The organism is Bradyrhizobium sp. cir1, from assembly GCF_014198245.1.
In the GTDB taxonomy this organism is placed as follows: Bacteria; Pseudomonadota; Alphaproteobacteria; order Rhizobiales; family Xanthobacteraceae; genus Bradyrhizobium.
Genome location: NZ_JACIHE010000010.1, coordinates 1 through 57,671, shown reverse-complemented (window position 1 = coordinate 57,671; position 57,671 = coordinate 1). Strand labels below are relative to the sequence as shown.

The 57,671-nt window shown below is 63.9% G+C and carries 48 protein-coding genes, 1 tRNA gene and 1 pseudogene (1 of these 50 running past the window's edge); 21 read left to right on the top strand and 29 right to left on the bottom strand.

Translation table 11 applies throughout. The annotated features are described in order from the left end of the window. The 3 genes in view from fusA to rpsL are tightly spaced (at most 30 nt apart) and all read right to left on the bottom strand, a layout consistent with a single transcriptional unit that may run on beyond the window. Positions 1 to 1,509, bottom strand: the 5' portion of a protein-coding gene (gene fusA, locus GGD63_RS20815; RefSeq protein ID WP_183245045.1) for an elongation factor G. Its footprint begins 564 nt before the window's first position; the window shows 1,509 of its 2,073 coding nt (coding positions 1-1,509); it begins with the start codon at positions 1,507 to 1,509; its stop codon lies off the left edge, out of view. A 30-nt stretch (positions 1,510 to 1,539) separates the two neighbouring features. Next, the gene (gene rpsG, locus GGD63_RS20810) at positions 1,540 to 2,010 is read right to left on the bottom strand and encodes a 30S ribosomal protein S7 (RefSeq protein WP_092294138.1); all 471 of its coding nucleotides are present in this window, start codon (positions 2,008 to 2,010) and stop codon (positions 1,540 to 1,542) included. Between the two features lie 15 nt (positions 2,011 to 2,025). Further along, positions 2,026 to 2,397: a 30S ribosomal protein S12 gene (rpsL, locus tag GGD63_RS20805; protein WP_007603006.1), complete on the bottom strand. Its 372-nt coding sequence runs from the start codon at positions 2,395 to 2,397 to the stop codon at positions 2,026 to 2,028. Positions 2,398 to 3,068: 671 nt separating this feature from the next. On the opposite strand from rpsL, the pseudogene GGD63_RS20800 reads away from it, so the two are divergent. After that, positions 3,069 to 3,669 (top strand): annotated as a pseudogene (locus GGD63_RS20800) (FAD-dependent oxidoreductase). On the opposite strand, the gene GGD63_RS20795 reads toward GGD63_RS20800, so the two are convergent. The 14 genes from GGD63_RS20795 to GGD63_RS20730 all read right to left on the bottom strand — a co-directional run bounded on the left by GGD63_RS20795 (position 3,591) and on the right by GGD63_RS20730 (position 25,012). After that, positions 3,591 to 5,612: an ABC transporter ATP-binding protein gene (locus GGD63_RS20795; RefSeq protein ID WP_183245044.1), complete on the bottom strand. Its 2,022-nt coding sequence runs from the start codon at positions 5,610 to 5,612 to the stop codon at positions 3,591 to 3,593. The pseudogene GGD63_RS20800 and the gene GGD63_RS20795 sit on opposite strands and share 79 nt — an antisense overlap. Before the next feature lie 133 nt (positions 5,613 to 5,745). Beyond that, positions 5,746 to 7,806, bottom strand: coding sequence for an FAD-dependent oxidoreductase (locus GGD63_RS20790; RefSeq protein WP_183245043.1), 2,061 nt, complete (start codon positions 7,804 to 7,806; stop codon positions 5,746 to 5,748). A 193-nt stretch (positions 7,807 to 7,999) separates the two neighbouring features. Further along, positions 8,000 to 12,196, bottom strand: a complete 4,197-nt coding sequence (gene rpoC / locus GGD63_RS20785) for a DNA-directed RNA polymerase subunit beta' (protein WP_183245042.1) — start codon at positions 12,194 to 12,196, stop codon at positions 8,000 to 8,002. A 129-nt stretch (positions 12,197 to 12,325) separates the two neighbouring features. Continuing rightward, on the bottom strand, positions 12,326 to 16,444 hold the full coding sequence (gene rpoB, locus GGD63_RS20780) for a DNA-directed RNA polymerase subunit beta (protein WP_183245041.1): 4,119 nt from the start codon (positions 16,442 to 16,444) through the stop codon (positions 12,326 to 12,328). Positions 16,445 to 16,928: 484 nt separating this feature from the next. Then, complete coding sequence (gene rplL, locus GGD63_RS20775) at positions 16,929 to 17,306, bottom strand: 50S ribosomal protein L7/L12 (RefSeq protein WP_080137246.1); 378 nt, start codon at positions 17,304 to 17,306, stop codon at positions 16,929 to 16,931. A gap of 54 nt (positions 17,307 to 17,360) precedes the next feature. Continuing rightward, positions 17,361 to 17,879, bottom strand: a complete 519-nt coding sequence (gene rplJ, locus GGD63_RS20770; protein ID WP_025037001.1) for a 50S ribosomal protein L10 — start codon at positions 17,877 to 17,879, stop codon at positions 17,361 to 17,363. A gap of 581 nt (positions 17,880 to 18,460) precedes the next feature. Then, positions 18,461 to 19,414, bottom strand: coding sequence for a 2-hydroxyacid dehydrogenase (locus GGD63_RS20765; RefSeq protein WP_183245040.1), 954 nt, complete (start codon positions 19,412 to 19,414; stop codon positions 18,461 to 18,463). An 89-nt stretch (positions 19,415 to 19,503) separates the two neighbouring features. Beyond that, a complete protein-coding gene (gene rplA, locus GGD63_RS20760; RefSeq protein ID WP_011088163.1) occupies positions 19,504 to 20,196 on the bottom strand; it encodes a 50S ribosomal protein L1 in 693 nt (230 codons plus the stop codon). A 6-nt stretch (positions 20,197 to 20,202) separates the two neighbouring features. Continuing rightward, positions 20,203 to 20,631, bottom strand: coding sequence for a 50S ribosomal protein L11 (gene rplK / locus GGD63_RS20755; RefSeq protein ID WP_011088164.1), 429 nt, complete (start codon positions 20,629 to 20,631; stop codon positions 20,203 to 20,205). Positions 20,632 to 20,763: 132 nt separating this feature from the next. Next, positions 20,764 to 21,318: a transcription termination/antitermination protein NusG gene (gene nusG / locus GGD63_RS20750; RefSeq protein ID WP_018647229.1), complete on the bottom strand. Its 555-nt coding sequence runs from the start codon at positions 21,316 to 21,318 to the stop codon at positions 20,764 to 20,766. Further along, positions 21,318 to 21,509 carry a preprotein translocase subunit SecE gene (gene secE, locus GGD63_RS20745; protein ID WP_063682740.1) on the bottom strand — a complete coding sequence of 64 codons (192 nt, stop codon included), beginning with the start codon at positions 21,507 to 21,509 and terminating at the stop codon, positions 21,318 to 21,320. The genes nusG and secE overlap by 1 nt, the downstream gene beginning before the upstream one ends. A 331-nt stretch (positions 21,510 to 21,840) precedes the next feature. Further along, on the bottom strand, positions 21,841 to 23,109 hold the full coding sequence (locus GGD63_RS20740) for a class I SAM-dependent methyltransferase (RefSeq protein WP_183245039.1): 1,269 nt from the start codon (positions 23,107 to 23,109) through the stop codon (positions 21,841 to 21,843). Between the two features lie 85 nt (positions 23,110 to 23,194). Continuing rightward, entirely contained in the window at positions 23,195 to 24,217 is a 1,023-nt protein-coding gene (locus GGD63_RS20735; protein ID WP_183245038.1) for a lysylphosphatidylglycerol synthase transmembrane domain-containing protein, read from the bottom strand. A 12-nt stretch (positions 24,218 to 24,229) separates the two neighbouring features. After that, entirely contained in the window at positions 24,230 to 25,012 is a 783-nt protein-coding gene (locus GGD63_RS20730) for an SIS domain-containing protein (RefSeq protein WP_246785575.1), read from the bottom strand. Here GGD63_RS20730 and GGD63_RS20725 point away from each other — a divergent pair. The 16 genes from GGD63_RS20725 to GGD63_RS20650 all read left to right on the top strand — a co-directional run bounded on the left by GGD63_RS20725 (position 24,978) and on the right by GGD63_RS20650 (position 40,519). Then, positions 24,978 to 25,994 (top strand): SDR family oxidoreductase, encoded by a 1,017-nt coding sequence (locus GGD63_RS20725; RefSeq protein ID WP_183245037.1) that lies wholly within the window; start codon positions 24,978 to 24,980, stop codon positions 25,992 to 25,994. The two genes, GGD63_RS20730 and GGD63_RS20725, sit on opposite strands and share 35 nt — an antisense overlap. Before the next feature lie 85 nt (positions 25,995 to 26,079). Continuing rightward, on the top strand, positions 26,080 to 27,645 hold the full coding sequence (locus GGD63_RS20720; RefSeq protein ID WP_183245036.1) for a PfkB family carbohydrate kinase: 1,566 nt from the start codon (positions 26,080 to 26,082) through the stop codon (positions 27,643 to 27,645). A 27-nt stretch (positions 27,646 to 27,672) separates the two neighbouring features. Further along, on the top strand, positions 27,673 to 28,674 hold the full coding sequence (locus GGD63_RS20715) for an NAD(P)-dependent oxidoreductase (RefSeq protein WP_183245035.1): 1,002 nt from the start codon (positions 27,673 to 27,675) through the stop codon (positions 28,672 to 28,674). Between the two features lie 5 nt (positions 28,675 to 28,679). Then, positions 28,680 to 29,291 (top strand): hypothetical protein, encoded by a 612-nt coding sequence (locus GGD63_RS20710; RefSeq protein ID WP_246785573.1) that lies wholly within the window; start codon positions 28,680 to 28,682, stop codon positions 29,289 to 29,291. Next, a complete protein-coding gene (locus GGD63_RS20705; RefSeq protein WP_246785572.1) occupies positions 29,288 to 30,325 on the top strand; it encodes an aminoglycoside phosphotransferase family protein in 1,038 nt (345 codons plus the stop codon). The genes GGD63_RS20710 and GGD63_RS20705 overlap by 4 nt, the downstream gene beginning before the upstream one ends. After that, positions 30,300 to 31,148 carry a transketolase gene (locus GGD63_RS20700; RefSeq protein WP_312013331.1) on the top strand — a complete coding sequence of 283 codons (849 nt, stop codon included), beginning with the start codon at positions 30,300 to 30,302 and terminating at the stop codon, positions 31,146 to 31,148. The genes GGD63_RS20705 and GGD63_RS20700 overlap by 26 nt, the downstream gene beginning before the upstream one ends. 10 nt (positions 31,149 to 31,158) lie before the next feature. Next, positions 31,159 to 32,118, top strand: coding sequence for a transketolase family protein (locus tag GGD63_RS20695; protein ID WP_183245032.1), 960 nt, complete (start codon positions 31,159 to 31,161; stop codon positions 32,116 to 32,118). 8 nt (positions 32,119 to 32,126) lie between these two features. Then, the gene (locus GGD63_RS20690) at positions 32,127 to 33,233 is read left to right on the top strand and encodes a DegT/DnrJ/EryC1/StrS aminotransferase family protein (protein WP_018647218.1); all 1,107 of its coding nucleotides are present in this window, start codon (positions 32,127 to 32,129) and stop codon (positions 33,231 to 33,233) included. Next, positions 33,223 to 34,341: a DegT/DnrJ/EryC1/StrS aminotransferase family protein gene (locus GGD63_RS20685; RefSeq protein WP_183245031.1), complete on the top strand. Its 1,119-nt coding sequence runs from the start codon at positions 33,223 to 33,225 to the stop codon at positions 34,339 to 34,341. The genes GGD63_RS20690 and GGD63_RS20685 overlap by 11 nt, the downstream gene beginning before the upstream one ends. After that, the gene (locus tag GGD63_RS20680) at positions 34,338 to 35,144 is read left to right on the top strand and encodes a sporadic carbohydrate cluster 2OG-Fe(II) oxygenase (protein ID WP_183245030.1); all 807 of its coding nucleotides are present in this window, start codon (positions 34,338 to 34,340) and stop codon (positions 35,142 to 35,144) included. The genes GGD63_RS20685 and GGD63_RS20680 overlap by 4 nt, the downstream gene beginning before the upstream one ends. Beyond that, positions 35,137 to 35,529, top strand: a complete 393-nt coding sequence (locus GGD63_RS20675; RefSeq protein ID WP_183245029.1) for an LIC12192 family sporadic carbohydrate cluster protein — start codon at positions 35,137 to 35,139, stop codon at positions 35,527 to 35,529. Before GGD63_RS20680 ends, GGD63_RS20675 begins: the two co-directional genes overlap by 8 nt. A 25-nt stretch (positions 35,530 to 35,554) precedes the next feature. Beyond that, positions 35,555 to 36,220, top strand: a complete 666-nt coding sequence (locus GGD63_RS20670; protein WP_183245028.1) for a class I SAM-dependent methyltransferase — start codon at positions 35,555 to 35,557, stop codon at positions 36,218 to 36,220. Further along, a complete protein-coding gene (locus tag GGD63_RS20665) occupies positions 36,198 to 36,776 on the top strand; it encodes a WbuC family cupin fold metalloprotein (RefSeq protein ID WP_183245027.1) in 579 nt (192 codons plus the stop codon). Before GGD63_RS20670 ends, GGD63_RS20665 begins: the two co-directional genes overlap by 23 nt. 265 nt (positions 36,777 to 37,041) lie before the next feature. Continuing rightward, positions 37,042 to 38,259 carry a class I SAM-dependent methyltransferase gene (locus GGD63_RS20660; protein ID WP_183245026.1) on the top strand — a complete coding sequence of 406 codons (1,218 nt, stop codon included), beginning with the start codon at positions 37,042 to 37,044 and terminating at the stop codon, positions 38,257 to 38,259. Continuing rightward, a complete protein-coding gene (locus tag GGD63_RS20655) occupies positions 38,252 to 39,457 on the top strand; it encodes a class I SAM-dependent methyltransferase (protein ID WP_183245025.1) in 1,206 nt (401 codons plus the stop codon). Before GGD63_RS20660 ends, GGD63_RS20655 begins: the two co-directional genes overlap by 8 nt. Positions 39,458 to 39,460: 3 nt before the next feature. Continuing rightward, a complete protein-coding gene (locus GGD63_RS20650) occupies positions 39,461 to 40,519 on the top strand; it encodes a Gfo/Idh/MocA family protein (protein WP_183245024.1) in 1,059 nt (352 codons plus the stop codon). Between the two features lie 6 nt (positions 40,520 to 40,525). On the opposite strand, the gene GGD63_RS20645 is transcribed toward GGD63_RS20650, so the two are convergent. Further along, positions 40,526 to 40,601, bottom strand: a tRNA-Trp gene (locus tag GGD63_RS20645). 149 nt (positions 40,602 to 40,750) lie between these two features. On the opposite strand from GGD63_RS20645, the gene GGD63_RS20640 reads away from it, so the two are divergent. Beyond that, positions 40,751 to 41,977 carry a serine hydrolase gene (locus GGD63_RS20640; protein WP_183245023.1) on the top strand — a complete coding sequence of 409 codons (1,227 nt, stop codon included), beginning with the start codon at positions 40,751 to 40,753 and terminating at the stop codon, positions 41,975 to 41,977. Positions 41,978 to 42,199: 222 nt separating this feature from the next. On the opposite strand, the gene GGD63_RS20635 is transcribed toward GGD63_RS20640, so the two are convergent. Both GGD63_RS20635 and GGD63_RS20630 read right to left on the bottom strand, forming a co-directional pair. After that, the gene (locus GGD63_RS20635) at positions 42,200 to 42,967 is read right to left on the bottom strand and encodes an SDR family NAD(P)-dependent oxidoreductase (protein ID WP_183245022.1); all 768 of its coding nucleotides are present in this window, start codon (positions 42,965 to 42,967) and stop codon (positions 42,200 to 42,202) included. 68 nt (positions 42,968 to 43,035) lie between these two features. Beyond that, a complete protein-coding gene (locus tag GGD63_RS20630) occupies positions 43,036 to 43,734 on the bottom strand; it encodes a histidine phosphatase family protein (protein WP_183245021.1) in 699 nt (232 codons plus the stop codon). A gap of 134 nt (positions 43,735 to 43,868) precedes the next feature. On the opposite strand from GGD63_RS20630, the gene GGD63_RS20625 reads away from it, so the two are divergent. Both GGD63_RS20625 and argE read left to right on the top strand, forming a co-directional pair. Continuing rightward, entirely contained in the window at positions 43,869 to 44,654 is a 786-nt protein-coding gene (locus GGD63_RS20625; protein ID WP_183245020.1) for an SDR family NAD(P)-dependent oxidoreductase, read from the top strand. Positions 44,655 to 45,655: 1,001 nt separating this feature from the next. After that, positions 45,656 to 46,825: an acetylornithine deacetylase gene (argE, locus tag GGD63_RS20620; RefSeq protein WP_183245019.1), complete on the top strand. Its 1,170-nt coding sequence runs from the start codon at positions 45,656 to 45,658 to the stop codon at positions 46,823 to 46,825. A 206-nt stretch (positions 46,826 to 47,031) separates the two neighbouring features. Here argE and GGD63_RS20615 read toward each other — a convergent pair whose 3' ends face one another. The 3 genes from GGD63_RS20615 to GGD63_RS20605 form a co-directional block, all read right to left on the bottom strand. Then, positions 47,032 to 47,373 carry an NIPSNAP family protein gene (locus GGD63_RS20615; protein WP_183245018.1) on the bottom strand — a complete coding sequence of 114 codons (342 nt, stop codon included), beginning with the start codon at positions 47,371 to 47,373 and terminating at the stop codon, positions 47,032 to 47,034. A gap of 298 nt (positions 47,374 to 47,671) precedes the next feature. Continuing rightward, positions 47,672 to 48,730, bottom strand: coding sequence for a phosphotransferase family protein (locus tag GGD63_RS20610; RefSeq protein ID WP_183245017.1), 1,059 nt, complete (start codon positions 48,728 to 48,730; stop codon positions 47,672 to 47,674). A gap of 140 nt (positions 48,731 to 48,870) precedes the next feature. Beyond that, positions 48,871 to 50,106, bottom strand: coding sequence for an acyl-CoA dehydrogenase family protein (locus GGD63_RS20605; RefSeq protein ID WP_183245016.1), 1,236 nt, complete (start codon positions 50,104 to 50,106; stop codon positions 48,871 to 48,873). A 313-nt stretch (positions 50,107 to 50,419) separates the two neighbouring features. Between GGD63_RS20605 and GGD63_RS20600 the strand changes: the two genes are divergently transcribed. Then, a complete protein-coding gene (locus tag GGD63_RS20600) occupies positions 50,420 to 51,082 on the top strand; it encodes a TetR/AcrR family transcriptional regulator (RefSeq protein ID WP_183245015.1) in 663 nt (220 codons plus the stop codon). A gap of 4 nt (positions 51,083 to 51,086) precedes the next feature. On the opposite strand, the gene GGD63_RS20595 is transcribed toward GGD63_RS20600, so the two are convergent. The 6 genes from GGD63_RS20595 to GGD63_RS20570 form a co-directional block, all read right to left on the bottom strand. Next, the gene (locus GGD63_RS20595) at positions 51,087 to 51,479 is read right to left on the bottom strand and encodes a RidA family protein (RefSeq protein ID WP_183245014.1); all 393 of its coding nucleotides are present in this window, start codon (positions 51,477 to 51,479) and stop codon (positions 51,087 to 51,089) included. A 93-nt stretch (positions 51,480 to 51,572) separates the two neighbouring features. Continuing rightward, positions 51,573 to 51,788, bottom strand: a complete 216-nt coding sequence (locus GGD63_RS20590) for a hypothetical protein (RefSeq protein WP_063682708.1) — start codon at positions 51,786 to 51,788, stop codon at positions 51,573 to 51,575. A 272-nt stretch (positions 51,789 to 52,060) separates the two neighbouring features. After that, a complete protein-coding gene (locus GGD63_RS20585) occupies positions 52,061 to 53,290 on the bottom strand; it encodes a CaiB/BaiF CoA-transferase family protein (protein ID WP_183245013.1) in 1,230 nt (409 codons plus the stop codon). Positions 53,291 to 53,453: 163 nt separating this feature from the next. Continuing rightward, a complete protein-coding gene (locus GGD63_RS20580; protein WP_183245012.1) occupies positions 53,454 to 54,674 on the bottom strand; it encodes an MFS transporter in 1,221 nt (406 codons plus the stop codon). A 62-nt stretch (positions 54,675 to 54,736) separates the two neighbouring features. Next, positions 54,737 to 55,636: a 3-keto-5-aminohexanoate cleavage protein gene (locus tag GGD63_RS20575; RefSeq protein ID WP_246785571.1), complete on the bottom strand. Its 900-nt coding sequence runs from the start codon at positions 55,634 to 55,636 to the stop codon at positions 54,737 to 54,739. 120 nt (positions 55,637 to 55,756) lie between these two features. Continuing rightward, positions 55,757 to 57,154 (bottom strand): MFS transporter, encoded by a 1,398-nt coding sequence (locus tag GGD63_RS20570; protein ID WP_183245011.1) that lies wholly within the window; start codon positions 57,152 to 57,154, stop codon positions 55,757 to 55,759. Positions 57,155 to 57,671 lie beyond the last annotated feature (517 nt).

The window sequence follows — 57,671 nt, the reverse complement described above, 5'->3', positions numbered from 1 at the left end:
ACCGGTACCGCCGGTCTGCTTCTTGTGGGTGTACTTGACCTCGGCCTTCTTGGTGACGCGCTCACGGAACGCAACCTGCGGCGCACCGATGTTGGCGTCGACCTTGTAGGTCCGCTTGAGGATGTCGACCTTGATGTCGAGATGGAGTTCGCCCATGCCCTTGAGGATGGTCTGGCCGGACTCCTGGTCGGTCGACACGCGGAAGGACGGATCCTCCGCCGCGAGCTTGGCCAGCGCCACGCCCAGCTTCTCCTGGTCGGCCTTGGACTTCGGCTCGATCGCGATCTCGATGACCGGCTCGGGGAATTCCATCTTCTCCAGGATCACCTGCTTGTCGGGATCGCACAGCGTGTCGCCGGTGCGCGCTTCCTTCAGGCCGGCCAGCGCGACGATGTCGCCGGCATAGGCTTCCTTGATGTCCTCGCGGTTGTTCGCATGCATCAGCAGCATGCGCCCGATGCGCTCCTTCTTCTCGCGCGTCGAGTTCACGACGCCGGTGCCGCTCTGCAGGACGCCGGAGTAGATGCGGCAGAAGGTGATGGTACCGACGAACGGGTCGTCCATGATCTTGAACGCGAGCAGCGCGAGCGGCTCCTTGTCGTCCGCCTTGCGCACGACCTCGTTGCCACGATCGTCGGTGCCCTTGATCGCGGGCACGTCGATCGGCGACGGCAGATAGTCGACGACGGCGTCGAGCAGCGGCTGCACGCCCTTGTTCTTGAAGGCCGAGCCGCACAGCACGGGATAGAACGCGCCGGTCAGCACCGCCTTGCGGATCAGGCGCTTCAGGGTCGCCTCGTCCGGCTCCTTGCCGTCGAGGTAAGCGGCCATGGCGTCGTCGTCGAGCTCGACGGCGGCTTCCACCATCTTCTCGCGGTATTCCTTGGCCTGCTCGACCAGATCCTCGGGAATGTCGACATAGTCGAACTTCGCGCCGAGCGATTCATCGTTCCAGATGATGCCCTGCATCTTCACGAGGTCGACGAGACCCTTGAAGTTATTCTCGGCGCCGATCGGAAGCTGGATCGCGATCGGCTTGGCGCCGAGGCGGTCGACGATGTCGGCCAGGCACTTGAAGAAGTCGGCGCCGGTCTTGTCCATCTTGTTGGCGAAGACGATGCGCGGAACCTTGTACTTGTCGCCCTGGCGCCAGACGGTCTCGGTCTGGGGCTCCACGCCCTGGTTCGAGTCGAGCACGCAGACGGCGCCGTCGAGCACGCGCAGCGAACGCTCGACTTCGATGGTGAAGTCGACGTGGCCGGGGGTGTCGATGATGTTCAGACGCTTGCCGGCCCAGAACGCGGTGGTCGCAGCGGAGGTGATCGTGATGCCACGCTCCTGCTCCTGCTCCATCCAGTCCATCGTCGCGGCACCTTCGTGCACCTCGCCGATCTTGTGGCTCTTGCCGGTGTAATAAAGGATACGCTCGGTCGTCGTGGTCTTGCCGGCATCAATGTGCGCCATGATACCGAAGTTGCGGTAATTCTCTATGGCATGAACGCGGGGCATCGGGTGTTCCTTAGATTCCGTGTGTCGCCGTTACCAGCGATAGTGCGAGAAGGCGCGGTTGGCTTCCGCCATCCGGTGCACGTCTTCACGCTTCTTGACGGCGTTCCCGCGGTTGTTCGAGGCGTCCAGGAGCTCCGCAGAGAGCCGTTCGGTCATGGTCTTCTCGTTGCGCTCGCGCGCAGCCGAGATCAGCCAGCGGATGCCCAGCGCCTGACGGCGGGTCGAACGAACCTCGACCGGAACCTGGTAGGTCGCGCCGCCGACGCGGCGGGAGCGAACCTCGATCGTCGGCATGACGTTCTCAAGCGCCTGCTCGAACACGCCGAGCGGGTTCTGCTTGGTCTTGGATTCGATGAGACCGAACGCGCCGTAGACGATGCCTTCGGCGACCGACTTCTTGCCGGCGTACATCACCGAGTTCATGAACTTCGTGACGATGATGTTCCCGAACTTCGGATCCGGGAGAACTTCGCGCTTTTCCGCTGAGTGGCGACGAGACATAGGCTTGGTTCCCGCTTACTTCGGACGCTTGGCGCCGTACTTCGAACGACGCTGCTTACGGTTCTTGACGCCCTGGGTATCCAGAACGCCGCGGAGGATGTGGTAGCGCACGCCGGGCAAGTCCTTGACGCGGCCGCCGCGGATCATGACCACCGAGTGCTCCTGGAGGTTATGACCCTCGCCGGGGATGTAGCCAATCACCTCGAAGCCGTTGGTCAGGCGCACCTTGGCGACCTTACGAAGCGCCGAGTTCGGCTTCTTCGGGGTCGTGGTGTAGACGCGGGTGCAAACACCACGCTTCTGAGGCGACTGCTGCAGCGCCGGCACCTTCTTGCGCGACTTCTGCACTTCCCGCGGTTGAGCGATCAGCTGGTTGATCGTCGGCATCCTGGCCTTACCCTTTGTTCTGCCGCGGCCCCTTGCGGGCCCGCTGTCTTGCCGCGGCCCGTTGCCGGGACCGCAAATTCTTTTCGGGCCACCCGCCCGACGAGGCCGCCTCACGCGGAACAATCCGCACAAAGCGAAATTGCGCCAACCACTCCATCAACGAGCGGAAAGCGCTTCGACGCCACAGAGGACCGCAGTATTGAGGCCGGTCAGCGTAAAGCTGAGGCCCGCGCACCGAGGTCATGCATCCGAGTTCGATCTCAAGAGAACGCGCTCAAGAGAACTAAAATCGCACTGGCATTGCCTAGCTATGATCGACAGCGTTTGAGCGGCATTCGTCGAGGTTGGTGCCCGCCTTTGCGATCCCAAGGGATCAAACGGGTGGCCCGTTCCGACGCTGGCGATGCTCACCGCCTGTCGTTAAGTGAGGCGCTTTCTATAAGTGAGAATCGGTCAAGTCAAGGTGAAACGACAGTCACAAAGCGCTTCTCGCGCCTGTCGAAATCGCTTCCCGGCCGCCCCTCGCCGCGCCTCCCCGATATGGGAACGCAGGGTCGGTTCCGCCACCCGCAAGCAATTTATACCCGGATGAAATGTACTTTTATAACCGCTTCTAAGGCTTTTTTTCCTGTTGATGCGGCAATCTGCCGTCTTCGGCAGAGATTTGCGCCATGCGGTACACCGACATTGCCATTGTTGGCGGGGGCTTGTCCGGCTCAACCGCCGCCGCGATGCTCGGCCGCGCCGGCATTTCGGCGGCGCTGATCGATCCGCACGAGCGCTATCCGGCGGATTTTCGAGTCGAAAAACTCAGCGGCGAGCGCAGGTCGAGCGATTCCTGAAGACGGGAATCGGAGAATCGGTGCTGCGCCGCGCGCCGGCGGCGACTCTGAATGCCGCCCGGTCGCGGCTGAAGCGCATCACCGGCCCGTACGACATCGTCGGTGAAATGACGATCCGCCCCGTCGATCTCTATGTGAACGATGCAAGCGGCCAGCCCGGGCTCATGCTGGTGGGCCATGCCTTCTCGACCTCCTGCCCCGTCGCCGGGACCGGCTGCGACAAGGTCTTCGCGGACGTCGAGCGACTCTGCAACCTCTACATCCCGCGATGGCTGGCCTCCGAGCCTGGTCGGTTCAGGGGCTGCTGCGGCCGCTTGGAGGCGCGTTCGACCTGGAGCCGAACTTCCTCGCTCACCCCTCCTCCTCGTCCTCATCCTCCTCGAGGTCGTCTTCATCCTCGTCGTCATCGTCGCTGTCGTCGTCGGCGTGAGCCACAGCGCCGTGCGGCTGGTGAATCTGGTCGTTCCACAGCTTGCGATAGGTCCCGTTCTTGGCGAGCAGCTCGGCGTGCGAGCCGCGCTCGATCGCCCTGCCCCCTGAAATCACGATGATCTCGTCCATCTCGACCACCGAGGTCAGGCGGTGGGTCGACCAGATCATGGTGCGGCCCTTGGCGACCTTCAGCAGCGTGCGGTTGATTGCGGCTTCCGTGGTCTGGTCGAGCGCCGAGGTGGCCTCGTCCAGCAGCAGCACGGACGGATTGCGAATGATCGCGCGCGCGATCGCGATGCGCTGGCGCTGGCCGCCCGAGAGCGTATCGCCGCGCTCGCCGACCTGCGTGTCGTAGCGCTGCGGCAGGCTCATGATGTAGCGGTGGATCTCGGCCTTCTTGGCCGCCTCCTCCACCTCCGCGTCGGTCGCGCCTTCCTTGCCGAGCCGGATGTTCTCGCGGATCGACATGTTGAACAGCATGTTCTCCTGGAACACCACGGCCATGCTCCGGCGCAGCGAATCCAGCGTCACCTTGCGGACGTCGACGCCGTCGATGGTGACGCGCCCCTCGTCCGGCACGTAGAGCCGCAGGATCAGGTTGAGCAGCGTGCTCTTGCCCGAGCCCGAGGGGCCGACGATGGCGATGCTCTTGCCGACGTTCAGCTTGAGGCTGAGATTGTCCAGCACCGGCGTCTGGCTGCCCTCGTACTGGAACGTCACGCGGTCGAAGGTGATGTCGTGGGTGATGCGCGGCAGGTCGGGCGCACCGGGGCGATCGGCGCCGCGTGTCGGCTCGTCGAGCAGCTCCTGGATGTGCCGGATCGCCGCGGCCGAGGAAATCGACACCGGAATGAAATGCATCACATGGGCGATGTTGTAGGAGACCTCCCAGAACGCGCTCTCGAAGGTGACGAACGTGCCGATGGTGATCTGGCCCTTGGTCGCCAGATATGCGCCGATCGCGAGCACCACGAGGTGTAGCAGCAGCACCGAGATGGTGACCGTCCGTTCCACCATGGTCGACAGGAAGGCGGCCGAGGCGATCCTGTTGCGCGTCTCGTCGTTGCGGAAGGTGAAGAAGCCGAACATCTTGCGCTGCAGGCTGAACGCCTTGATCACGGCCTGGGCGCCGATGTTCTCCTGCACCATGCCGAGCAGCGCGGCTTCGTTCTGCTTCTGCTCGTAATTGGCCTGCACCGCCTTCGGGGTGAGAATGCGCGGGCCGATCAGCGTGATCGGGAACACCAGCAGCGCGACCACCGCGAGCTGCCAGTTCAGGAACACCATCAGGATGATGCCGGCGATCAATTCCAGGAACGGCAGCGCGGCGCTGTTGACGAAGGTCTTCACCGAGCCTTCGAAGGCCGAGAGGTCGACCGAGAAACGCGACAGGATCTCGCCGCGCTTGGTCCGGCCAAAATAGGCCGCCGGCAGGTCCTGGACGTGCTCGAACAGACGCTTGCGGACGTCGGAGATGATGCAGGCCGCCAGCCGCGCGTCCCAGCGCTCGTACCAGACCGCGACGATCGAGGTGAAGATGCCGGCGGCCGCGAGCACGCCGAGGATCTTGTACAGCGCCTGGAAATCCTCCTCGCCGAGCGCGTCGTCGATCAGGTATTTCAGGCTGAGCGGCATGATGACGTTGAACAGCGTCTCGATGACGACGCCGCACGCCACGAATGTCAGCATCCGCTTGTAGTTGGCCAGATAGGGCTTGACGAAACCCAGGATGGTCGCGAGCGCGCCGGCGGCCTCGCGCGCGGTAAAGACGACGAGGTCCTCGTCCTCATCGTCGTCGAGCTCCAGCTCGTCATCCTCCTCGTCTTCGTCGTCCTCGTCTTCGAGATCGGGCTTGGCGGCGGAGGCGAGCTTGTCGTCGAGCTCGGCCGCCTCTTCGGCGGCGAGCTTCTGTTTGTCGGGCGAGAGAGGCTTGGACGCCATGAAACCAACCGATGCTGACGGCCGGCATGACCGCAGAGAAAGCAGGAGATAGCGGCCAGCCGCTATTGCACCGATTCTATGCGATCATGATGAATTCGGCAAAGCAATTGGCGAATTCACCCGATCTTAAGGGCTAGTCGTCGTCCTCGTCCTCGACCTTGTCGAAGAACGAATAACGCAAGCTGTCCGCGTCGGCGTACCACTGGCCCGGGCCCTTGCCCGCGGCGAGCGTCGCCTCCCAGAGCGCATCGGTGCAGTCCTTGCGGTGCATCGACAGATCGAAGCCGTTGCCGAAGAACAGCTCGGACCACTCCCACCAGGTGCCGAGCTTCTTGACCCCGCGCAGCAGGTCGTAACGGTCAATCAGAGCCGGCGCCATGTCCGAGGTGACCGAGCCGAACACGACGCCGGTCTTGACCACGCGGTTGAGCTCGCGGATCGCGCGCACCACCTGCTTCGAGGATACGTGGCAGAGGCTGGTCTCGAACACGAAGTCGAACGTGCCGTCCTTGAACGGCATGTCGGTGATCGAGCCGAGCTTGTTGTACTTCTTCAGCGCCTTCGGCGTCCTGGCATGGATGGCGCGGTTGTTCTCGATGCCCCAGGCATCGATGCCCCGCTCGCGCAGCGCGCCGACCAGCTCCCCACTGGCCGAGCCCGCGACCAGGAGCTTTGAGCCCTTGGCCTTGCCCCAGACGATGCCGATCAGATTTGCCAGATAGTCCGGATCAGTGAAGTGCTGCCACGCCTCATCGTAGGGGCCGAGGCCGCGATAATTCTCGAAATAGTCGCGGTCGATCTTGTCGGAGAGCGGCTTGTCCTCCTGCGCGCGTTCGCGGCGCAGGCGCATCATCTCGGTCTGGATGATGTCGGTGGCCGCATCCGAGGAGTCGAGCAGGCCGTTCAGCGTCGAGTCGAACAGATAGTCGCCGACCACGACAATGCCGGGATGTTCCTTCGGCTCAGGCCGGTGATTGGTCATGACGTCGCGCACGGGCAGACCGCCCGGCAGCGCGTTCACCGACGACAGCCAGCGGTGGATCTTGCCTTCCATGAAATGCGCGCGCGCATCGCCAAACGAGGCCGGCAGCGATTTGAGCGCCGCGTCGATCAGCTCCTGATCAGAGAGATTGGCGAAGGCCAGCGCGTCGGAGCCGGGAATGAGCCAGTTCAGCACGCCATGCTTGCCGACGTCGTGGCGCGCGCCCTCGTTGTAGACGCAGCAGCCGCCGAAGGCTTCCGACATGAACCAGGCGCCGGGAATCTTCTCGCCCCAGAACGGCTCGTCGAACAGGATCGAGACGCGCAAATAGTGCGCCGGACGGTCGAAATACGAGACGTGCTTGACCATCGACTTGCGCAGCTGCTCGCCTTCCCAGCCGACGGTGGCGAGCCAGGAATGCGGCAGGCAGACCAGCACGAGATCGAAATCGCGCGTCTCCGGCCCCTTGCCGTTCATCATCTTGAGCTGGTAACGGCCGGTCGGCGCCTTGCCGACGGTGAGCACGCGATGATTGAGCTGGATGTCGGCATTGACCTCAGACTGCAGGCACTCGATCAGCTGCTCGTTGCCGTTCTGGATGGAATAGAGGCCGATATAGCCGTCGACATCCATCAAATAGTTCTTGAGCGCGTTGAGGCCGTTGGTGTTGTGGCTCTCGGTCGCGATGTCCGAGCGCGCCATCACCTTGAAGAAGCGCTTTGCGGTCTCGTCCCCGACCTCTTCGTCGAGCACCTGCTCGGCGGTCTTGTAGGCCCAGGGGTTCTCGTTGTCGTGCGCGCCGACGCCCTCGTAATATTCGATCGGCGACATCACCTCAGTGCAGCGCTTGCGGAACGCCTCGATCGCGGCCGCGGTCTTGGCGCCGTATTTGCGGCGCATGCCCGGAACGTCGTTGAGCAGCTCGTCGCCGAACTGCACCTGCTCGGCGTCCATCGGAATGGTCTGGAGACCAAAATGCTGGATCAGCTCGCGCAGCGGATCGGGGCCCGTCATCGAGTAGTCGTATATCTCGGCGACGCCGGCCTCGTACATCGCGGGTGCGGAATCGAATTTGCGCGTGACGATCTTGCCGCCGAGCCGGTCCGACGCCTCATAGATGGTGACGCGGCAGAGGTCGCCGAGCTTACGCTTCAGATACCAGGCGCTCATCAGCCCGCCGGGGCCGCCGCCTACGATTGCCAGATCAAGCATATCAGTTCCGTGGTCTCCGGCCCTGCCCCCGTCACGGGATCCACCGGTCTAAGCTCCCCTAGCAGAAGCGCTTTTACGCCTGAAGGAAAGATGAACAAAGGTTGATCCTGCATCGCAGCAAGCAAAGAAAGCAGCAAAAAGGCCGGCTTGCGCCGGCCTTTTCAGTGTCCTCGGTATTCCTACGGATGAACGATCATTCCGCGGGCGGTAGCGCAGGAAGCTCCGCTTCCGGCGCGGGCGGCACGACCGACGCCTGCTTCTCGCGCTCGTCCAGGATCAGCTTGTCGCGCTTCATGGCGACTTCGCGGATCTTGGCCATGGAGGCGCCGGTGCCTGCCGGAATCAGCCGGCCGACGATGACGTTCTCCTTGAGGCCTTCGAGCGGATCGATCTTGCCGTTGACCGCCGCCTCGGTAAGGACGCGGGTGGTCTCCTGGAACGAGGCCGCCGAGAAGAACGAACGGGTCTGCAGGCTCGCCTTGGTGATGCCGAGCAGAACCGGCGTTCCCGTGGCAGGCTTCTTGCCCTCTTCCCTGGCCTTCTCGTTCAGCGCGTCGAACTCGATCTTGTCGACCTGCTCGCCGGAGATCATGTCCGTGTCGCCCTGGTCGGTGACTTCCACCTTCTGGAGCATCTGACGGACAATCACCTCGATGTGCTTGTCGTTGATGAGCACGCCCTGGAGCCGGTAGACCTCTTGGATCTCGTTGACCAGATAGGCTGCGAGCTCCTCGATGCCCTTGACCGCAAGGATGTCGTGCGGCGCCGGGTTGCCTTCGACGATGAAGTCGCCCTTTTCGACGACGTCGCCGTCCTGAAGGTGGATGTGCTTGCCCTTCGGGATCAGGTACTCGCGCGGCTCCTCGGTCTTGTCCATCGGCTCGATCGAGATGCGACGCTTGTTCTTGTAGTCGCGTCCGAACCGGATGGTGCCCGCGATTTCGGCGATGATCGCCGCATCCTTCGGACGCCGTGCCTCGAACAGTTCCGCCACCCGCGGCAGACCGCCGGTGATGTCACGCGTCTTGGCGCTTTCGGTCGAGACACGGGCGAGGATGTCGCCCGGGTTGACCTTGGCTCCGACGTCGACCGAGAGAATGGCGTCGACCGACAGCATGTAGCGGGCATCGCCGCCACGGGCGAGCTTGAGCACCTTGCCGTCCTTGCCCTTGACCACGATGGCCGGACGCAGGTCCGAGCCGCCGCGGGTCGAGCGCCAGTCGATGACCACGCGCTTGGCGATACCGGTGGCCTCGTCGAGCGTTTCCGAGATCGACTGCCCCTCGACCAGATCCTCGAAGCCGATGGTACCTTCGACTTCGGTGAGGAGCGGACGGGTGTAGGGATCCCACTCGACGACGCGCTGGCCGCGCTTGACTGTGTCGCCCTCGTCCACGTGCAGGCGCGAGCCGTACTGGACGCGGTGCGTCGCACGTTCGGTGCCGTCGGCATCGACGATTGCCACCACCATGTTGCGCACCATCGCGATCAGGTGACCTTCGCTGTTGCGGGCGATGGCCTTGTTCCGGATCACGATCTTGCCGTCGAAGTTGGCTTCGACGAAGGACTGCTCGTTGAGCTGCGCCGCACCGCCGATGTGGAAGGTGCGCATGGTGAGCTGGGTGCCCGGCTCGCCGATCGACTGCGCCGCGATGACGCCGACGGCTTCACCGTGGTTGACCGGCGTGCCGCGGGCGAGGTCGCGGCCGTAGCACTTGCCGCAGATGCCGTTGACGAGTTCGCAGGTCAGCGCCGAGCGGATCTTCACCTCCTGCACACCACCCTGCTGGATGGCGTCCAGATGGCTCTCTTCCATCAGCGTGTCGCGCTTGATGATCACCTTGCCCGAGCTGTCACGGATATCTTCGCAAGCCGTGCGTCCGAGGATGCGCGAGCCGAGCGAAGCAACCACGGTGCCGGCATCGACGATGGCGCGCATCTTGATGCCGAGCTTGGTGCCGCAGTCGCTCTGCGTGATGATGCAGTCCTGCGCCACGTCGACGAGACGACGGGTCAGGTAGCCCGAGTTCGCGGTCTTCAACGCGGTGTCCGCGAGGCCCTTGCGGGCGCCGTGGGTCGAGTTGAAGTACTCGAGAACCGAAAGGCCTTCCTTGAAGTTCGAGATGATCGGCGTCTCGATGATCTCACCCGACGGCTTGGCCATCAGGCCGCGCATGCCGGCGAGCTGGCGCATCTGGGCCGGCGAACCGCGGGCACCCGAGTGGGCCATCATGTAGATCGAGTTGATGTCGGCATCGGCTCCGCTCGCCGTCTTCTTGGTGGCGGAGATCTCCTTCATCATCGCCTTGGCGATTTCTTCCGTGGCCTTCGACCAGGCGTCGACGACCTTGTTGTACTTCTCGCCATGGGTGATCAGACCGTCGTTGTACTGCTGCTCGAAATCCTTCGCCAGCGTACGGGTGGTGTCGACGATCTTCCACTTGCCGTGCGGCACGACCATGTCGTCCTTGCCGAACGAGATGCCGGCCTTGAACGCGTTGTAGAAGCCGAGCGCCATGATGCGGTCGCAGAAGATCACCGTCTCCTTCTGACCGCAGTGGCGGTAGACCTGGTCGATGACGCCCGAGATCTCGCGCTTGGTCATCAGCTTGTTGATGATCTCGTACGAGATGCGCGGGTTCTTCGGCAGCAGGTTGCCGAGCATGACGCGGCCCGCGGTGGTCTCGATCCAGCGCTTGGAGACCTTGCCGGTCTCGTCCATGCCTTCCCACCGGTACTTGATCTTGGTGTGGAGGTGGATGACCTTCGCGTGCAGGGCGTGCTCGAGCTCGGCCATGTCGCCGAACACCTTGCCCTCGCCGGGCAGGCCTTCACGCATGATCGAGACGTAGTAGAGACCGAGCACGATGTCCTGCGACGGCACGATGATCGGCTGGCCGTTCGCCGGATGCAGGATGTTGTTGGTCGACATCATCAGGACGCGCGCTTCCAGCTGCGCTTCGAGCGACAGCGGAACGTGCACGGCCATCTGGTCGCCGTCGAAGTCGGCGTTGAACGCGGAGCAGACCAGCGGGTGAAGCTGGATCGCCTTGCCCTCGATCAGCACGGGCTCGAACGCCTGAATGCCGAGGCGGTGCAGCGTCGGCGCGCGGTTGAGCAGCACCGGATGCTCGCGGATGACCTCGTCCAGGATGTCCCAGACCTCGGGCCGCTCCTTCTCGACCAGCTTCTTGGCCTGCTTCACGGTGGTGGACAGGCCCTTGGCGTCAAGCCGCGAATAGATGAACGGCTTGAACAGCTCGAGCGCCATCTTCTTCGGCAGGCCGCACTGATGCAGGCGCAGCTCGGGACCGACCACGATCACCGAACGGCCCGAATAGTCGACGCGCTTGCCGAGCAGGTTCTGGCGGAAGCGGCCCTGCTTGCCCTTGAGCATGTCGGCGAGCGACTTCAGCGGACGCTTGTTGGCGCCGGTGATGACGCGGCCGCGGCGGCCGTTGTCGAACAGCGCATCGACCGCTTCCTGAAGCATGCGCTTCTCGTTGCGGATGATGATGTCCGGCGCACGCAGCTCCATCAGCCGCTTCAAGCGGTTGTTGCGGTTGATGACGCGGCGGTAGAGGTCGTTGAGATCGGAGGTCGCGAAGCGGCCGCCGTCGAGCGGCACCAGCGGACGCAGGTCCGGCGGAATCACCGGGACCACGGTCATGATCATCCATTCCGGCTTGTTGCCGGAGTGGCGGAACGCTTCCACGATCTTCAGGCGCTTGGCGAGCTTCTTGTGCTTGATGTCGGAGTCGGTCTCCTGCATCTCGACGCGCAGCGAGGCCTCGAGCTTCTCGAGGTCCATGCCCTTGAGCAGCTCGCGGATCGCTTCCGCGCCGATCATGGCGGTGAAGCTGTCCTGGCCGTACTCGTCCTGCGCCTTCAGATACTCGTCTTCCGACAGCAGCTGACGGTCCTTCAGCGCGGTGAGGCCCGGCTCCAGCACGACATAGTATTCGAAGTAGAGGATCCGCTCGAGATCCTTCAGCGTCATGTCGAGCAGCAAGCCGATGCGCGAGGGCAGCGACTTCAGGAACCAGATGTGGGCGACGGGGGCTGCAAGCTCGATATGGCCCATGCGCTCGCGCCGGACGCGCGACAGCGTGACCTCGACCGAGCACTTCTCGCAGATGATGCCCTTGTACTTCATGCGCTTGTACTTGCCGCACAAGCACTCATAGTCCTTGATCGGCCCGAAGATGCGGGCGCAGAACAGGCCGTCGCGCTCGGGCTTGAAGGTACGGTAGTTGATGGTCTCCGGCTTCTTGATCTCGCCGTAGGACCAGGACAGAATCTTCTCTGGAGACGCGATCGAGATCCGGATCTGGTCGAAGACCTGAGCCGGCGTCGTCGGGTTGAAGAGATTCATAATTTCTTGGTTCATCGTCTTCTCCTCGCGTGCCGGTCGCCTCCGGCCGCAAATTCGAAAATCACTCGTGCACGGCGCCCTGCCCTCAAGGCCTCGGGAGGGGCGCCAATGCCCGGCCGCGAAGGCCGGGCATGACAGGTCGAATTACTCGGCCGCTTCCGACGTCGGCGCCGGTCCCATCTTGGAGTTGTGCAGGTCGACGTTGAGGCCGAGCGAGCGCATTTCCTTGACCAGCACGTTGAACGATTCCGGAATACCGGCCTCGAACGTGTCGTCGCCGCGCACGATCGCCTCGTACACCTTGGTGCGGCCGGCGACGTCGTCCGACTTCACCGTCAGCATCTCCTGGAGCGTGTACGCCGCGCCGTAAGCCTCGAGCGCCCACACCTCCATTTCGCCGAAGCGCTGGCCGCCGAACTGCGCCTTGCCGCCCAGCGGCTGCTGGGTGACGAGCGAGTACGGACCGATCGAACGCGCATGGATCTTGTCGTCGACGAGATGGTGCAGCTTGAGCATGTAGATGTAGCCCACCGTCACCTTGCGATCGAACGGATCGCCGGTGCGGCCGTCATAGACGGTCGACTGACCCGAAGCGTCGAGACCGGCCAGCTTCAGCATCTCCTCGATGTCGGCTTCCTTGGCGCCGTCGAACACCGGCGTCGCGATCGGAACACCGCGGCTGAGGTTATGGCCAAGCTCGAGCAGCTCGTTGTCGTTGAGCGACTTGATGGTCTCGTCCTCACCGTAGACCTTCTTCAAGGTTTCCTTCAGCGGCTTGATGTCCTGCTTCGACAGGTAAGCATCGACCGTCTGGCCGATACGCTTGCCGAGGCCGGCGCAGGCCCAGCCGAGATGGGTCTCGAGGATCTGTCCGACGTTCATGCGCGAGGGCACGCCCAGCGGATTGAGCACGATGTCGGCGTGCGTGCCGTCTTCGAGGAACGGCATGTCCTCGATCGGAACGATCTTCGACACCACGCCCTTGTTGCCGTGGCGGCCGGCCATCTTGTCGCCGGGCTGGATCTTGCGCTTCACCGCGACGAAGACCTTGACCATCTTCATCACGCCGGGCGGCAGTTCGTCACCGCGCTGGAGCTTCTCGACCTTGTCGAGGAAGCGCTGTTCCAGCCCCTTCTTCGACTCGTCGTACTGCTTCCGCATGGCCTCGATCTCGGCCATCAGCTTGTCGTTCGGCGAGGCGAACAGCCACCACTGCGACTTCGGGTACTCCTCGAGCACCGCACGGGTGATCTTGGTGTCCTTCTTGAAGCCCTTCGGGCCCGCAATGCCCTGCCGCCCCTCGAGCAGCTCGGCAAGACGGTTGTAGACGTTGCGGTCCAGGATCGCCTGCTCGTCGTCGCGGTCCTTGGCCAGACGCTCGATCTCTTCCCGCTCGATCGCCAGCGCACGTTCGTCCTTGTCGACGCCGTGACGGTTGAACACGCGCACTTCCACGATCGTGCCCTGCACGCCCGGAGGAACGCGCAGCGAGGTGTCGCGGACGTCGGAGGCCTTCTCGCCGAAGATGGCGCGCAGGAGCTTCTCTTCCGGCGTCATCGGGCTCTCGCCCTTCGGCGTGATCTTGCCGACCAGGATGTCGCCGGCGCGCACTTCCGCACCGATGTAGACGATACCGGCTTCGTCGAGGTTCTTCAGCGCCTCTTCCGAGACGTTCGGAATGTCGCGGGTGATTTCCTCGGGTCCGAGCTTGGTGTCGCGGGCCATCACCTCGAACTCCTCGATGTGGATCGAGGTGAAGACGTCTTCCTTCACGATCCGCTCGGAGAGCAGGATCGAGTCTTCGAAGTTGTAGCCGTTCCACGGCATGAACGCGACGAGCACGTTGCGGCCGAGCGCGAGCTCGCCGAGATCGGTCGACGGACCGTCGGCGATGATGTCGCCCTTCTTGACGATGTCGCCGACCTTCACCAGCGGACGCTGGTTGATGCAGGTCGACTGGTTGGAGCGCTGGTACTTCATCAGACGGTAGATATCGACGCCCGACTTGGTCGGATCGAGATCTTCCGTGGCGCGGATGACGACGCGGGTCGCGTCGATCTGGTCGATCACGCCCGAACGGCGCGCCGCGATCGCAGCACCCGAGTCACGCGCAACGACGCCCTCCATGCCGGTGCCGACGAACGGCGCCTCGGCGCGAACCAGCGGCACCGCCTGGCGCTGCATGTTCGAGCCCATCAGCGCGCGGTTGGCGTCGTCGTTCTCGAGGAACGGGATCAGCGCCGCGGCGACCGAGACGAGCTGCTTCGGCGACACGTCCATGTAGTCGACCTTGTCCGGCGTCACCGGCAAGACTTCGCCGGCGTGACGGCAGACCACGAGGTCTTCGGTGAAGCGGCCCTTCGGGTCGAGCGGCACGTTGGCCTGCGCGACCGTGTAGCGGCCCTCTTCCATCGCCGAGAGGTACACGACCTCGTCGGTGACGCGGCCGTCCTTGACCTTGCGGTACGGCGTCTCGACGAAGCCGTACTTGTTCACGCGCGCGAAGGTCGCGAGCGAGTTGATCAGGCCGATGTTCGGGCCTTCCGGCGTCTCGATCGGGCAGATGCGGCCGTAATGCGTCGGATGCACGTCGCGCACCTCGAAGCCGGCGCGCTCGCGGGTCAGACCGCCCGGTCCAAGCGCCGACAGGCGGCGCTTGTGGGTGATCTCGCTGAGCGGGTTGGTCTGGTCCATGAACTGCGACAGCTGCGAGGAACCGAAGAACTCGCGCACGGCGGCGGCCGCGGGCTTCGCGTTGATCAGGTCCTGCGGCATGACCGTGTCGATGTCGACCGAGGACATGCGCTCCTTGATCGCGCGCTCCATACGCAGGAGGCCGATGCGGTACTGGTTCTCCATGAGCTCGCCGACCGAGCGCACACGGCGGTTGCCGAGGTGGTCGATGTCGTCGATCTCGCCCTTGCCGTCGCGCAGGTCCACCAGCGTCTTGATGACGGAGAGGATGTCTTCCTTGCGCAACGTACGCTGGGTGTCGGGCGCATCGAGGTCGAGGCGCATGTTCATCTTGACGCGGCCGACCGCGGAGAGGTCGTAACGCTCGGCGTCGAAGAACAGCGACTGGAACATGGCCTGCGCCGATTCCAGCGTCGGCGGCTCGCCCGGACGCATCACGCGGTAGATGTCGAACAGCGCGTCCTCACGCGTCATGTTCTTGTCGGCCGAGAGCGTGTTGCGGATGTAGGGGCCGACATTGACGTGGTCGATGTCGAGCAGCGGCAGCTCCTTGTAGCCCTGCTCGTTGAGCGCCTTCATCAGCTTGTCGGTGATTTCCTCACCGGCTTCGGCGTGGATCTCACCGGTCTTCGGGTTGACGAGATCCTCGGCGACGTAGTTGCCGACCAGCTCTTCGTCAGCCATGCGCAACGCCTTCAGCCCCTTCTCCTGGAGCTGGCGGGCGGCACGGACGGTAAGCTTCTTGCCGGCCTCGAGCACGACCTTGCCGGTATCGGCGTCGATCAGGTCGTTGACGGTCGAGTAGCCGCGGAAACGGTTGGCGTCGAACGGAACGCGCCAGCCTTCCTTGGTCCGCTTGTAGAGTATCTTCTTGTAGAACGTGGACAGGATCGCTTCGCCGTCGAGGCCGAGGGCGAACATCAGCGACGTCACCGGAATCTTGCGGCGACGGTCGATACGCGCATAGACGATGTCCTTGGCGTCGAACTCGATGTCGAGCCAGGAGCCGCGATACGGGATCACGCGGGCAGCGAACAGCAGCTTGCCCGAGGAATGGGTCTTGCCCTTGTCGTGGTCGAAGAACACGCCGGGCGAACGATGCATCTGCGAGACGATGACGCGCTCGGTGCCGTTGACGATGAAGGTGCCGTTCATCGTCATGAGCGGGATGTCGCCCATGTAGACGTCCTGCTCCTTGATGTCCTTGACCGACTTCGCGCCGGTTTCCTCGTCGATATCGAACACGATGAGGCGCAGCGTCACCTTCAGCGGCGCGGCGAAGGTCATGCCGCGCTGGCGGCACTCATCGACGTCATATTTCGGCTGCTCGAACTCGTAGCGGACGAATTCCAGCATCGAGGTGCCCGAGAAGTCAGAGATCGGGAACACCGAGCGGAACACCGCCTGCAGACCCTCGTCGAGACGACCGCCCTGGGGCTCGTCGACCATCAGGAACTGGTCATAGGACGCCTTCTGAACCTCGATGAGGTTCGGCATCTCGGCGACTTCCTTGATGTGTCCGAAGAACTTGCGAACGCGTTTGCGACCGGTGAATGTCTGCTGCGCCATCGTGGCCTCTCATTTCGTCGCCCGCTCTGGGCGCGCCGTCCGGAACGCGGCTGCCACCGCTCCCCGGGTTGAATTTTTCGAACCCGTTTTGGGGGCCGGAAACTCAGGTTCAGGCGGGAATGTCCTGAATCTGTTCTTCAGACCTTCAAAACGCAAAACGACGCGCGGGGCGCTGGTGTGCGCGCCCGCCCGTCACAACGATCGTCTTCACGGACTGCAAAAGCCCGAAATAGCCTGCTCTCCCAACGGCTTCCAGGGAAATCCGGCCTCCCTGCCCACCGCGCTTTCGTGCTGCCGACCCGATATGGGGCGACAATAGTGCAGATTCGAGGGACAAACCCTCAAATCCCCACACTTTTTCGTGTTCGGCCTGCGTCGGACCGGTCCGTCGCACGCCTTTTGCATCCGGCCCGCCCTCTCGAGGGGGACCAGGATCCCGGGCTGAGCTGATGCCCGCCCGGGATCTCGTGCCAGTAAGCGGTGCTTACTTGAGCTCGACCTTGGCGCCAGCCTTCTCGATCTGGGCCTTGATCTTCTCGGCTTCTTCCTTGTTCACGCCTTCCTTCAGCGGCTTCGGAGCACCCTCGACGAGGTCCTTTGCTTCCTTCAGGCCGAGACCGGTGATGGCGCGGACTTCCTTGATGACCTCGATCTTCTTCTCGCCGGCAGAGGCGAGAACGACCGTGAACTCGGTCTTCTCTTCCGCCGGAGCGGCAGCGCCGCCACCAGCAGCCGGGCCGGCCACGGCGACAGCCGCGGCAGCCGAAACGCCCCACTTCTCTTCGAGGAGCTTCGCGAGTTCGGCAGCTTCGAGCACGGTGAGGCTCGAGAGGTCGTCAACGATCTTCTGCAAGTCAGCCATTGTTCAGTTTCCTTAGGTGTAAGTCTGGTTCGGGTTTGAGTTTTGCGAAGGGCGTCAGGCCGCTTCGCCCTTTGAGGCATGAGCCTGGATGACGCGCGCGAGCTTGCCCGCGGGCGCGTTGGCGAGCTGGGCCAGCTTGGTCGCCGGGGCCACGATGAGGCCGACGATCTTGCCGCGCAGTTCGTCAAGCGACGGCAGCGAGGCAAGCGCCTTCACGCCGTCGACATTCAGGACGGTCTTGCCCATCGATCCGCCGACGATGACGAACTTTTCGTTCGCCTTGGCGAATTCGATGGCGACCTTTGGCGCCGCTACCGGATCGTTCGAAGTGGCGATCACGGTCGGCCCCTTCAGCATGGGGCCGATGGCAACGACGTCAGTGCCTTCAAGAGCAATTTTGGCGAGACGGTTCTTCGAGACCTTCACCGCAGCGCCCGCCTGCTTCATCTGCTGGCGCAGCTTCTGCATCTGGGCGACGGTGAGGCCGGAATATTGAGCAACGACCGCGACGCTCGTGGTCTTGAAGACCTCATTGAGCTGTTCGACCGCTTCCTTTTTTGCCGCTCGTTCCACAGCAAGCTCTCTCCGGTTGGCGGTCATCGCGAAAGCGGGACCGCCGGGTTGCACCCATCGTCCCGCCCAAACCTGAACCTCGGGGCCAAACCCTTCGGACACGCCGGGCAAGACGACAATTCAAAGCCTGCCCTCCGGGAGCCCTTAAGGCCCACGGCGTGTCGAGGTCCGAACCAGACCCGTTTCGCGAAGCCAGCCCTTAAAGCTGGGTGCGAAGTGAAATCCGGTCTTCACCCGTCTATGCAGGCTATGCGATTAAGCCGTTGAGAAATCGAAATTTCCCGCGGGCGCCTGCAGTCTTGGACAGGACAAGGTCAGCCGGCGAACCGCCCGACCTCTGCCCGCATCCCAGCCAACCGACGGGTTTTCCTTCCTTTTCCGGCAAATCCTTGCGGACGTCCTGAAAAGGAATGATCTCCTGTCGTGTCGGGTTTTCGGAATGCGTGCACGGACGCGCCAGCCGAGGCCGGCACGTCCGGAGGCGGTTCTTTAACCGCTCCGGGCCGGCTTGCCAAGAGCAAAATTCACACCAGTTCCAATCGATTGCCGGCCGGGCTTGAGATCGCCCAACAAGGACCGATTCAGGCCGATTTGACTGCGTAAGGCAGCGGCTTGCCCTCGAAGAATGCGGTCAGGTTTGCCAGCACGCAGTTCTGCATGGCGACGTGCGAGTCCAGGGTGTGGCCGCCGATATGGGGGGCGAACACCACGTTCGGGAGCGCGGTCAGCGCGTCGGGAGCGTGCGGCTCCTTCTCGAAGACGTCGAGGCCGGCCCCTGCGATGGTCTTGTCGGTGAGCGCCGCGACCAGGGCCTTCTCGTCGATGACCGAGCCGCGGGAGATGTTGACGACATGGCCGTCCGCACCGAGGCGCCGAAGGATGTCCGCATTGACGACGTGCTGGGTCTCGACCCCTGCCCGGACCGCGATCATGAGCACGCTGCACCAATCGGCGAGCGCCTCCAGCGACGGGAAATATTGATAAGGCAGATCGTATTTGGTGCGGCTGAAATAGCCGACCTCGCTCTCGAAGGCGGCGCAGCGCGCCGCGATCTTGCGGCCGATCTCGCCCATGCCGTAGACGCCGATGCGGCGGCCGGGCATGCCGGCCTGGGGACGCATCATCGGCGACTGTTTTGACGCCGCCCAATCGCCGCTGCGGACATATTGGTCGGCCACCAAAATCCGCCGCGTCGTCGCCAGCATCAGGGTCATCGCGATGTCGGCAACGGAAGCCGCATTGGCACCCGGGCTGTGGCCGACCGCGATGTTGCGGGCGGCGGCCGCCTTCAGGTCTACGCCATCATAGCCGGTGCCGTAGCAGACGATCGCGCCGAGCTTGGGAAACAGGTCCATCGCCTCGCCCCCCAGTGGCGAGCCGCCCGCGGTCAGCAGCGCACGGATGCCGCCGAGCTCATCCGCCGGAAACACCTCCCGCGCCGGCTTGCCGCCGGTGTCGAGCAGCTCGAACCGCTCGGCGAAGCGCGCCATCATCGACTTGGGAAAGCGCGAGTAGATCAGGACCTTGTCAGCCATTGTTCTTGTTTCCGGTCAACGCCGCCACAAACGACGAGGGGCGGAATCGGTCGCCCGATTCCGCCCCTCGCCTCATGCAATTTCCAGACTTAGCCGAGAATGGTGCCCGGCTCGACCTTCACGCCGGGGCCCATCGTCGAGGACACCGCAACGCGCTGGATGTAAGTGCCCTTGGAGCCGGCCGGCTTCGCCTTGGAGACGGCGTCAGCGAGAGCCTTGATGTTCTCGACCAGCTTCTCCTCGGAGAAGGAAGCCTTGCCGACGCCGGCCTGCAGGATGCCGGCCTTCTCGACGCGGAACTCGACCGAGCCGCCCTTGGCACCCTTCACCGCACCGGTGACGTCCATGGTCACGGTACCGATCTTCGGGTTCGGCATCAGGCCGCGCGGGCCGAGCACCTTACCGAGACGGCCGACCAGCGGCATCATGTCGGGGGTGGCGATGCAGCGGTCGAAATCGATCGAGCCGTTCTGCACCTTCTCGACCAGGTCCTCGGCGCCGACGACGTCGGCACCGGCGGCCTTGGCTTCATCGGCCTTGGCGCCGCGGGCGAACACGCCGACGCGGAGGGTACGGCCGGTGCCGTTCGGCAAGGTCACGACGCCGCGGACCATCTGGTCGGCGTGACGCGGATCGACGCCGAGATTGATCGCGACCTCGATGGTCTCGTCGAACTTCGCTTTCGCGCGCTCCTTGACCATCTTGATGGCTTCCGCGAGCGGGTAAAGCTTTTCGCGGTCAACACCTTCGCGGGCTTTGTTCAAACGCTTTCCGATTGCCATGGCCGCTTACCCCGCAACTTCCAGACCCATCGAACGGGCGGAGCCCTCGACCATCTTCATGGCCGATTCGATGGTGTCGCAATTCAAGTCCTTCATCTTCTTCTCGGCGATCTCGCGCACCTGCGCCTTGGTCACCTTGCCGGCCTTGTCACGGCCCGGCGCCTTCGAGCCGGACTGGATTTTTGCAGCCTGCTTGAGGAAGTAGGACATCGGCGGCGTCTTCATCTCGAAGGTGAAGGAACGGTCCGCATAGATGGTGATGATCACCGGGATCGGGGTGTTCTTCTCTTCCTTCTGGGTCTGGGCGTTGAACGCCTTGCAGAACTCCATGATGTTGAGACCGCGCTGACCGAGCGCGGGACCGATCGGGGGCGAAGGATTCGCCGCACCGGCCGGGACCTGAAGCTTCAGGTATCCGGTCACTTTCTTTGCCATGTATCACTCCTGTTGTGCCGGCAAGGCCGGCGGTTTCAGGTTCGTGGTCTGGGTCGGATGCGGCTGGCAACCGCCCTCTCCCTCCCACGGCCTCTCTTTGCGCGACGCCTTACGGCGTCCCGCGTTACCCGGTCAGACCTTCTCGACCTGACCGAATTCCAGTTCGACGGGCGTTGCGCGACCGAAGATCGACACCGCGACCTTCACGCGCGAGCGCGCCTCGTCGATTTCCTCGACCACGCCCGAGAACGAGGCGAACGGGCCGTCGGCCACGCGCACGTTCTCGCCGATCTCGAACGACACCGACGCCTTCGGCCGTTCCACGCCCTCCTGTACCTGGTGCAGGATGCGCATGGCCTCGGCTTCCGAGATCGGCATTGGCTTGTTTTCCGCGCCGAGGAAGCCGGTCACCTTCGGCGTGTTCTTGATCAGATGGAACGCCTCGTCGGTCAGCTTCATCTTCACCAGCACGTAGCCCGGGAAGAACTTGCGCTCGGCGTCGATCTTGCGGCCGCGCCGCACTTCCGTGACCTTCTCGGTCGGAACCAGCACCAGCTCGAACAGCTCCTCGAGCCCGCGCTGCTTGGCCTGCTCACGAATCGATTCGGCGACCTTCTTCTCGAAGTTCGAGTAGGCGTGGACGATGTACCAGCGCTTGTCGGACACTTGAGCGGTTGCTGTAGCCATCAGTGAATGCCCAGAAGGAAGGTGATGAGGACGCGGATGATCTGGTCGGCGGCGAAGAAGAACACCGAGGCCACGGCGACCATCACGAACACCATGATGGTGGTGATCGTCGTCTCACGACGGGTCGGCCAGGTGACCTTGGCGGTCTCCGAGCGCACTTCCTGCAAGAACTTGAACGGGCTGACTGCCATCGTTTGAGGTCCAGCGTCCGTCGACAGACGCACATGAATTTCGGGGATCCGAACAGCCGCCGTTGGCCCAACCCTCTGTCTCGAAGGATGAGCCGGGAACCGGGCTCGATTGTTCGGGGATTTCAAAGCCGCGCCGGAGATCCGCGTCTAACGGGCCGGCTGCGAGTGCGGGGTATCTACTGCGGATGGGACCAAAGGTCAAGATATAGAGGGCCTATGCGGGCAAGCCGCCCTCCCCCGGACGGCCGTGCAGAGGTCATGTGGATCAAGGACTTATCCACCGCCCGCAAGGCGCCATCCCGGGGAGGCCTTCAGCCCCCCGTCGGCCCCGTCAGTCGGCCCGGTCCACCATGGTAATGCCCGGCAGCGGCACCACGAACTTTCCGCCCTCGGCGAAATAGCGGGCGTGCTTGGCCCGGATCGGGTCGACATAACGCCAGGCGAAGACGACGACGAAGGCCGGCTTGCGCTCGTACAACGCTGCGGGCGGCAGAATCGGGATGTCGTAGCCCGGGCCCGCCATCACGTTCGCCTTCTTGGGATCGTCGTCCACCAGGAAGTCGATCTTGCTCTCCAGGCCGAACTGCGGCAGCAGCGTTGTGGTGCCGACCGAGACGCCATAGCCGGCAACCAGCTGACCGCGCGCATGGGCGGCATCGGCCATCGCGACCAGCTCGTCGCGGATGGCGGCGATCCTCTTTACGTAGGGCGCATAATAGGCCGGCTGATCGACACCGAGCCGCTCTTCCTCGGCAACGAACCGCGCGACTTCCGCCGACGGCTTCTTGGCGCCGCCGGCGCGCTGAACGGTCACGCGAATCGAGCCGCCCTTGGTCCAGATGTGCTGAACGTCGATCAGCTCCATGCCGAGCCGGGCAAAGAAACGGATCAGCGGCTTGATGTTAAAATACGACAGATGCTCGTGATAGACGGTATCGAGAAGGTTCTTCTCGGTCACGTCGACGCCATACTGCGTTTCGAACACGAACAATCCGTCCGGCGCCAGCACGTCGCGAACCCCGATCACCAGCGGATCGAGATTGTCGACATTGGCGATCATGTTGTTGGCGATCACGACGCTGGCGGCACCATGGCTCTGAAGGATGCGGCGACCGATCACGTCAGTGAAGAAATCGCCGATGGTCTCGATCCCCGCCTCCGTCGCGCGCCGCGCAATGTCGACGGCGGGATCGACGCCCAGCACCCGCATGCCCCGCTCCTTGAAGAAGCCGAGCAGCGATCCATCATTGCTGCCGAGTTCGACGACCAGCGAGCCTGGCGCGATCCCGAAGCGGCTGACGACGTCGTTGGCATAACTCGCGAAATGCTCCCGCAGACCGAGCGAGAGCGAGGTGGTGTAGACGTAGTTGCGGTACTGCACCTCCGGATTGCCGACATGGAGGATCTGCAGGTGGCCGCAATCCCTGCACAGGTGCAGCGCCATCGGCACCGCGGCCCGGAAGACGGGATCGTCGACGCTGGCGTTCGGCACCTGGAAGTTGGGCGTGCCGATGGGCATGCCGGCCATCGGAACGACCAGCTCTTGCTTGTCCGAATGACAGAGGCGGCAGGTATGACGGACATAGTACAGGTTTTGCATCATAGAACCGGAAAACGGAGACATGCGAGCGAGCGGGACAACCCCACCCTGTGAAGAACAGATCGACGGCAATGGTTCAAGAGAGTCAAGGGTGGCTCGAGACCTCCCTCGCCTTCGCCAGCCCGTAGTCCAGCAATTCTTCGGCAGCCTGCGCTGCCTTGTCGGCTGAGTACGCTCCCCGCTCCGGACTTGCCAGCCAGATCACCCCGCCCGCCAGACCGACGATCACGCTGACGGCCCCCAGCAGGAGCGAAACCGACAGCGCTTCCTCGGAGGGAACGCCGGCCAAGCCGAGACAGGCGACCATTGCGCCCTCGCGAACGCCCCAGCCGCTGATCGAGATCGGAACCGCCGTCAGCAGGACCACCGGCGGAAGCAGGATGCCGGCGTCCACCACCGAGAGCTGCGCTCCCACGCCGCGCGCCAGGGCATAGCATGCCGCCGCCGTCAGGAGATGGATGAAGATCGCTGATCCGAACAGCAAACCGCGGTGCTCGGATCGCAGGAGAAGAAATCTGACAAGCGCTCCGAACCGGACGAAGCTCGCGGTCGCGGGAAGTGCGATCAGACGCCTCGGCAGGCGATCGAGCGTCAACAGGACGACGGTACCCGCGACGCCCGCCAAGGTCAGCCCGCCGATCGCCAGAATCGCGGCCTCGTTGGACACACGCGACACCAGGAACGGCAATCCCGCCACCATCAGCACGATCAGCCCGATCAATGCCGTGAAACGGTCTGAGGCAACGCCCTTGACCGCTTCCGGCCACTGCACGCCGCGCTGGCGCAGCAGCCACATCCGAACCGCGTCGCCGCCGACCGACGACGGCAGCACCTGGTTGAACCAGAGGCTGATCATCAGGATCCGCCGGCCCGCGAGCCAGTCCAGCGACACGCCGAGCGCGCGCATGATCAGCTCCCACCGGCCGTTGAGCGCGAAGGTCTGAAAGAAGATCAGCGCCAGCGCGAGAACGAACAGGAAGGGATCGACGGAGACGAGATGGCTGCGCAATCGGTGCAGGTCGAGACCGCGTGCAATGTAGGTCAGCACGGCGATCGACAGCAGCAGCTTCACCGAGAACAGGGCCGTCTGTTTGAACCGCACCTGCATCGGATGCCCGCCTCAGGATGCCGGGTATTCCGCGCGACCGATGACGAGGTCGATCGCGGCCATCATCCAGAACTGGTGCGTGGTCTCGACAATGTTGTAGCTGCGGCTGTCCACCCAGAAATTGACGTCGCCGAGATTGCGCAGCGGATTGTCCGCATTCATGCCCGACAGCGTGATCACGCCGAGCTTCATCGCGCGCGCCTGCGCAACCGCATTCAGGATGTTCTTCGAGCGTCCCGACGAACTGATCGCAACGAGGCAGTCGCCGGCGCGGGCGCTCAGCCGCACGGCGTGTGCGATCCAGTCCTCGAAACCGTAGTCGTTGGCAAGGCACGACATCATGCTCGCATCGCTGAAACACAGCGCAGGCACCGACGCGTTCTTTGCCAGGTCGATCGCCAGATGCGAGGCGATGCCGGCCGAACCGCCATTTCCGATGAAGATGACACGACCGCCCTGCTCGCGCGTGCGCAACCAGGCCGTGCGGGTGGCGGAGATGCTGGCGAAAATACCGTCATCGATCGCCGTCGCGCGATGAAGGCGCCCCATGTAATCCTCGAGGAAGGCCTTGTGATCGGGATCGAGAGACTCGGCGGGCATGGGCTGGCGGCTCGACTGTAACATCACGCCCTGATACCGGCTATTACTAGGGATTGCAAAGGTATAACTTGCAAAAGTTGCGATTCGACTGCGAGTCGACTTCAGGGTTTCACTCAACATTGGCGACGCCCGCAGGGCATTCGCGCCACGGATGTTCCTCATGAAATGCATCGTCACTGGCGGCGCCGGCTTCATCGGCAGTCATCTCGTTGATCGCCTCCTCGATGACGGCCACGAGGTGATTGCGCTCGACAATTTCGTCATCGGACGTCCTGAAAATCTGTCGTCGCACGCCGGTTCGAGCCGGCTGAAGATCGTCCGCGCCGACGTCACCGACCGCGAAGCGATCAATCCGTATTTCAACGGTATCGATTGGGTGTTCCACCTCGCGGCCCTCGCCGACATCGTTCCCTCGATCGAATCGCCGATCCCGTATCACCGCGCCAATGTCGACGGCACGGTCAACGTTCTCGAGGCCGCGCGGCACGCCGGTGTCAGCCGCTTCGTGTATGCGGCGTCGTCCTCCTGCTACGGCATCCCCGACGCCTATCCGACGCCGGAGAGCGCCGAGATCCGGCCGATGTATCCCTATGCGCTCACCAAGAATCTTGGCGAGCAGTGCGTCATGCACTGGTGCCAGGTCTACAAGCTGCCCGCGGTCGCGCTGCGCCTGTTCAACGTCTACGGCCCGCGCCATCGTACCACCGGCACCTACGGCGCCGTGTTCGGTGTCTTCATGGCGCAGAAGCTCGCCGGCAAGCCGTTCACTGTCGTCGGCGACGGCGAGCAAACCCGCGATTTCACCTTCGTCAGCGATGTCGCCGATGCCTTCGTCACGGCCGCACGCTCCGACGTCTCGCACGAGATCTTCAACGTCGGCTCGGACAACACTTACAGCGTCAACCGGCTGGTCGAACTGCTCGGCGGCGACAAGGTCCACATTCCCAAGCGTCCCGGCGAGCCCGACTGCACCTACGCCGACATCACCAAGATCAAGCGGGTCCTGAACTGGACGCCGAAGGTGAAATTCGAGGACGGCGTCGCGACGATGCTGAAGTCCATGGACCAGTACAAGGACGCCCCCCTGTGGACGGTGGACAAGATCGCCGACGCCACCAAGGACTGGTTCAAGTATCTCGGCGACGACAACGATGCGTCGCAGAAGGCAAGCTACTGAACAGGTTCGCCGGGTACTGTCGCCGCGAATCGGTTCAATTTGGGACCAGCCGGCCAAGGCCGGCTGGCGCTTTGGGGTAATTCACATGGGCAATGCTCCGACGGACAAGCCGGCCGTCCATCCGGCACCGCACGATAAGATCAAGACGCTCGACGAACTGGCAGTGATTGCGCGCGCCGCACAGGCCGAGGGCCGTACCGTTGCGCTCTGCCATGGCGTGTTCGATCTGGTACATCTCGGTCACGTGCGGCACATCCTGGCGGCGCGCAACGAGGCCGACGTGGTCATCGTGACCATCACCGCCGACCGTTTCGTCAACAAGGGCCCGGGGCGGCCGATTTTTCCCGAGAACATGCGCGCCGAGATGCTGGCCGCACTCGGCACGGTCGACTGGGTCGGCATCAACCGGACCTCAAGTGCCGAGCCGGTCCTCGATACCGTACGCCCCGACATCTACGTGAAGGGCTCGGACTACGAAAATCCCGAGGACGACGTCACCGGCAAGATCGCCACCGAGCGCGAGGCCGTCGAGCGCCATGGCGGTCGCATCGTCTTCACGCGCGACGTGACCTTCAGTTCGTCGTCGCTGCTGAATCGCTACTTCGACATCTACGATCCCCCTCTGCGCGACTACCTCCAGAAGGTGCGCGAAGGCGGCGGTGCCGAGCGCCTGCTGAAGCTGATCGACAAGATCCAGGACATGCACGTCGTGCTGGTCGGAGACACGATCATCGACGAGTACCAGTACGTCACGGCGCTCGGAAAGGCCTCCAAGGAGAACATCGTCGCGACGCTGTTCAAGAATGGCGAGCAATTTGCCGGCGGCGTCATCGCCGCGGCCAACCACGTGGCAAGCTTCTGCAAGTCGGTCGAGATCGTCACCACACTGGGTGGCAACGACTACCCCGAGGAGTTCATTCGCGCGCATGTCCGCCCGAACGTCACGCTGACGCCGATCCGCGTTCAGGGCCGCCCGACGACCCGAAAATTGCGGTACGTCGAGATGGGCTATCTGCACAAGCTGTTCGAAGTCTACACGATGGACGACACGCCGCTCGACGAGACGGCGCGCAAGGAGATCGACAGGGTCACCGCGGAACGCGTGCGTGGCGCGGACGTGGTGATCGTGACAGATTTCGGTCACGGCATGATCGCATCCAGCACGATCGACACGCTGATCGCGAACTCCAAGTTCCTGGCGGTCAACGCGCAGAGCAACAGCGGCAACCACGGCTACAATCTGATCACGAAGTATCCGCGCGCCGACTACATCTGCATCGACGCGCCGGAAGCGCGCCTGGCGGCCACCGACAAGTTCAACGACATCGCATCGGTGATCCAGGGCGGCCTGCACCGAAGCATCGCTTGCAACAACATGATCATCACGCACGGCTCGTTCGGCTGCTACCCCTTCTCGTCGAAGACCGGCGTCGCGCGCGTGCCCGCCTTCACCAAGACCGTCGTCGACACCGTCGGCGCCGGCGACGCCTTCCTGACGATCACGGCACCACTGGTGGCCGCCGGCGGCAACATCGAGGACGTTGCCTTCATCGGCAATGCGGCCGGCGCGATCAAGGTCGGCATCGTCGGTCACCGCAGCTCGGTCGAGAAGGTGCCGCTGGTCAAGTTCGTCACCGCGTTGTTGAAGTAGCGCGAAGGCAAATTCCGGAGAACGACAGTGATTGATCAAAAGTGGAACGTGATGGTCACCGGTGGCGCCGGCTATGTCGGCAGCGTGCTGGTTCCCCAGTTGCTCGCCGCAGGCCACAAGGTCACGGTGCTCGACCTGTTCATGTACGGCGAGAACGTCTTCGACGCCGTCCGTGACAACCCCAACCTGCGGCTGATCAAGGGCGACATCCGCGACGAGGCCGCGATCAACGAGGCCCTGCGCGGCAACAATGCGGTGATCCACCTCGCCTGCATTTCCAACGACCCCTCGTTCGAGCTCGACCCGGGACTCGGCAAGTCCATCAACTACGATTGCTTCCGGCCGATGGTGCGCGCGGCGAAGAAGGCCGGCATCAAGCGCTTCATCTATGCCTCCTCCTCCAGCGTCTACGGCATCAAGGACGAAGCCGAGGTGACCGAGGACCTGTCCTGCGAACCGCTCACGGACTATTCCAAGTTCAAGGCGATGTGCGAGACCGACCTCGCCGAGGAGGCCGCATCCGGGTTCGTCACCTGCACCGTTCGTCCTGCCACCGTCTGCGGCTACGCACCGCGGCAGCGGCTCGACGTCGTCGTCAACATCCTGACCAACCTTGCGGTCAACACCGGCCGCATCCGCGTGTTCGGCGGGACGCAGCGCCGGCCCAACCTGCACATCCAGGACATGTCGGCGGCCTATCTGTTCCTGCTTCAGCAGGACGACGCGAAGATCGACGGCAAGACCTACAATATCGGCTACGAGAACCACTCGCTGATGAAGATCGCCGACATCGTCAAGTCAGTGGTCGGCAATAACGTCGACATCGCGGTCGAGCCGACGGACGATCTGCGCTCGTATCACGTCTCTTCGGAGAAGATCCGCCGCGAGCTCGGATTTGCACCGACGCACACGATCGAGCAGGCCGTGTCGGGTCTGGTGGACGCCTTCAAGACCGGCCGTCTGCCGAACTCGCTCAACGACCCCAGGTACTTCAACATCAAGATGATGCAGAACATCAGCCTGAAGTGAGCGGCGTGCGGATCGGCATCGATTTCGACAACACGATCATCTGCTACGACAAGGTCTTTGCCGTCGCGGCGCGCCAGCGCGGGCTGGTGCCGGAGGGCTGGGATGGGCTGAAGACCGATGTGCGGGATTACTTGCGATCCCGCACCGGCGGCGAGCTCGCCTGGCAAGGCCTGCAGGGCTTCGTCTACGGCAAGGGCATTGGCGGCGCCGAGATCTATCCGGGCGTGCGGGAATTTCTGGCGGCGTGCAGACAGGCCGGCGCGAAGGTGTACATCGTCAGCCACAAGACCCGATTCGGTCATCAGGACCCCGACCACACCGACCTGCGTGAAGCCGCACGCGGCTGGCTGCGTGGAGCCGGCCTGACCGACGCTGCGGATGCGGCGGTTGCCGCCGGCGACATTTATTTCGAGGACACGATGGCCGCCAAGGTCGAGCGACTCGTGAGCCTGGAGCTCGACATCTTCATCGACGATCTCGTCGAGGTCTTCGAGCAACCGCATTTCCCGAAGGGCACGCGATCGATCCTGTTCACGCGTTCGCAGTCTCCGCACCCCGAACATTGCAGGCCGATCGCGACATGGGCCGACATCCGCCGCGAGGTGTTTGCGGCATGAGCGAGCCCGACATCAGCGCAGCGGATGCTATGGCGATCGGCAGCCGTCTGGCAGGCGCCCCGGTCGCTGCCGCCCAACCGGCGCGATCCGGCGGCAACAACAGGGTGTTTCGGCTCGAGATGGCAAAGGGACCGGCCCTCGCCCTCAAGCACTATCCGTCCGACGGGCGCGATCGCCTGGGACAGGAATATGACGCGCTGTCGTTTCTGTCGCGCCACGGCATCTTGTCGACACCGCGCCCGGTCGCGAAGGACGCCGATGCGTTCTGCGCGCTGTATCAATGGTTCGACGGGGAAGCGGCGGTGCTGCGCCCCCGGAACGGCGATGCCGATCAGCTGGCCGATTTCCTGATCGAGCTGCAGCACCTGCGCAACGCCGACGGCGCGCAGGCCTTGCGCAACGCTTCGGCCAGCATCTTCTCGCCCGAGGAGGCCATCGCCCAGTACGAGCAGCGCCTGGATGGACTGAGACGGGCCTCGGATGATCATCCGGACCTGCGCGCCTTCATCGACGGCAGCCTGGTACCCAGCACGTCGCTCGCGATTCGAAAGCTGCGCCTGCGCTATGCGGAACTGGGCCGGGATCCTGCGGCAGATCTCGCGCCCGCGTATCGCGCACTCAGTCCGTCCGATTTCGGGCTGCACAATGCGCTGCGCGGCGAAGACGGCCGGTTGCGATTCATCGACTTCGAGTATTTCGGCTGGGACGATCCGGTCAAGCTCGTGTCCGACTCCGCGCTTCATCCCGGTAGCGACCTATCCGAAGCCAAAGCGAATCGGTTGACCGAACGCCTCACGCAAGCTTTCGCGGCTAGGGATGACGCGTTTGCGATCCGCCGTGACGTACTGTATCCTGTGTTCGGAGCGATTTGGTGCCTGATTGTGCTCAATGCCTATTTGCCGGAAAGCCGCTCCCGGCACGCTTTGGCCGTGCAAGGTGGCGATCTGAAGGTCCGCCTTACCGGTCAGCTCGACAAAGCCCGCCGGCTCCATCAAGCGATTTGCCAACGTGATCCAGATCTCACCCCACGCTGAATCCGCTCTCACCTGCACGCTGGACGAGCGCAGTCTCTATTTGCGTCGCCTTGTGCTCGGCTCCGTCCGCTCCGCGGGACGCGGACATGTCGGTCCTGCACTGTCGCTGATCGAAATGGTCCGCGTCCTCTACGACGACGTGCTGCGGATTGATCCGAAGAATCCGCGCGATCCGAATCGCGACCGCGCCATCCTCAGCAAGGGCCACGGCTGTCTCGCGCTCTATGCGCTGCTCGCCGATCGCGGCTTCTTCCCGCTGTCGGAGCTGGACGGCTTCTGCGGCCCCGACAGCATCCTGGGCGGACATCCAGAATACGGCATGGTGCCGGGGGTCGAGGCATCGACCGGCGCGCTTGGACATGGCCTCTCGATCGGCGTCGGCCTTGCGCTCGCCGCGCGCATGCGCGAGCGCAGCTACCGCACTTTTGTCCTGCTCGGCGACGGCGAGATCAACGAGGGATCGGTGTGGGAAGCTGCGATGGGCGCGGCCAAGCACGGGCTCGACAACCTGGTCGCGCTGATCGACTACAACAAGCTGCAGAGCTACGGCCCCACCGACTACGTGCTGCCGCTGGAGCCGCTCGCAGACAAGTGGCGCAGCTTCGGCTTCGCCGTGCAGGAGGTCAACGGCCACGACGTCAGTGCTTTGCGCACTGTGCTGAAGCAGGTCCCGGCCGTTGCGGGCAAACCTACCGCCGTCATCTGCCATACCGTCAAGGGCAAGGGACTTCCGGCAGCGGAATCCAACGCCGACTGGCACCACAAGAACAAGCTGACCGACAGCGAGCTCGACGCCATTCGCGTCGCTGTTGGCGATTTTTGATCGGCTCCCCATGCGCAACACCGCGATGAACATGGTCCACAAGCTCGCCGCGCGCGACGAGCGTGTGCTTTACATCGGCTCCGATCCCGGCGCCGGCACGCTGCGCGCGATGAGCAAGGAGTTTCCCAAGCGCCACCTGATCGAGGGCATTTCGGAGGCGCACATCATCGGCATGTCGGCCGGTCTCGCGATGGAAGGTTTTGTGCCTTACGTCAACACCATCGCGACCTTCCTGACGCGGCGCTGCTACGAGCAGGTCGCCGTCGATCTCTGCCTGCACAATCTGCCGGTGCGGCTGATCGCCAACGGCGGGGGCCTCGTCTATGCACCGCTCGGCCCCACCCACCAGGCGATCGAGGACATCGCCATCATGCGGGCGCTGCCGAACATGACGGTGATCTGCCCGTGCGACGCCGACGAGGCTGCGCGCATGATGGAGCGGACGCTCGACTGGAAGGGCCCGATCTACATCCGGCTCGGCAAGGGCGGCGATGCCGTGGTCTCCAAGGCCGAGCACGGCTTCGAGATCGGCAAGGCCATCCTGATGCGGTCGCCCGGCGACGTCCTCATGGTGACCACCGGGATCATGCTTCAGCGGGCGCTCACCGCAGCCGACCTGCTGGCTGCGCAAGGCATCCGCTCCGGCATCCTGCACATGCACACCGTCAAGCCGCTCGACACCGAGGCGCTGCTGCAGGCCATCCGCGGCACGAGGCTCGTTGCGACGCTCGAGGAGCACGTCCCCTCCGGCGGCCTCGGCAGCGCGGTCGCGGAGACGCTGATCGACAAGCTCGGATCGGGCCTGCCCGCGATGCTTCGGCTGTCGCTGCCGGACCGCTTCATGCACAATTACGGCTCGCAGGACTCGCTGCTGAAGAAGCACGGGCTCTCCGCCAACGCCATTGCGACCTCGATCGAGCATGCGCTCGCGGCGTCGCGCACCTCCGCTCCTCAACTCCATTCCACCTGACGGGCCACATGTACGACGTTCGATATTCCTATCTGCTCGAGCAATTCGCCGACCCCGCCCCCATCCTGGCCGAGATCGGCCGGCTGGTTGCGACCGGTGACTTCACCCTTGGCAAGCCCGTCGCCGAATTCGAAAAGCGCTTTGCCGAGCTGATCGGCGTGCGTCACGCCATCGGCGTCGGATCCGGCACCGATGCGCTCAAGCTGCCGCTCAAGGCGCTCGGCATCGGCCATGGCGACGAGGTCATCACCGCCGCCAACACCTTCATCGCCACGGTCGGTGCGATCGCGGAGACCGGCGCGACGCCGGTGCTGGTCGACTGCGACGATTCCTTCTGCATGAATGTCGATTATGTCGAGGCAGCGATCACTGAGAAGACCAAGGCGATCATGCCGGTTCAGTTGACCGGCGAGGTCACCGACATGGGCAAGCTGATGGCGATTGCCCAGCGCCACAACCTTCCCGTGGTCGAGGATGCCTGCCAGGGCATCCTGTCGGAGTTTGCCGGAAAGCGGTCTGGCACCCACGGCATCGCGGCGGGCTTCTCCCTGCATCCGCTCAAGAATCTCAACGTCTGGGGCGATGCCGGCGTCGTCGTCACCAATGACGACGGCATGAACGAGAAGCTCCGCCTGATCCGCAACCACGGCATGAAGAACCGCGACGAGATCGCGATCCTCGGCTGCAACTCGCGGCTCGATTCCTTGCAGGCCGTGGTCGGCAACTGGCTGATCGGCCAGACCAGCGAGATCACGCGGCGCCGGATCGAGAACGCGGCCTATTACGATGCGGGTCTCGCCGGCCTGCCCGGCCTGCGCGTTCCGCCGCGCCGTCCCAACGTGAAGCACGTCTATCATCTCTACATGGTGTTCGCCGAACGCCGCGACGAGCTCTACAAATACTGCCTGGACAACGGCATCGAGGCCAAGATCCACTATCCGATCCCGCTGTATCAGCAGGAGGGCCTCAAGCATCTCGGTTACGCGCCGGGCACGTTCCCTGTCACCGACCGTCATGCCAAGGAAGTCATCAGCTTCCCCGTCGATCAGCATCTGACGCGCGCCCAGCAGGACCGCGTCATCGAAACCGTCAGGAAGTTCTGCCATGGACGCTGACACCGGCCGCCGGCGCATCGGTTACGTCAATCTTCCCGCGCAGTTCGAGGAAGAACGTGCCGAGATCATGCAGGCGGTGGAGGGCGTGTTCCAGCGCGGCGATTTCATCGGCGGGGCCGCGGTCGGAAAGCTAGAGGAGGAATTGTCGGCCTATCTCGGCTCGCCGCATGTGGTGACGCTGAATTCCGGCACCGACGCGCTGATCCTCGCCATGCGGGCGCTCAACATCGGTCCTGGCGACGAGGTCATCACCCCGCCGAATTCGTTCGTGGCCTCGACCGCCGCGATCATCGCGGTCGGCGCCACGCCGGTCTTTGCGGACGTGCTGCCGGACCAGAACATCGATCCGGCCGCGGTCGAGGCCGCCGTCACGCCGCGCACCAAGGCGATCATGCCGGTGCATCTGACCGGGCGCATGGCCGACATGAACCCGTTGATGGCGATCGCGAGCAAGCATGCTCTCGCCGTGATCGAGGACAGCGCGCAGGCCGTGGGCTCGACCTATGACGGGCGCATGAGCGGCACCATCGGAACGTTCGGCTGCTTCTCCGCGCATCCCCTGAAGAATCTCAACGCGGCGGGCGATGCCGGCTTCCTCGTCACCGCCGACGCAGAGCTCGCCGCAAGAATCCGCCGCCTGCGCAATCACGGCCTGATCAACCGCAGCGACGTCCAGGAATGGGGCCTCGTGTCACGGCTCGACACGCTCCAGGCCGAGGTGCTTCGCATTCGTCTGCGCCACCTGCCCTCGGTGATCGAACGCCGGCGGCGGAACGCCGCGCAATACCGCGCCGAGCTCGCGGGCCTGCCACTGTTCATCCCGCCCTGCCGCAACATCGAGTTCAACACCTTCCACACCTTCGTCGTGCAGACCGAGCGTCGCAACGATTTCCAGAAATATCTTGCGGACAAGGGCATCGAGACCGCGATCCACTATCCGATCCCGATCCATCTGCAGCCGGCGGCAGCGCATCTCCGTCACGGTCGCGGCGCATTTCCGATGACCGAGCGGCAGGCGGACCAGATCCTCACCCTTCCCATCAACCAGTTCCTCTCGGCCGCCGATATCAGCCATATCTGCGCGACCGCCCGGGAGTACTTTGCATGACGGATACCGACTTCCTCGAGGCCGATGAGCAGGCGCTGGCGCAGCGCTTCATCGACGACGGCTTTGTCACCACGCCGGCTGACGACCGCGCCGGGCTCGACCGCATCCAGAGGCGAGCCGCCGAGCTCGCGGCGGACTATCTGAAGCTGCCGCACAGCAACGATCCCTATGCGATGCTCGACACCATCCACACGCGCGTCAGCGCGGATGATCTCAACGGACTGCGGCTGCACGTCTTCAACGGCCTCAACGCCGAGGCCTGGTTCCGGCCGACCTATTTCCGTCTGGCGCGCTCGACGATCGAGACCATCGTCGGCAACGAGCTCTGCATGCAGCGCCGCGTCAATCTCAGCATCCAGCTTCCCGGCGACAGCTCGTCGCTGCTCGCCACCCATTCCGACGTCTGGTCGGGCGACTCGCCGTTCGAGGTCGTGGTGTGGGTGCCGCTGGTCGACGTCCGCCGCACCAAATCGATGTATCTGCTGCCGCCTTCGCTGAACGGCGAGATGCAGGATCGGATGGCCAGCCTGCGCAGCGCCGAGGAACTGTACAAGACCATCAAGCCGCATGCGACCTTCATCGAGATTCCCTACGGTCACGTCATGCTGTTCAACCAGACCCTGATGCACGGCAATCGCGTCAACGAGGAAGCCGGCACGCGCTGGAGCATGAACTGCCGCTTCAAGAGCATCATGTCGCCCTACGCGGACAAGCGCTTCGGCGAGTTCTTCGAGCCGATCCTGCTGCGCCCGGCGACGCGGGTCGGCATGCAATACAAGCTGCCGGGAGGCTTCCATGGCTGAGCGAGCCGGTCATCGCGGCTATATCGGCGCCCGGCCGCTGAATGGCAGCCGCACCCCGCAGCACGTCCAGAACATCGTGATCCGCGACTATGCGCGGCGGAAGAACCTGCACTATCTGCTCAGCGCCGCCGAGCACACCATGCCCGGCAGCTATATGGTGCTCGAGGACATCCTGGACGAGCTGCCGCAGCTGCGTGGCCTCATTCTCTACAGCATCTTCATGCTGCCGCCCGACGAGGCACGGCGGCGGCAGATCTACGACCGCGTGCTGCGCGAGGGCTGCGATCTGCACGCGGCCGTGGAGGAGATCACGCTCTCGTCGCCGAAGGACATCCAGGCGGTCGAGGACATCCTGCTCGTCAACAAATTCGCGACCATCCTGTGACGATGCCGCGATCCGGTTAACAGCCATGGCCGAGGTCAACCTGCTCCAGCCGATGCACGCGTCGACCAAGCGGAACTACGTTCAGCGCGTGGTCGAGCATGACAAGGCGGAATCGGCGACCGTGGCCCGGCAATGGGGACGCGATTACTGGGACGGCGACCGGCGCTACGGCTATGGCGGATATCGCTATGACGGAAGGTGGCGCCCGCTCGCCCAGACCCTGATCGACCGCTATGGCATCAAGCCCGGCATGAGCGTGCTCGATGTCGGTTGCGGCAAGGGATATCTGCTCTACGAGTTCACCCAGCTCGTTCCCGACCTGACGATGGCCGGCATCGACATCTCCGACTACGGCATCGCCAACGCCAAGGAGGAGGTGCGGCCACACCTGAAGGTCGGCAGCGCCGTCGAGCTCCCCTACCCCGACCACAGCTTCGACCTCGTGGTGTCGCTCGGCGTGCTGCACAACCTTCCGCTCGAGGACGTGTTCCGCGCGGTGCCCGAGATCGAGCGGGTCGGACGCGGCAGCTCGAAATATCTGATGGTGGAATCGTTCCGCAACGAGCGCGAGAAGGCGAACCTCCTCTACTGGCAGCTCACCTGCCTGAGCTTCCACGGTCCGGAAACATGGGCCTGGATCTATGACAAATGCGGCTATCGGGGCGATCATGGGTTCATCTTCTTCGAATGAGACGGCGCGTTCGCGCCCGCCGACTTCGCTGCGTGCGCAAAATCCGGAAGTCTACTATTCCGACGACGCCATCGTCACCGCGGACGACGCCACGATCGCGGAGCTGAAGCGCATCGCGGCCGGCAACCCGCGCCTGCGCAGCCGGTTGTGCACCCATCCGGATCCCGCCTCCGGCCTGCACGAGATGCTGATCGTGCATCACCGCGAGGCCTATGTGCGGCCCCACAAGCATCTTGGCAAACCGGAATCGTTTCACGTGATCGAGGGCACCGCGCAGGTCGTGATCTTCGAGGATGACGGCCGCATTCGCGAGGTGCTCGAGATGGCGCCCTACGGCCAGGGCAAGCGCTGCTATTACCGCATGCCGGAAAAGGTCTTCCACTCGATCCTGATCACCTCGGAATGGCTGGTGTTTCACGAAACCACCGCCGGCCCGTTCGATCCGGCTCGCACGGCATTTCCCGACTGGGCGCCCGATGGGAGCGATGCCGCGGCGGTCCAGGACTACGTCACAAGGATTGGTGCGCTCGCCGCGAAGCATCTGATGGAACCGTAGACTCGAATACTGTTGCTACTCGATTGTCACGCTGAGAATGTTCGAGGACGAATCAACCGACGAAGGCCTGGTACGAAAGCGCCGCAACAGCATGGCGTGCAATCGTCGCAGACGATCGGCAGCATCGTGGCCGATGGCCTTGTGAAGCGTCAGGCCGGACACCTTAAGCATTGTGGCACCGCCTGTGCCGCAATGTTAGCTTCGGCTAAGCTGGGTACTACTCAAGGATGCTGATTTCGTACTACTCTTGCAAAGAGCTAGACCCGTGACCGATCATTGCCGCCTCTGCCATTCGACCGACCTGCGACCGGTCATCGACCTCGGATTGATGCCGATTGCGCATCGGCTTCGACACAGCCGGAACGAGCAGGATGAACGGTACCCGTTCAAGGTGCTCGCCTGCGGCGAGTGCGGTCTGCCGCAGATCGTCAAGCCGATCGATCCCGACGTCCTGTATCGGCAGTTCAACTACAATTTCAGCAGCTGGAAGCCTGAGCCGCACCAGGTCGACGAGCTCGATACCATCGCGAAATTCTCGAGCCACCAATCCGTGTTCGAGATCGGCTGCAACGACGGCCTGTTTATGGACAAGCTGCGCGAGCGCGGCGCGAAGGTCCTGGTCGGCGTGGAGCCCAACCCGGTATCGGGCAAGATCGCCCGCGAGCGCGGCATCAAGGTCTATGCCGACATGATCAGCCCGGCGATGTGTCACGACGCCGTGGCGCAGGCCGGCAAGTTCGATCTCGTCGTCTCGCGCCAGGTGCTGGAGCACATCGTCGATTTCGAGAACTTTTTCGATTGCGTGAAGATTGCGCTCAAGGACGACGGGCTGCTGTTCATCGACGTGCCCGACTTTGATCCTGGCTCGACGGCGGGAGACCTCTCCGTCCTCTGGGAGGAGCACGTCAGCTATTTCACCGAGCCGACCCTGCTCGCCCTGCTGGCGCGCCACGGCTTCGAGGCGGTGTCCGTGAAGAAGTATAATTTCAGCGGCGGCAGCCTCGCGATCGCGGCCCGCCGCGCCGCGCACCAGGTGACGCCCCCGCCCGCCCCGGCCGGCGTCGGCGAGAAGTTCGGTCAGCGCGCAAGAGAGTATGGCGCACGCCTGCGACCGATTCTCGCCAACGCGCGCGCCAGCGGCGCCGAGATCGCCATCTACGGCGCCGGCTGCCGCGCCTGCACCTTCACCAATGCGCACGAACTGGCGGACCTCATCGACCTCTCGGTCGACGACCAGAAGGAGCGCCAGGGGCTGTTCCTGCCGGGCACCGGGATCCCGATCCGTTCGCCAGAGGACCTCGCCGGCAAGTCGAACCCGCTCGTCTGTCTTCTGGCCGTGAACCAGGAGAACGAGGCCAAGGTCAGCAGCCGGCTGCGCGAGAACGTGAAGCGCCCGCTGCACATCGTCTCCATCTTCGCGCCCTCCGATATCTGGAGCGAGCTCGATCGCCTCGAAGCGACCGCAGGGTCGCGGCATGGCTGACGACAAGCTCTTCAACTACTACGAACGTCAGAACGTCCTGCCGACGTTCGGGAATTTCAAATCGGCCGCCGAACTCGATGCATATGCCAGACAGCGGCGCGAGCTGTTTCTGGACAAGCTCGCGCTGCCGCCGCGGCTGTTCCGCGACGCCGAGGTGCTCGAATTCGGTCCTGATTCCGGTGAGAACGCGCTGGTGTTTGCCGGCTGGGGCGCGAACATGACGCTCGCCGAACCGAACCGGCATGCACATCCGAAAATTGAGGCCTATTTCGCGCATTTCGACCTAACCAATCGTCTGCGCGAACTCGCGTTGGCCGACGTCGAGGCGTTTCACAGCGATCGGCGTTTCGACATCATCGACGCCGAAGGGTTCATCTACACGGTGCAGCCGAGCGAAAAATGGCTCGGCATCTTCCACCGGCTGCTCAATCCGGACGGTTATGCCGTCGTTTCCTATTACGAACGCTATGGCGGCTTCTTCGAGCTCGCGCTCAAGGCGATCCATGCGGCCGGCAAGGCTTTGACGGGCCGCCCGGCGCTGGAGACGGCGAAGTCGCTGTTCGAGGCGAAGTGGAACAGCATTCCGCACACCCGCAGCTTCGAATCCTGGCTGATGGACGTGCTCGAAAATCCGTTCGTCCGACACCGCTACTTCCTCGATTCGGGCGCTCTCTGCACGGCGGCGCATAAGCAGGGGTTCGACATCCATTCGGCATGGCCCGCCTATCGTGACAGCCTCGACGTCTACTGGCACAAGAAGGCCCTGTCGGCAGACGAGAAGCTGCGTCGCGCGACGCGCCACCTCGACCGCAGCCGCCTGAGCTTCCTCGGGGGACGGAAGCTTTATCTGGTCGGCCAGGCCGACGCGGCGAGCGCGATCTCGGCTTCGATCGAAGCACTGGTGCTCGATGTCGACAGAATGATCGACGAGCCCTTCGGCGACAGCCTGCCCCGCGTGATCGCCAGCCTCGCCTCGCTACGCGAGACGATCCTGACGACGGACATTCTCGCCGACGATGCTTCCGACATCGAAGCCATCACTGCGACGCTCGACAGTTTCCATCGCATCTTCGGCGCGATCGGGCGGCGCGATGCGTCCGCGATCACCGCCCTCACCCAGTCAGACCCGGCATTCATCAACACCTGGGGTCAGCCGGCGCATTTCCTCGTCGTCCGGAAGCGCCTCGAGGGATCTTAGCCAGTGAGGCCAGGCATTGGCATCATCGGAACCGGCATGGTCGGCCAGATGTGCCACCTCGCCAATTTCGTTGCCAATCCCGCCTGCCGCGTCGTCGCGATCGCCGATCTCCGGCCCGATCTTGCGGCCGCCGCCGCGCAAAAATTCGGCATCTCGCGGGTCTACGACACGCACCGGGAGCTGCTCGCGGACGGCGAGGTGTCCGCCGTCGTCGTCGTGACGAAGCGTCGCGCCACCGGCCCGATCGTGCTGGACGCGTTGAACAGCGGCCGGCACGTGCTGTCGGAGAAGCCGATGGCCTACACGACGGCTCAGGCCGCATTGCTGGTCGAAGCTGCGCGGCGACAGCGCCTCGTCTACAGCATCGGCTACATGAAGCGTCACGACGCCGGCGTAGCGCGCGCGCTGGCCGAACTGGCGCGCTTGCGCGCAGACGGCTCGCTCGGACGCATCGTCGGAGCAAGAGGCTGGTGCTTCGGCGGCGACACCGGCCGATCGCACGACAACTTCGTCATGACCGGCGAATCCCGGCCCGACGGGCTCGACCTCTGGCAGGATGGTCCCGACTGGATGCCGGGCGCGTTGCGGCCCGGCTACGACAACTTTCTGAACGTGTTCAGCCATATCGTCAACCTCGCGCGCTACCTGCTCGGATCGTCGCCGACAGTCGCCGAAAGCATTGTCGAGACCTCGGGAGCCGCGCGCATCACCCTCGACTTCGACGGCATCGCGTGCACGCTGGATCTTGTGAACGGGTCCAAGGGCGCCTGGCGCGAGGGACTGACGATCAATTTCGAGCGCGGGACCCTCACCATCGAATTGCCCCCGCCCTTCGCCGAGCAAGAGGCACAGGTCGTTGTCGATCACGATGGTGGAAGCACGCGACTGACAAGTGCGAACAGCTGGGCATTCCGGCGCCAAGCCGATGCCTTTGTCTCCGACGTCATTGAACGCAACCAGCCGCTGGCCTCCGGCGAGGACTCAGTGACTGACATCGCGCTCGCAGAGGCGGTCTGGAAGCGATGGGCTAGCGGCCCGCCAGCGCCTCATCTAAGTGATTGATTTTGCTGGCAGGAGTGGCAGGGCTCGAACCTGCGACCCCCGGTTTTGGAGACCGGTGCTCTACCAATTGAGCTACACTCCTACGAACCTGCGTCGCCGCGGCTCAGGGCCGCTTTCAAGCACAGGGGGCGACCGGATTGCAAGGGAGAAGCGCACAAGCGCCGCTTGTTCACAGCGCGACTTCTGAGCGACAGTTCGCCCCCGAACGACAAGAACAACCCGGGAGCCCTCATGAACGCCGCCCAAGCCGCCTTTAATCCCGCTTCCGCAGCCCAGACGCCGCCTTTGCCGGAAGCCCGCCCCGAAGCGCTCGGGCTGTCCCGCCCCCGCCTGCAGGCCATGTCGGACGCCTTCAAGCGCGAGATCGACAAGGGAACCGTCCCCGGCGTCACTGTGCTGGTGGCGAGGGGCGGCCAGGTCGGCTGGTTCGAGGCGCTCGGCAGGCAGAGCCCGGCGGGCGCGGCGCCGATGGCGCACGATTCGATCTTCCGGATCTTCTCAATGACCAAGCCGATCGTCTCGGTTGCGGTCATGGCGCTGGTCGAGGACGGCCACCTCCTGCTGGGCGATCCCGTGGCCAAGTTCATTCCGGAGTTCGCCGACCAGAAGGTCGGCGTGGTCAGCGGCGGCAGGCTGGAGCTGGTTCCGCCCAAGCGGGCGATGACGGTGCAGGACCTGCTCCGCCACACCTCCGGCCTCACCTACGAGCACCAGGGCGACGGTCCCGTGCACAAGCTCTACCAGGAGTCCCGCGTCCGCAGCCGCAAGATCAGCAATGCCGAGCATGCGGCGCTGGTGGCGAGCTTCCCCCTCGTCTGTCACCCCGGCGACGAGTTCAACTACAGCCGCTCCACCGACATCCTTGGCCGCATCATCGAGGTCGTCAGCGGCAAGTCGCTTGGCACATTCCTCTCCGAACGCGTGCTCGGACCGCTGCAGATGGCTGAGACCGGCTTCTCGACCACCGGGGCCAATGCCAACAGGCTCGCCGAGCCGTTCACGGCCGATCCCTGGACCGGCGACAAGGTCGCCCTCTTCAACATGCTCGAGCCCCCCGTGATGGAATCCGGCGGCGGGGGTCTGGTCTCGACCACGATGGACTACGCCCGCTTCGCGCTGATGCTGCGCAACGGCGGCACGCTCGACGGCAACAGGATCATCGGCCGCAAGACGCTGGAGCTGATGGCCTCCGATCACCTCGGACCTGATGTCGTGACCAACGGCACGCTGCTGTCGCCCGGCCATGGTTTCGGCCTCGGCTTCGCCGTCCGCCGCGAGGCCGGCATTGCGCCGTTCCCCGGCAGCGTCGGCCAGTATTTCTGGAGCGGCATCGCAGGGACGTTCTTCTGGATCGATCCGAAGGAAGACTTGTTCGCGGTGTTCATGACACAAGGGCCAGGCCAGCGCGACTACACGCGGACCTTGGTGCGGAATCTGGTTTACGCGGCGGTGGAGTGAGGTTGCTCTGTCGCGCGGCGCCTCACCAGTCGCGACACCGCATCCCCACACTCACTGTCATGCCCCGGCTTGACCGGGGCATCCAGTACTCCGCGGCGGATGTGGTGAGAGCGAGCTCTCCAACGCGGGCCTCTGGGATACTGGATCGCCCGCCTGCGCGGGCGATGACACCGGAAGTTGGGGCGGCGTAGTCGCCCTAACCACCCCTTCCCTCGCTGCGCGTCAACTAATCGTCGCGCCGCCGTCGATCACCATGGTCTGGCCGGTCATGAAGTCGCCGGCCTTCGACCCCAGGAATACGGCCGCGCCGGCGATCTCGTCGGGAATGCCGATGCGCAAGAGCGGCGAGCGCGCGGTCGAGGCTTTCAGGTTCTCCGGATTGTCCCACAGGGCTTTGGCGAAATCGGTCTTGATCAGGCCGGGCGCGATGCAGTTCACGCGGATGTTGTGCTTGCCGTATTCGCAAGCGAGGTTGCGCGCGAGCTGCATGTCGGCGGCTTTCGAGATCGCGTAGGCGCCAAGGATGGTCGAGCCCTTGAGGCCGCCGATCGAGGAGACGATGATGACCGAGCCGTCCTTGCGCTCGATCATCTGCGGTACCACCATCGAGATCAGCCAGTTATTGGCGACGATGTTGTTCTCGAGAATCTTGCGGAACTGATCGTCGGAGATGCCGGCGAGCGGCCCGTAATACGGGTTGGACGCCGCATTGCAGACCAGCACGTCGATCTTGCCGAAGGCGCGGTTGCTCTCGTCGACGAGGTTTTGCAGATTCTCCTTCGAAGAGATATTGGCGGCGATCGCGACCGCAGTTCCCTTGCCGAACTTGTCATTGATGCCTTTCGCCACCTGCTCGCACACGTCGGCCTTGCGCGAGGAGATCACCACCTTGGCGCCGTGCTCGGCCATGCGCTCGGCGATCGCAAGCCCGATTCCGCGCGTCGATCCCGTGATGACGGCGACTTTTCCCTTCATGTCGAACAAGGTCATGTTTCTCTCCCACAGTATGATTTGATTTGGCCTGAAACTTATGCCGCGATTGCAGGCGCGGACAATGCTCAGGCGAGTTTCTTGACTTCCGGTCCTGCCGGCTGATGCATCGCCGCGTGCGCGTCGTCCGCGATCCACGGCTGCTGATTGACCATCGGCAGCCGCCAGACGGTGCGCTCCGAGCTTGCGAAATAGTCGAGCCGCGTGATCGAGACATTATCGATGTCGAAGGACAGTGCCCGCTCCACCTGGCCGTCGAGTGCGAGGCCGATCGCCGCCTTGATGGTGCCGCCATGTGCGACCGCGATGATGTCCTGCCCGGCCGCCTCCACGTTGATGCGCTCGATGGTGCGACGCGTGCGGTTGTAGAGATCCATGAAACTCTCGCCGCCGGGCGCGGGTTCGTTGATGTCGGCGAACCAGCTCGTGCCGACGGGACGGCTGGCAATGAACTGGGCCCGGTTCATGCCCTGCCAGCGGCCGAGATTTTGCTCGGCGAGGTCCGCTTCCCATTTCATCGAGGCAGGCCGCGGGAAGCCGGCCGCCCAGATCGCTTCGGCGGTCTGATGCGTACGTTGCAGATTGCTCGAATACCAGACCGCCTTGCGTGGCAGCACCTTGGCAACGGCATTGAAGACGTAGGTATCGCTGGTGTCGCAGGCGATGTCGCTCTGCCCGTAGATGTTGCCGCCGTCATTGCGCACCGGCGCGTGACGGACCCACCACCACCGTGTCGTGACCACATTGGGCTTGTCTTCGGCTGCCATCGAAACCCTTCCATCCCGTCTGATGTCGCTGTACGTGAGTAGGCAACGTGTCTCAAGACACTTTACCGTTTGAAATCTTGTTTGAAATTCCGTCGCGCGGCAAGCGTCGCGCGAGGCACCACAGGGAGAAACGCATGGGCCGTCTGCAAGGCAAATCCGTCATCATCACCGGCGCCGGCAGCGGCATCGGCCGTGCGGCTGCGCTGCTGTTCACCAAGGAAGGCGCAAAACTGATCGCAGTCGATCGCACCGAGGCGGTGAAGGAGACCGTCGCGGAGATCAAGAAGGCCGGCGGCGTCGCGGAAGCGATGGTTGCGGATGCCGGCTCCGAGAAGGACGTGATCGCCGTCATCGACAAGGCGGTGAAGACGCACGGCCGGCTCGACGTGATCTGGGCCAATGCCGGCGTCTCCGGCGGGCTCGTTCCGCTCGGCGAGCAGACGGTGGAGCAGTGGCAGGAGGTCTTGCGCGTCAATCTGATCGGGCCGTTCCTCGCGATAAAGCATGCGATGCCGCATATGGTGAAGCAGCAGTCCGGCGCGATCGTGCTGACCGCCTCTGTCGCGGGCCTCAAGGCCGGCGCGAGCGGGCATCCCTATGCCGCGAGCAAGGCCGGCGTGATCTCTCTGGTGCAGACCACGGCCTATTCGCTCACCGGCACCGGCGTGCGTATCAACGCGGTGTGCCCCGGCCTGATCGAAACAGGCATGACCAAGCCGATCTTCGACCGCGCCAAGGAGCGCGGCACCCAAGACAAGATCGGCCAGCTCAACCCGCTCAAACGCCCCGGCCAGCCGCACGAGCTCGCTGCGATGGGACTGTTCCTGGCAAGCGACGAGGCGTCGTATGTCAACGGGCAGGCGTTCCCAGTGGATGGCGGTTTGACGGCATCGATGCCGTATACGGGCAAGCCGGTCTAATCTCATCGCTGGTTTTGGCTCCGTCATCCTGAGGTGCGAAGCTTGTGATGCGTACGCATCGCAAGCTGAGCCTCGAAGGATGGACGGCCGGGATGCAGACGGGCTGTCGCCCTTCGAGGGCCGCTGAAGAAGCGGCCGCCTCAGGGTGACGGTCTTAGATGGTGCTTGCGGAAGCATTAGGTATTTGCCTTGGATGCTCAGACGCACTTCCGCATCCTCGCGGCATCTTCCGCCCGAGCTTTGCTTAGCTGCCCCCAGTGAAAGAGGGCGCAGGGAAGACCGGGTGCCGGCCGGGCACCCACGGTCCACTGTGCGAAAGGTGGCAACAAAGAATTTGCACAGCGGCATACAGGTGAAGCCAAACATCCGGCCTTCCCTGCGCAGTGGTTTTACGGCTTATGTCGTGATCTCCCCGGGGAGCGATGCACTATTGCCCCCGTCGCCATGCAGATGGCTGATGCGCGGGCCCGGTCGGGCCGCAACATCACCGCAAGACTTGGCGCACAGACCCCGGGCGCCAGGACCACACGATTTTGCCGTACGCGAGCCGCACCCGTCGTTGGCGCGAGGCCTTCGCTCACAGTCGCCTGCCCTGCGAAGCTTTTCGCGCCGGTGCAACTCGCGTCCACCGCCGCCCGGCCCGCGTTCGTGACGATCGCGATACGCCCCTCTTCCTTGGGCCGGGTTGCGGCGACACATACGCCGTTTCCGAATTTCGGTAAAGTGGAATATTTTCGGCGAGGCGTCTTGACCGATGGTTTGGGTGTTTTGCCCGACGGGCAACGCAAGGTCTTGTGGTCCTCGCCACGTCATTCCGGGGCGCGACGAAGTCGCGAACCCGGGATCCATTTTACCGCGCGTACTGAGGCCCGATGGATTCCGGGCTCGACGCTGCGCATCGCCCCGGAATGACGGCTGTGGCTCCATTTGCACGACCTGCCGCCACGTTGGTATGGTTCCTGCAAGCAACTCAGCCTCCAATCCCTGACCAGACCGAGACAATGCCAAGCTCAAGACCCGACCGTATCCGCAAGCTCCTCGCCGACCTCGTCGGCTTCGACACCGTCAGCGACCGCACCAACCTGCCCCTGATTGCCCACATTGAAAGCTACCTCGCCGCATTCGGCATCAAGGGGGAGCGCATCACCGACGAAACCGGCGAGAAGGCTTCGCTCTGGGTCACGATCGGGCCACAGGACCGGCCGGGCCTCGTGCTGTCGGGCCATACCGACGTGGTGCCTGTCGTGGGCCAGGACTGGAGCCACGATCCGTTCAAGCTGGTGGAGCGCGACGGCAAGCTCTACGGCCGCGGCACCACCGACATGAAGGGTTTCGTCGCGGTGTGCCTCGCGATGGTGCCGGAGATGGTCGAGGCCAGGCTCAAGACACCGATTCATCTGGCGATCTCCTATGACGAGGAGATCGGCTGCGTCGGCGTGCGCCCGATGCTGCGCGAGGTCGCGAAAAAGAAGGTCAGGCCGCTCGGCGCCTTCATCGGCGAGCCGACCCAGATGCAGGTCATCATCGGCCACAAAGGCAAGCACGGCGTGCGCGCGACCTTTCGCGGGCTCGCGCGTCATTCCTCGATCGCACCCGACGGCGTCAATGCGATCGAATATGCGGCCGAGCTGATCGTCGAGATCCGCCGCCGCGCCGTGGCACTCGCGGCCGCGCGATCGACCGACAGCCTCTACGACGTTCCGCATTCGACGCTGCTCACCAGCATCGTGCATGGCGGCGCCGCGCTGAACATCGTGCCGGACACTTGCACGGTCGATTTCGAATGCCGCGGCATCGGTATCACCGAGTCGCGCGAGGTCACGGATGCGATCGTCGCCTGGGCCAAGGCCGAGCTCGAACCGGCGATGAAGGCGAGACATCCGGACTGCGGCATCGATTTCGAGGAGATCCTCGACTATCCCGCGCTCGACACCGCCGCCGACGCCGCCATCGTCACGCTGGCCAAAAGCCTTGCGGGGCGCAACGACCACGCCAAGGTCGCCTTCGGCACCGAAGCGAGCCTGTTCGCCAGCATGGCCGACATCCCGTCGGTCGTGATCGGCCCCGGCGCGATCGCGCAGGCACACACGCCTGACGAGTTCGTGGAGATGACGGAGCTGGAGAAGTGCGCGGGCTTCGTGGAGAAGCTGATCGCGCATTGTGTGAAGTGACAACCGCCAGCGCGGCCGCGTAGCCCGTCATGAGCGAAGCGACATGCGGGACCACTGTCCCGGGTATCGCTCCGCTCACCCGGGCTACGACATCGTCATTGCGAGGAGCTCTTGCGACGAAACAATCCAGACTGCCGTTGCGGAGACACGCTGGATTGCTTCGCTGCGCTCGCAATGACGGGCGGAACGAGCTCGCCTCATCACAGCTAACGCAGCAGGCTTCGTGACGGCGAATAATTCACCGGCACGAGCAGGCGGTCCTCGATCTGGCCGACCATCAAGCCGTGTTCGGCGTGAGTGACCCGCTTGATCTCGGCCCATTCGGTGTCCGCCATGAAGGCCGTCCATGCGGCCACCTTGGCCGCTTCGTCCGGCCACTCCAGCAGATAGGCGAATTCGGTCCTGTCGCCGAATTTGGTTTCCCACATCGCCACGATCTGGAAACCGTATCTGGTTCGCATGATGCGTGCGGCGTGGTCGCGAAACCGCGCGTGGAATGCGGCCTTGTTCTTCTCGAAGATCTCGTAGATGCGCAGTTGCTGGATCATGATCACTCTCCGTGCACAGGAGATATGGTCAAGCCTGGTGGCTGGACAAGCCGACGGGTGTCATGCCCCGCGACCCGGCTACGCCAAGGCTTCGCCGGGGTTGAGGTCCAGGGGCGCCGAAGCTTTAGCGAAGACGGCAGGCGGGGCATCCAGTACGCCGCGGCTTCTCGATTCAAGCACCACGGCCTCTGGAATACTGGATTGCCCGCCTGCGCGGGCAATGACACTGAGTGTGTGGGAATAGCGAGGAACCACAAACGAAAAAGGCGCGGCCACATCGACCGCGCCTTCGTCATTTTCACACCGCGCCCGCCTTCTGCGCGTAGTGCCATGATGCCTGCGACAGCGGCACGGTGCGCTTGGCGGATTCGAGCGCCTTGGCGTTGGCGGCGGTACCGTCGCGGATGCGGCCGGCGATGCCTTGGGTGATGCCCGCGAGGCGGAACAGGTTGTAGGAGAAATACCAGTTGAGGTCAGGCACGCTCATCTGGGTGACGTTGCAGTAGATCTGCGCGGCCTCTTCCAGGCTGGGGATGTTGAGCGCCTTGAGGTCGACGCCCTGCAGGCCCGGCATGATCCACTGCATCAGCAGATAGGTGAAGTCGGCCATGGGATCGCCGAGCGTCGACAGCTCCCAGTCCAGCACGGCCTGCACGCGCGGTTCCGTTGCGTGGAAAATCATGTTGTCGAGACGATAGTCGCCATGGACGATGGAGACGCGCGCCTGCTCCGGCACCGTCTTGGGCAGCCATTCGGCGACCTTCTCGAACTCGGGAATGTGCTGGGTCTCGGACGCCCGGTACTGCTTGGTCCAGCGGTCGATCTGGCGGGCAAAATAGTTGCCGGGCTTGCCGAAGTCGCCGAGCCCGATCGTAACAGGATCGAACATGTGGAGTTTCGCCAGCGTCTCGATCTTGCTGGTGAAGATTTTTCGCCGCGCGTCGGGATCCTGGCTCGGCAGCGTCGGGTCCCAGAATACGCGCCCCTCCTCCATCGACATGATGTAGAAGGCGGCACCAATGACGCTGTCGTCCTGGCACAGCGCATAGGCATGCGCGACCGGAAAGCCCTGCTTTCCAAGGGCCGCGATGACGCGATACTCGCGATCGACCGCATGCGCCGACGGCAGCAGCTTGCCGAACGGCTTGCGGCGCATCACGTAGGAACGTTTCGGCGTGTTGAGGCGGTAGGTCGGATTGGACTGGCCGCCCTTGAACTGCAGCACGACCAGCGGGCCTTCAAAACCTTCGACGTGGTCGCGCATCCACGCCTCGAGGCGCAGCTCGTCGAAACGATGCCGCTCCTCGACCGGCTTGGTGCCCGAGAACTCCTCGTCTTTCCTGACGCCGTCAGCCACGGTGACGCTCCCTCTTCAGTCCTGACCTTTTCAGGTCGAGCATGATCCTAATCGGTAACCGCTGACGCACTTGCGTCAAGCGGTCACCCAATCATGCCCTGTCTCTTCTTTAGATCGGGAGCGCCTTCCGGCTCTCCCTCTTAACGACCGGGAGAGTTTGCATACTTCCGAAGTTCAAGTCTGGCAATGGCGCGATTGTGCACCTCGTCCGGACCGTCGGCGAGACGAAGCGTGCGGATGTGGGCGTAGTCCTTGGCAAGGCCCGCCTCGTCCGAGACGCCGGCGCCGCCAAAGGCCTGGATCGCCTGATCGATGATCTTCAAGGCCATGTTGGGACCTGCGACCTTGATCATGGCGATCTCGAGCTGCGCGGTCTTGTTGCCGACCTTGTCCATCATGTCGGCGGCCTTGAGGCACAGGAGGCGGTTCATCTCGATGTCGGTGCGCGCCTCGCCGATGCGCTGCTCCCACACACTGTGCTCGATGATCTTCTTGCCGAACGCGGTGCGCGAGGCGAGCCGCTTCACCATCTTCTCCAGCGCCTCCTCGGCCTTGCCGATGGTGCGCATGCAGTGGTGGATACGGCCCGGGCCGAGCCGGCCCTGCGCGATCTCGAAGCCGCGGCCCTCACCGAGCAGGATGTTCTCCTTCGGCACCCGCACGTTGTCGAGCAGCACCTGCGCATGGCCGTGCGGCGCGTCGTCGAAGCCGAACACGGGAAGCATCTTCTCGACCTTGATGCCGGGCGTATCGAGCGGAACCAGGATCTGCGACTGCTGCTGGTGTTTTGCCGCCTTCGGATCGGTCTTGCCCATCAGGATCGCGATCTTGCAGCGGGGATCGCCGACGCCGGACGACCACCATTTGCGGCCATTGATGACGTAGTAATCACCGTCCTTCTCGATGCGGGTCTCGATGTTGGTGGCGTCAGACGAGGCGACCGCGGGTTCCGTCATCAGGAAGGCCGAGCGGATCTCGCCGTCCATCAGCGGACGCAGCCATTTGCGCTTCTGCTCCTTGGAGCCGTAGCGGATGAACACTTCCATGTTGCCGGTGTCGGGCGCGGAACAGTTGAACACTTCCGAGGCCCAGCTGATGCGGCCCATCTCCTCCGACAGCAGCGCGTATTCGAGATTGGTCAATCCCGCGCCGCGGAATTCATCATCTTCATGCTCGTTCGGCGGCATGAACATGTTCCAGAGGCCTTCGGCCTTCGCCTTCTTCTTGAGCTCCTCGAGCACCGGGATGACCTTCCAGCGCTCGCCGCTGCGATCCTGCTCGTCATAGACAGGCACCGCCGGGCGCACGTGCTTGGCCATGAAGGACCGCACGCGGTCGAGCCATTCCTTCTGTTTGGGGGACAGGTCGAAATCCATGGGACGCTCCTCGTTTCTCTCTCACTGATCGTTTTGCGCCGGACTGTCCTCCCGCCGCGCGCGGCCCGCAAGCGCGAATGCGCTGGCCTTGCGGACGCCCCGGAACCCATCGCAGTTGCGAACGGGTCCCGATTGCGGATTGACTTTTCCCGGCCTTCAAACGATAGTTTCATACAACTGTTTGAATTGCAACTCCCTCGCTCACGACGTCATTCCGGGGCAGCCTGCAGGGCTGAACCCGGAATCCCGAAATGTGGCGCGAGATTCCGGGTTCGACGCTGTCGCATCGCCCCGGAATGACGGGATAAGGGCCATGGCCAGCGATCATACGAGGTCTGCCATTCTCGCCGCCGCCGAACGGCTCTACGCCGATCGCGGCTTCGGCGACGTCACGCTGCGCGACATCGTCGCGGAGGCCGGCGTCAACCTCGCCGCGGTGAACTATCATTTCGGCTCCAAGGACGAGCTGATCGCGGAATTATTCGTCACCCGTTCCATCGCCACCAACCGCGAGCGCCTGCGCGAATTGAAGGCGGCGGAGGAAGAAGGCGGCGGCCGCGCGCCGATCGAGGTGATCCTGCGCGCGCTGGTGGGGCCGACCTTGCGGGGCTGCCTGGGACCGGAGAACCAGCGCTCGACCGCCGCGCGCTTCATGATCCGCGCCTCGATCGAATCCGTGCCGCCGATCCGCCGCATCAAGAACCGCGAGATCGACCATTTGCGCAAATTCGCCGGCGCGATGCGTAGGTCCCTGCCCGATCGCAGCGACGTCGATGTCTATTGGGGCCTCAACTTCGCGCTCGCCATGGCGCACCACACCATCCGCGAGAGCGAGCGCCTGACGAAGCTGTCGGAAGGCAAATGCGACCTCGACGACGTCGAGGACGTGGTCGCGCGCGTCGTCAGCGTGGCGACGATGGCGCTGACGGCGGGGCGGACGGAGCAGAAGGCACCGTCAAAGGTGGCCGCGCGGTAGCCCCTCACATCATCGCGATGCAGTCGATCTCGACGTCGAAGGGGGCGAACCATTCCGGCGTGCAGACGAAGATCCGCGCCGGCGGATCATGCGGGAAGTAGCGCGCATAGACCGCGTTGAAGGCGGCGAAGTGCTTGGTCGATGTGCAGTAGACATTGCACTTCATGACGTTGTCGAGCGAGGCGCCGGCCGTCTCGAGGCACAGCTTCATCTGCTCCATGACGATCTCGCTCTGGCGCTCGATCGGAGCGGCGGCGATTTCGCCGGTCTCGGGGTCGAACGGCGGCAGACCGGCGACGAAGATCATGTTGCCGGCGCGCGTCACCGGCGAGGTCGGCGCCTTCCAGCGATCGAGAAACGACGAGATCGGTTCGACGCGGAGCGCTTCGCGTTTCATGCGGCCACCTTCGGTTCGAGCGAGACTATCTGCTGACTACATTATTCCGTAGCCGGCATGCTTCGCTTAAGCTCGAAGTGTGGAGGCGGGGAACTACGCCCGCTGCGGCATCTCCTCGGCCTCTTCCTTGGCCAGCAGCAGCAGCATCTCGATGCCCATCTCGCCTTCCTGCGGCGAGCGGATGAACTTTATTTCGTCTGCGCTTTGCCGCAGCGCGGCAATGATGGCGACGGCCTGATTGGCGGTTGCCGCCTCAGTCGCCAGAATGGACTTCTGGTTCTTGGACTGAAACCCGATGGTGTAGGACATTTCATTCCCTCCCGCGCTCACGTGGAGAGATCGAATCAGAGTCGCGCGCCGAGTGGAAGCCTGTGCGACTACGGACCGGGATTATCTGGGGATTGCGCGCAAGCTCCACGCAAGGCCGCGCGAGCGCCACACTGAGGTCACCAGTCTATGCGCAGAGATCCGGAGCCCGGCGCAGTGTTATGCCAGCCCAGCAAATTGGACTCGTGGAGGCTCCCCCTCACCCGGAATCCGCGCTGCGCGCGCATTCCGGCCTCGCCCCGAAGAAAGCAGAGCTAAATAATCCCCTGCTTCTTCAACTCCTCGATCTTCGCCGCATCGTAACCGAGCTTGCCGCCGAGCACCTCCTTTGTGTGCTCCCCTAGCAGCGGCGGGGCGCGGTAGTTCTTGATCGGGGTCTCCGAGAAGGTCAGCGCGTTGCGGATCAGCGACAGCTCGGGCTCGAACTTGTGCTCTGTCTTCACCCGCATGCCGCGCGACTGCACGTGCGGATCGGAAAACACCTGCTCGAAATTGTTGATCGGCCCGGAGGGCACGCCGGCCTCCTCCAGCTTGTCCAGCCAGTAGGCCACCGGCTGCTTCAGGAACAGGCCGGCGAAGATCGCCATGATCTCCTTGCCGTGCACGACGCGGTCGTTGTTCTTGATAAAGCGCTTGTCATTGGCGAGCTCGGGCTCGCCGAGCACGGCGCAGGTGCGCTGGAACTGGCCGTCATTGCCGACCACCAGCATCAATTCGCCGTCGGTGCAGCGGAACACGCCGGCCGGCATGCCGCCATTGCCCCAGGTGCCGCGGCGCGGCGGGGTCTTGCCGTTGACGAGGTAGATCTGCAGCCAGTGCGACAGCGATGCGATCACGGTGTCGAACAGGCAGACGTCGATGTGCTGGCCCTGCCCGTCATTGGCGTCGCGATGGTAGAGCGCCGAGAGAATCCCGATCGAGGTGTTCATGCCGGTCATGTAGTCCACGATCGACGGGCCGACCTTCATCGGGCCCTCGCCCGGCTCGCCGTCCATATGGCCGGTGACGCTCATCAGCCCGCCCATCGCCTGCAGGATGGCATCATAGCCGGCGCGCGGCGCATAGGGGCCGGTCTGGCCGAAGCCGGTCACCGAGCAATAGATGATGCCGGGGTTGATCGCCTTGATCGTCTCGTAGTCGAGGCCGTAGCGCTTGAGATCGCCGACCTTGTAGTTCTCCATGAAGACGTCAACGTCCTTGGCGAGCTCGCGGATGATCGCCTGCCCCTCGGGCTTGGCGATGTTGACCGTGACCGATTTCTTGTTGCGGTTGGCGCAGAGATAGAACGAGTTGTTGTTGTTCGCCTTGCCCTCGGGATCGCTCAGGTAAGGCGGGCCGAAGGCGCGCGCGTCGTCGCCGGTGCCCGGCCGCTCGATCTTGATGACCTCCGCGCCCAAATCGCCCAGCATCTGCGCCGACAAGGGCCCAGCGAGGACGCGGGTGAGGTCAAGGATCTTGATGCCTGAGAGCGGCAAGGCCGACATGTCGGTTTCCTCCGGGGAACTGGTGTTGGCGCGGGGCTCCAGCCAAGCCGCGCTCCCTGCGGATACACCATTTTCGTTCCCCGAGCACTGCGCTGCGGGCATACGGCCATCCCTGCCGACAACAGTGGCGGCCCAGCGGCTGCGAATTTCCGCGCCGCGAAGATTACCTCGCCGAGCTCAGGTTTGCAGCCGCTGCGGCCATGCTCGGCCGCCGACGGCCGAGCAGGACCAGGATCAGCACCGTCGCGCAGGAGCAGACGAAGGTGAGACCGAGCGCACTGCGGCTGCCGAACTGGGTGAGCAGGCCGGCCAGCAGCGGCGGAGACAGCGCGGAGGCGAGATTGAGCGGCAATGCGATCATCGACATCGCCTTGGCGAACTCGGCCTGGTCGTAGAACACCAGCGGGATAGTCGCCCGCGCCACGGCCATCGCGCCGCTGCCGGCGCCATAGAGGAGGATGAACACCGCGACCGCCCAGGTCGCCCCCTCGCTCAGCATCAACAGCAGCATGGCCACGGGCAGCGCCATGCCGGCCACCAGCCCCGTCGTGATGCCGTCCCACCGCCCGGCGCCGAGAAAGTCGAGCCCGCGGGCGCTGACCTGGATCACCCCGAGCATCGAGCCGAAGGCGACCGCCTGGGCCGGCGACAGCCCCTCCGCGCGCAGCAGCTCGATGAACACGGCGCCGAGGCCGAAATTGACGAAGGCATTGAGGGTGATCGCGGAGACGACAAGGCCGAACGTGCTGCGCGCAACCGGCGGCACATCCGCGTGCTTGGCCGGCGTGGGGCCCTCGTCCTTCGCGACGCTCCGGCGCGGCGCGGCCAACGCATAGAGCGGGAGCGAGACCACGATCAGCATGGCGGCGTAGACGAGGCACGTCCAGCGCCAGCCGACGAGACCATTCAGGAACGATGTGGCAGGCCAGAAGATGCTGCTCGAAAGTCCAGTCACCAGCATCAGCGCGCCGATCGCGCTCTTGGCCTGACGCCCGGCGACCTCGTTGAGCATGATATAGGCACCGGTCGAGAGCGTGGCGCTGCCGGCAAGACCAAAAACGATCCAGGCGGCGAAATAGAGCACCGGGTCGCGCGCGAAGAACAGAAGCACGAAGCCAGGCACGCTGACGACCGTGCCCGCCATCATCACCTTGCGCGCACCATGCCGCGCGAACGCCTTGGCGAGCCACGGCGCGCACAGCCCCATGGTGACGTAAAGTGTCGAAGTGCCCGCAAACACCATCGGCAGGCTCATGCCGAGATCGGCGGCAAGGTCGCGGCCGATGATGGGCGGAAGACCGATCGTGCCCCATCCGATGAGTTGGGTGATTGCCAGCACCAGCAGGACCCCGATGAGCCTGCTGTCAGATTTCAAGAATCGCATTCCAAACGTCGCCTGCCCGGCAGGCGCCGATCACGCCTGTGGCACCCGTCTTACCCGGAGACTCAGCGCGCGGGAACGCCGGCCGCCGAATGGCAGTACACAGCCGGGAGCATGTCAGGAGGAGGCAGTAGCCCCGATCCCGCGAGACCAAGCAGAGATCGCGCCTCGGCGGCGGTCGCAACGCGCCGGCCGTGGCGCGCGACCGTCTCGCAGGCGACGGTCACCAGCTCCGCGTTGCTGGCGGCGAGGCGCGTCTTGTCGATCCTGATATTGTCCTCGAGCCCGGTGCGAACGGCGTCAGCGCCCCGCGCGAGCGCCCAGCCCATGACCTCGGCCTGATGGCGGCCGATCCCGGCCGACGTCCACGTCGCTTTCGGGATCAGCCGCTTCAACTCGCCCAGGAGGATGTCGAGCACGTGCTCGTCGGCCGGCATCGCGTTCTTGACGCCCATGACGAACTGCACATGCGGACGCTGATCGATCAGCCCCGCCTCGATCAGGCGACGGGCGCCATGCAGATGCGATAGATCGAAGATCTCGATCTCCGGCCGGATGCCGTTCGCCTTCATGCCGGTCGCGAGCGTCTCGACCAGGGCGGCGCTGTTCTCGTAGACGATCGTCGGGAAGTTGACCGAGCCCGTGGACAGCGAGGCCATGTCCGGCTTGAGATAGAGCGACGATCCACGCGCCGAGGGATCGCGCCCTCGCCCGCCGGTCGAGAACTGAACGATCATGTCAGGACAATGCTTTTTGATCCCCTCCTGCACCAGGGCAAAACGCTCGGGATCGGAGGACGGCGTCTCGTCGTCGTTGCGAACATGGATATGGGCAAGCGTGGCGCCGGCCTCGAAGGCTTGTTGCGTCGACTCGATCTGTTCGGACGGCAGAATAGGCACCGCCGGATTGTCCTTCTTGCGCGGAACGGAGCCGGTGATAGCGACAGCAACGACGACGGGGTTCATCCCTTGACCTCATGATGATCGCGCTCGCGCGCAAAAGGTTCGAGTGGGTAATCACGTAGCGCGTCGAGCCTGCCGCTGCAAACATCATCGCTCGCAGCGGCATGGCTCCTTTCGCTCGCGTCAGGTCGGAATTGCGGCGGCACGGCTCGCCGCCTCCGCGCGCTGCCGCTCATAGTCGGCCCGCGGCATCGGAACGGCCTTGGGATTGCCAAGATCGTCGATCTTGATCCGATAGGTTTCCCGCGCCGAGACGGCCGCCAGCGCCGCGATGACCGTGATGCCGAAGGCGATCGCACCCACGGTCAAGGGAATGTTGGCCGAGCCGGGAGGCGCCACCGTCGCGAACAAGGCCGGAAGCAACGCGGTGATGGTCGTTCCGATGTTCTGCGAGATCGCCATCGCCGACACCCGGGTGCGCGTCGGAAACAGCTCCGGATAGAAGCTCGGGAAGATCGCGTTGTAGCCCTGATAGACGACGCCCCACATCAGCAGCGAGAGCATGATCGCAAGCGGCACGTTCCGGATGCTGATGGCGTAGAGATAGCCGAAGGCGAGCAGACCGGAGAGCAGCGCGCCCACGATGATCGGAGGCTTGCGGCCGACCTTGTCGGAGAGATGGCCGACGAAGGGAATGACGAACACCGCCAGCATGTTTCCGAGCACCGGGATCCAGAGATAGACGTCCTTGGCAAAACCGATGCCATAGGCCGGCTGCACCGCGTAAGCCGCACCGAAGATGGTCGCTACGACCGGGATGACGTTCATCAGCGCCATGCAGATGACCCTGAGCATGTCGCGCCAGCTCAGCTTGATGGCCTGAACGATGGGCGCCCGCGGCGTTTCTCCCCGCTCGTCCTCGCGGGCAAAGGCAGGCGTCTCGTCGACTTCGCGGCGAATGATGTAGCCTGCAACGATGACGAAGAAGCTGAGCAGGAAGGGAATCCGCCAGCCCCAGCTGTTGAAGGCTTCGGTCGGCATATAGGCCGCCAGCGGCAGGAAGACGGCGGCTGCGAGAATTTGGCCGGCCTGGACGCCCTGAAGCGCGAAGCTCGCGTAGAAACCTCGCCGGCCGAACGGCGCATGCTCCAGGATCATCGAGCTGGCGCCGGAGATTTCACCGGCAACGGCAAATCCCTGCACGAGGCGCAGGATGACGAGGAGGATTGGCGCCAGGATGCCAACCTGCTGATAGGTCGGCAGAAGGCCAACGGCCATGGTCGAGATGCCCATCAGGAACATGCAGACGATGAGCACTGTCTTACGGCCATGGGTGTCGCCCCAATGTCCGAGCACGAAGGCGCCGATGGGACGAGCCACATAGCCGACGCCATAGGTCGCCAGCGACGCGACGATGGCGACGGTGGGATTTTCCGACGGAAAGAAGATTTGCGGGAAGATCAGCGAGGCAGCAGTCGCGTAGATGAAGAAGTCATAATATTCGAGAGCCGACCCAATCCAGCCGCTCGCAGCAGCCTTCCTGGACTGACTCCTGTCGTGGATCGCGCGAGTCGTGGTCATCTCAGAATTTCCTCCACTGGTTTGCCGATGTCCCTTGGCGGGCTTCGTTCGAAATCGGACAGCACTCTCCGGCCGCTCTGCGGAGCTTCGCGGAGCGCTTGTCACTTGCCGATGGCTGTCTGATTGGTCGCAACAATAGGCTTTCGCCGGGGTAACACAATTACCCAGTTATGCGATAAACCTAACATGATGTTATCTAGGCTGGAGCGTGTACTTTCGCGCGGTAGGGCTGTCGCATATGACAATGGGGGGCTGCGGCCGGATGAGGTCGGCCTGCATGGTTCGAGACGCCCGCTTTGGCGGGCTCCTCACCATGAGGGTCTGATGTCTTGCTGCAAACGCGACCCCATCCTGAGGCAGGGCTATCGCATTTGAGAGCGTTTCCCTGTGGCCATCCTTCGAGACGCCCGCTTCAGGGCGGGCTCCTCAGAGCGTGAGATTCTTTTGGTAGGGATCAGTATTTGCCACGGCGGCGATGCTGTGATTCGCTGGAGTTGCGCGCGAAGCAGGGGCTGAC

Excerpts from the sequence above, each read along its gene's own strand:
- rpsG (WP_092294138.1), bottom strand. The coding sequence starts at position 2,010 with ATGTCTCGTCGCCACTCAGCGGAAAAGCGCGAAGTTCTCCCGGATCCG.
- rpsL (WP_007603006.1), bottom strand. The coding sequence starts at position 2,397 with ATGCCGACGATCAACCAGCTGATCGCTCAACCGCGGGAAGTGCAGAAG.
- GGD63_RS20795 (WP_183245044.1), bottom strand. The coding sequence starts at position 5,612 with ATGGCGTCCAAGCCTCTCTCGCCCGACAAACAGAAGCTCGCCGCCGAA.
- GGD63_RS20790 (WP_183245043.1), bottom strand. The coding sequence starts at position 7,806 with ATGCTTGATCTGGCAATCGTAGGCGGCGGCCCCGGCGGGCTGATGAGC.
- rpoC (WP_183245042.1), bottom strand. The coding sequence starts at position 12,196 with ATGAACCAAGAAATTATGAATCTCTTCAACCCGACGACGCCGGCTCAG.
- rpoB (WP_183245041.1), bottom strand. The coding sequence starts at position 16,444 with ATGGCGCAGCAGACATTCACCGGTCGCAAACGCGTTCGCAAGTTCTTC.
- rplL (WP_080137246.1), bottom strand. The coding sequence starts at position 17,306 with ATGGCTGACTTGCAGAAGATCGTTGACGACCTCTCGAGCCTCACCGTG.
- GGD63_RS20765 (WP_183245040.1), bottom strand. The coding sequence starts at position 19,414 with ATGGCTGACAAGGTCCTGATCTACTCGCGCTTTCCCAAGTCGATGATG.
- rplA (WP_011088163.1), bottom strand. The coding sequence starts at position 20,196 with ATGGCAATCGGAAAGCGTTTGAACAAAGCCCGCGAAGGTGTTGACCGC.
- rplK (WP_011088164.1), bottom strand. The coding sequence starts at position 20,631 with ATGGCAAAGAAAGTGACCGGATACCTGAAGCTTCAGGTCCCGGCCGGT.
- nusG (WP_018647229.1), bottom strand. The coding sequence starts at position 21,318 with ATGGCTACAGCAACCGCTCAAGTGTCCGACAAGCGCTGGTACATCGTC.
- secE (WP_063682740.1), bottom strand. The coding sequence starts at position 21,509 with ATGGCAGTCAGCCCGTTCAAGTTCTTGCAGGAAGTGCGCTCGGAGACC.
- GGD63_RS20740 (WP_183245039.1), bottom strand. The coding sequence starts at position 23,109 with ATGCAAAACCTGTACTATGTCCGTCATACCTGCCGCCTCTGTCATTCG.
- GGD63_RS20735 (WP_183245038.1), bottom strand. The coding sequence starts at position 24,217 with ATGCAGGTGCGGTTCAAACAGACGGCCCTGTTCTCGGTGAAGCTGCTG.
- GGD63_RS20725 (WP_183245037.1), top strand. The coding sequence starts at position 24,978 with ATGAAATGCATCGTCACTGGCGGCGCCGGCTTCATCGGCAGTCATCTC.
- GGD63_RS20730 (WP_246785575.1), bottom strand. The coding sequence starts at position 25,012 with ATGAAGCCGGCGCCGCCAGTGACGATGCATTTCATGAGGAACATCCGT.
- GGD63_RS20720 (WP_183245036.1), top strand. The coding sequence starts at position 26,080 with ATGGGCAATGCTCCGACGGACAAGCCGGCCGTCCATCCGGCACCGCAC.
- GGD63_RS20705 (WP_246785572.1), top strand. The coding sequence starts at position 29,288 with ATGAGCGAGCCCGACATCAGCGCAGCGGATGCTATGGCGATCGGCAGC.
- GGD63_RS20695 (WP_183245032.1), top strand. The coding sequence starts at position 31,159 with ATGCGCAACACCGCGATGAACATGGTCCACAAGCTCGCCGCGCGCGAC.
- GGD63_RS20690 (WP_018647218.1), top strand. The coding sequence starts at position 32,127 with ATGTACGACGTTCGATATTCCTATCTGCTCGAGCAATTCGCCGACCCC.
- GGD63_RS20685 (WP_183245031.1), top strand. The coding sequence starts at position 33,223 with ATGGACGCTGACACCGGCCGCCGGCGCATCGGTTACGTCAATCTTCCC.
- GGD63_RS20680 (WP_183245030.1), top strand. The coding sequence starts at position 34,338 with ATGACGGATACCGACTTCCTCGAGGCCGATGAGCAGGCGCTGGCGCAG.
- GGD63_RS20675 (WP_183245029.1), top strand. The coding sequence starts at position 35,137 with ATGGCTGAGCGAGCCGGTCATCGCGGCTATATCGGCGCCCGGCCGCTG.
- GGD63_RS20670 (WP_183245028.1), top strand. The coding sequence starts at position 35,555 with ATGGCCGAGGTCAACCTGCTCCAGCCGATGCACGCGTCGACCAAGCGG.
- GGD63_RS20665 (WP_183245027.1), top strand. The coding sequence starts at position 36,198 with ATGGGTTCATCTTCTTCGAATGAGACGGCGCGTTCGCGCCCGCCGACT.
- GGD63_RS20655 (WP_183245025.1), top strand. The coding sequence starts at position 38,252 with ATGGCTGACGACAAGCTCTTCAACTACTACGAACGTCAGAACGTCCTG.
- GGD63_RS20640 (WP_183245023.1), top strand. The coding sequence starts at position 40,751 with ATGAACGCCGCCCAAGCCGCCTTTAATCCCGCTTCCGCAGCCCAGACG.
- GGD63_RS20635 (WP_183245022.1), bottom strand. The coding sequence starts at position 42,967 with ATGACCTTGTTCGACATGAAGGGAAAAGTCGCCGTCATCACGGGATCG.
- GGD63_RS20630 (WP_183245021.1), bottom strand. The coding sequence starts at position 43,734 with ATGGCAGCCGAAGACAAGCCCAATGTGGTCACGACACGGTGGTGGTGG.
- GGD63_RS20625 (WP_183245020.1), top strand. The coding sequence starts at position 43,869 with ATGGGCCGTCTGCAAGGCAAATCCGTCATCATCACCGGCGCCGGCAGC.
- argE (WP_183245019.1), top strand. The coding sequence starts at position 45,656 with ATGCCAAGCTCAAGACCCGACCGTATCCGCAAGCTCCTCGCCGACCTC.
- GGD63_RS20615 (WP_183245018.1), bottom strand. The coding sequence starts at position 47,373 with ATGATCCAGCAACTGCGCATCTACGAGATCTTCGAGAAGAACAAGGCC.
- GGD63_RS20605 (WP_183245016.1), bottom strand. The coding sequence starts at position 50,106 with ATGGATTTCGACCTGTCCCCCAAACAGAAGGAATGGCTCGACCGCGTG.
- GGD63_RS20600 (WP_183245015.1), top strand. The coding sequence starts at position 50,420 with ATGGCCAGCGATCATACGAGGTCTGCCATTCTCGCCGCCGCCGAACGG.
- GGD63_RS20595 (WP_183245014.1), bottom strand. The coding sequence starts at position 51,479 with ATGAAACGCGAAGCGCTCCGCGTCGAACCGATCTCGTCGTTTCTCGAT.
- GGD63_RS20590 (WP_063682708.1), bottom strand. The coding sequence starts at position 51,788 with ATGTCCTACACCATCGGGTTTCAGTCCAAGAACCAGAAGTCCATTCTG.
- GGD63_RS20585 (WP_183245013.1), bottom strand. The coding sequence starts at position 53,290 with ATGTCGGCCTTGCCGCTCTCAGGCATCAAGATCCTTGACCTCACCCGC.
- GGD63_RS20580 (WP_183245012.1), bottom strand. The coding sequence starts at position 54,674 with ATGCGATTCTTGAAATCTGACAGCAGGCTCATCGGGGTCCTGCTGGTG.
- GGD63_RS20575 (WP_246785571.1), bottom strand. The coding sequence starts at position 55,636 with ATGAACCCCGTCGTCGTTGCTGTCGCTATCACCGGCTCCGTTCCGCGC.
- GGD63_RS20570 (WP_183245011.1), bottom strand. The coding sequence starts at position 57,154 with ATGACCACGACTCGCGCGATCCACGACAGGAGTCAGTCCAGGAAGGCT.